The sequence below is a fragment of the Vibrio sp. SCSIO 43097 genome (genome assembly GCF_023650755.1).
GTDB classification, from domain to species: Bacteria; Pseudomonadota; Gammaproteobacteria; order Enterobacterales; family Vibrionaceae; genus Vibrio; species Vibrio alginolyticus.
The window spans coordinates 692,057-749,727 of sequence record NZ_CP071840.1 but is presented as its reverse complement, the minus strand read 5'-3'; the positions used below and the strand labels follow the sequence as shown (position 1 = coordinate 749,727).

The window sequence follows — 57,671 nt, the reverse complement described above, 5'->3', positions numbered from 1 at the left end:
AAAGGCGACGTTGGAAGAACAGTGTGTCAGGGTCTTCTTTACGACCAGCAATCAGTACTAGGTCGTTTAGATTACCACTAAAACTCACATCTTCCTGAACTGGTTTTTCAGCTACCACCAATTTTTCGTCTTGATAGCTGATGTACCATGCTAAGTTCAAGTCTTTAATCGCAACTTTTAACCACTTGTCTTCAAGGAACTCAAAGTCACCATCTTCCAAGGCTTCTTTAAACACCATTTTTAGCCCTTCCAGCAACGCTTTTTGCTGAATTGGCTGTGGTAATAACTGGACTGGAGAACGCAAAATATTAGCTGCGTTCTTTACTAGTTGACTGCGAATCTTGTTTAACACGTTCATTATCCGTTACTTTGTCATTAGGTTGCTTATATTAAGCAATCGTGGCGATGAGATTACTGTTATGTATCAATAAAGTGCTTATTTTAGATTGGTGGTTTATTGCTCACTAACGCTTCTTTTTTTGAACTTACGTGTATTATTGATGCGAACAGGTGGATAAACACTTTTACAACCGTATTTTCAAAGTTATAGTTATCTGAGCGTATCCATGTGATTGTCGACTGCACAGCTAAAACCGCGAGCCCTTTAATGGCAAGTAACACTTTAGCTTGGTGGTAGACCGCCGCAGGCTTATCAGGGTGTCGCTTTTTATACACGGACGAATAATCTGGCTCATTGGAGATCGGTAATACCCTAATGCCTTCCCAGCAATTAAAACATTGGTTTGCCACGCTAACCTCAAATAGCCCTTTCTTCTTTGCCATTCTTGATAAAAAACACAATTATCGAATGGTAAGTGACCGTTACTGCGATATCGCAGGTTTAAGTCATGAGGAAATCGTCGGCTTAAACGATTGCCAAGTGCTGGGTGAGCAGTTTTATAAGAAGCTTGCACCATACTATCAGCGCGCGTTCAAAGGGGCACATGTCGAAGCCGAAATCACGCTCGATGAAACCGACCTTGAAACCAGTCTTCACTTTAGTCTTTCGCCAGTTTTTGAAGGTAACGACATTCGCTTTGTTGTTTTTCACGCTGTCGATACTTCAGAAAAGCAGATACTCGTTCGCTCCTTAGAAGAGTCCGAAAGTAAGTTTGCGAAGTTAACACAACTGCTACCAGACGGCTTACTGCTTATCGAAGATGATATTGTCATCTCTGCGAACCCCGCATCAGCGCGCCTTCTCGGACTTAACTCTCCTCATGAATTGTTGGGCGAAGAGCTAAGTCGTTTATTCATCGATGAAAACAGTAAAAAGGTATTTAGTCATCGATTGAGTACATTAATTTCTGACAAACCTTTTGTCTGCTTAACCAGCGCAAGATGCGGCTTTGAACGGAAAGTTCAGCTACACGCGGATTCCACGGCGATATTAGGTAGCGAATCTCAAATTATCCTAATCCAAGATGCTGATGATGCGCCCAAAAACCTGTCTTCTGCATCGAATGAAGACATACACATTGACTCGCTCACCAAACTCTACAACCGCTTTGGCTTCACCAAACGTTTGGAACAGCTGATCAAAAAGCAAACACCGCTTCTGGTGTTCTATTTGGATATCGATAACTTCAAAAACATTAATGACTCACTTGGTCACCATATTGGCGATAAAGTGATTCAAGAGGTGTCGGCCCGTCTTAAACGGTTACTACCAAACCAAGCGATTATTGGTCATTTGGGTGGCGATGAGTTTGGCGTCATTCTGCCGGAGCCAGAAAATACCCGCATGGCTGAAATTTTGTCCGATCGCATTATCTCGTTGATCAACCAACCTTTCGACTTGCACCACTTCAGCAAACGCCTTGCCTGTTCAATTGGTAGCGTTCGATACCCTGAAGACGGACAAGATGCGCGAATCCTACTACAAAATGCCGATACTGCGATGTATGAAGCCAAAGATCGTGGTAGAAATCGTCTGATCAAATTTAACGATCAAATGAACAAAGAAGCGCGTATGCGTTTGTGGCTTGAAATCGAACTGCAAAAAGCATTGCAGCAGAACGGTTTGGAAGTGTGGTATCAACCTAAGGTTAACGCGCGAGACTTCAGTATCAACGGCGCAGAAGCGCTCGTTCGTTGGAAGCATCCAGTTGAAGGGTACATTAGTCCTGGCTCATTCATTCCTGTCGCCGAGCGCGCTGGGTTAATCGAACACCTTGGACGTGTCGTGATGCGTGATGTTTTCAATACGGTAAAACGTTGGAAACAACAGGGCATACTGCCAGGCCGTGTCGCCATTAACCTCTCTCCCGAGCAATTTGGCAACCCACAGCTGATCGACTTTATGGAAAAGTTGCTTCGCACTACCGAGCTTGATCCAAGCTGCATTACCTTCGAGCTAACCGAAAGTGCCGTGATGAGTGATAGCGAACATACACTGCAAATGTTGAATGCGATTAAAAAGCTTGGCTTCGCTCTCTCTATCGATGACTTTGGTACCGGCTACTCTTCTCTTTCCTACTTAGCGCGTTTCCCTATTGACGAGCTAAAAATCGACCGCGCTTTTATTAATGATATCGACACACTACCGAAACAAGTCACTGTGATTGAAAACATCATTAATCTGGGTAAGTCGCTCGACTTAACTGTCGTTGCCGAGGGGGTGGAAACCCACCAGCAAGCTACTTTGCTCTCTAACCTTCAATGTAATGCGATTCAAGGATTCCATTTTTATCGCCCGCAGCCAAAACATGAAATTGAAGAGCTGTTTGTACAGAATCGTCGTCACAAGAACTAACCCCGACCCGATACCCTTACTCGCAAGGGGTAAATATCGACTTTATTGAGCTAAACCTAACTTAGGTCAATTTCGCTATTCATAATTCTTCATAAAATGCGGACACCTTTTTATTCTCAATGATTGTGAGCATATGGAACTCTTGTGTCCCGCGGGTAACCTGCCTGCGTTAAAAACTGCGATTGATTGCGGTGCCGATGCCGTCTACATTGGTTTCAAAGATGATACCAACGCCCGTCACTTTGCTGGCCTCAACTTTAACGGCAAAAAGTTAGAAAAAGCGGTGCAATACGTTCATGACCGCAATAAAAAAATTCATGTCGCGTTGAATACCTTCGCTCATCCCAATGGCTTCGAGCGCTGGACGAACGCAGTAGACAATGCAGCGGCACTGGGTGTAGACGCGCTGATTGTTGCAGACATTGCAGTGCTGGAGTACGCGGCTCGCAAATATCCCGATCTAGAACTACACCTTTCAGTGCAAGCATCAGCGACCAACGTCGCAGCCATTGATTTTTACAAACAAAACTTCAACGTAAAACGGGTAGTGCTACCCCGCGTTTTATCGATTCATCAGGTCAAACAGCTCTCACGCAACATCACTAGCGATGTCGAGTTAGAAGTCTTTGCTTTTGGTAGCCTTTGCATCATGTCTGAAGGTCGCTGCTACCTATCGTCATACATGACAGGCGAGTCTCCAAACACTGTGGGAGCATGCTCTCCAGCTAAGTACGTTCGCTGGCAAGAAACAGAAAATGGTCTGGAATCCCGCCTTAACGACATTTTGATCGATCGCTACAGCACCGGTGAAAATGCGGGCTACCCTACCTTGTGTAAAGGCCGTTTCGAAGCAGAAATCGAAGGCGAGAAAAAACGCTACCACGCACTGGAAGAACCAACCAGTTTGAACACCCTCTCTATGCTGCCAGAACTATTTGCTGCAAATGTGGCGTCTGTAAAAATTGAAGGTCGCCAACGTAGCCCAGCTTACGTAGAACAAGTCACTCGAACATGGCGAGCCGCGATTGACCGTTACCAAGCAAACCCAGAAGCTTATCAAGTCGAAGCGGCTTGGGATGCCGCATTGGCAAACGTGTCTGAAGGTACGCAGACCACACTTGGTGCTTATCACCGCAAATGGCAGTAGAGGTTAAGATGGATAATTCAATGAAATACGCGCTTGGCCCGCTGTTGTACTTCTGGCCAAAACAAGACATCGAAGCGTTTTATGAACAAGCGAAATCAAGCTCCGCGGACATCATCTATCTTGGGGAAACCGTATGCTCAAAACGTCGAGAAATGAAGCCTTCGCATTGGCTTGAAATAGCAAAAGAGCTGTCTGCAGCTGGCAAGCAAGTGGTGCTATCAACAATGGCACTACTAGAAGCTCCGAGTGAAGTAAACATAATGAAGAAGTACATCGACAACGGTGACTTCGCGATTGAAGCAAATGACGTATCTGCTGTTCAATTGGCATCAGAGCATAAAGTGCCTTTCGTCGTTGGTCCTGCAATCAATACTTATAACGCACACACGCTCAACTTATTTTTGAAGCAAGGTATGATGCGTTGGTGCATGCCTGTCGAGCTCTCTCGCGAATGGTTAAACGATACTTTAGTTCAGTGTGACGAGCTTGGTATTCGTAACAAGTTTGAAGTTGAGGTATTTAGCCACGGTTATTTGCCTTTAGCGTATTCCGCTCGCTGTTTCACAGCCCGAGCTGAAAACCGAGCGAAAGACGATTGCGAAACCTGCTGTATCAAATACCCTACGGGTATCCAGGTCAGCAGCCAAGAAGGGCAAGAAGTCTTTAACCTTAACGGCATTCAAACACAGTCAGGGTATTGCTACAACCTCATCAATGACTTACCAAGTATGAAAGGGCTGGTTGATGTGGTCCGGTTAAGCCCTCTTGGTATGGACATTTTTTCAGAGTTAGAGCGTTTTCGCTCAAACGAATACGGCGATAATCCTGAAAAGCTCGAAAGCCGCCAATGCAATGGCTATTGGCATCAACTAGCGGGCTTAGAAGTAAAAACCATTTAATCCTTAAAGATAAAAGCGAGGCCTAGCCTCGCTTTTATCTGTTAGCTTTTGTTAGCAGGCTTGCACCCTTGGTTCGACAGAACTCTCATTAAGCAGCTTTTTCACATCTCGCCACAACATACTGATCACGACCAAACTCAATGCAATGTTAGACAATGGGAAAGCTAACCAAATACCTGTCACGCCGAAAAGTTTCGGCATAATGAATAAGAATGGCAACTGGACCAGCATGTTGCCTAGTGTTACAAACATAGCTTTGCTGCCTTTGTTTACTGATTGATAGTACGCGGCCGCCACAACTAAAAAACCATCTAAGAACAACGCAAACATGTGTAAACGAATCCCGATCACGGTGCTATCAATCAACTGTTGGTCAGCATTATTAAACACCGCAACCAGTTCGTACGGGAAAAGGTTCATCAAAACAACGAACGCCACCCCACCAAGCACAGATGTCCCCATCGCGACCTTTAATAACTTTCTGATGTTCTCCTGATTACGTGCACCGTGGTTGAAGCTCACTAAAGGCTGCATACCATTCGCAATTCCTTCGGCTATCAGATAGTAAACCGTCACGATGTACCCCAAAATGGCGTACGCTCCGATCAACATTGCACTTCCGTATTGAGCAAATAACGCGTTGTGCAGTGCCACCATCACAGAGCCGTAGGCGTACATAAAGAAACTTGATGTACCTATCATGATAATCTTTGGTGCAGCATCAACCTGAACTTTGAAGTCGCGGATACGAAGGCGTAATGTTGCTTTTGAAGTAAAGAAGTAACCAATACCGAGCACAGTGACCACTAATTGTGCAAGTGCAGTGGCAATAGCGGCTCCGGTTAACTCCCACTCCAACCAAGCAATAAATACGTAGTCTAATACAATGTTAATAACGGCACCGATGACCATCAAAATCGTTGCTAAGTTCGGGCTGTCGTCATTGCGTAATAAAAACGGAACTGCGATAGAACCCAACGTGAATACGCACGCGACTATCAGAATATGCAAATATTGCAGCGCAAGTTCAAACACTCGCCCTTCCGCACCTTGCCAGCGAATAAATTCATCCGAAAACAAGAACAATATTGTAGCAACGACCGGCATCAATGCCGCTAACAACGTCAATCCGGTCGTTAGTATTCGCTTAGCGCCTTCATGATCGTTCTCTCCTTGCTTGATCGAAGTCAGCGCGCCAGTCCCCACCCCAATCATCATTCCTATACCGAGGATCGAACCGATAATAGGCCACGCAACATTGATCCCAGCTAATCCGTCAGCGCCAACATAACGGCCAATAAAAATGCCATCAACTATTTGATACAAACCGTTTACGAGCATTGCTGCGACGGTTGGAATCGTATATTTCCAAAACTGTCTATAAATTGAGTTTTGCATGACTGTCACCAGTAGTTAGCAAAGCTAACCATTTAATTAGCAAGACTAACTAAATGGTTAAATTAAATAAAAGAAAGATGAAACAACAAAAACTAAACCATACAGCTGAGGCCTTTGCTTTAGTTTAAAATGACTTATTACTCAATGCTTTATTCAATAAAGCTTGTAACTGTTCAGCTTCTTGCTGATTTAATTGTTGCATCATTTGTTCAGAGATATCTTTGTAAACCACCTGTTCCAAAGACATTTTTTCTGCGACTTCTTCTGTAAGCAACACACGCTTAGCACGAGCATCCTCATTACATGCGATGCGTTTCACCAAACCCTTTTTTTCCAGACGCACAACCATTGTCGACGCGGAAGGCTTAGTCACTTGCAGCTCTTCTGCAAGATCGGTTATTCGCACACCCTCAGGGTAAACCTGAATCACACGTAAATAATCGAACTCATTAAAGCTTAGATGTGATAATGGATCTTCTTTGGCATAGACACGCCAAGCTTTGGCGCAAAAACGCTCTAAATCAATCAAGCTTTCTTCTAATGCCATAAAGCCACCACCACTTAGTTAGCAAGACTAACTAATTTAAATGAGTCACTCATCAAGTTCAATCATAAAAAAAGCCGCTCTCATCGAGCGGCTCTAAATCATTCAATTTCCAGCTTCTTGGCAGCCTTTAACTTGGCCAATCTATCTTGCTGTAATTGATCGTAAATTTGCGCCAGCTCCAAGAAAGAATAGCGATGCTCAACATAATCGTAAACGTTGAACGAAATCGCGAGCTTATAAAGTGAGATGGCACTTGCGATATCACCTTCAAGCTGATTACGCTTTCCAAGGTAGAAATACGTTTCCGTCAATCGTTCAGCTAGGCGATAGTTCTCTCTCGTTCCATCCATAATTGCTTTAAGCGCGTCTTCGTCCGAGACGTCTCGTAGCATGATGGCAACAAGAACCCATCCCCACTCTTCACTACGATCTCGTAAATAACGCTGTTGAAGATTGGCTTTTGCTTGCTCTGGATTTTGCTCAGCTTCGATGATGTACAGCCATAATGAACGAAAAGGATCCGTTGGCATTTCTTGATAATGCTTGGTCATATCTTCTAAAGCGAGATCGATTCGGCCACCATAATACAGTGCAATCGCACGGTTGCGCTCAGCATAGGTATTATCAGGAGCCAACTCTATGGTCGAGTCAAACGCTTCATATGCCGCATCAAACTCTCCTACTTGGGTAAAGTATACTCCCAAAAGATTGAAGATGTCCGGCTGAGCAGGATTCAACTGCAAAGACTGGTTAAAGTCCAAACGGGCAAGATCACGCAAACCAACGCTGTCGTAGTAGCTACCGCGCTCATAATGCATTTTAGCGCGCACTTCATCACTAAGGTCGGGACGTTGTAGCAACTGCGAGAGACGCGCGATTTGTACTTCTTGTTGAACACTAGGCTGAAGTGGCACCGCCATCGGTGGATATAACCACTTTTGTGCTGATTGTTGAGAAGTATTTGCACAACCGGTCAGCGCGATAGCAACACATAAAATTGCGGTTTGAAACCATTTCACTAATTGATACTCCTGTTTGGACCGCTCAAGATTTGTTTCTCTTAATGCAATATAGGCGATAACCTCGTTTGAGGTTAATACATCGAAACAAACCAAAAAAGGGGAGCGAAAATGCTCCCCTTTTATAACATGCTTTCAGGCCCTTAATCTAATAAAAGGCTGAAAGTCTCATTTTGTCTTACTCGTCTTTAGCAGCCGGTGCTTCAGCAGCAGCTTCTTCAGCTGGCTTTTCTACCGCTTCTTTCATGCTTAGACGTACACGGCCTTGGCGGTCGATTTCAAGAACTTTAACTTGAACTTCTTGACCTTCAGCTAGGTAGTCAGACACTTTCTCTACGCGTTTTTCTGCGATTTGAGAAATGTGTACAAGACCATCTTTGCCTGGAAGAACCGTTACGAATGCACCGAAGTCCGCTAGACGTGCAACTTTACCTGTGTAGATACGGCCCACTTCAACTTCAGCAGTGATCTCTTCGATACGGCGGATAGCTTCTTTCGCAGCAGTGCCTTCAGTTGCCGCAATCTTGATAGTACCGTCGTCTTCGATTTCGATAGTTGTACCAGTCTCTTCAGTTAGAGCACGGATAACTGCACCACCTTTACCGATAACGTCTTTGATCTTCTCAGCGCTGATCTTCATCGTGTGAATACGCGGAGCAAATTCAGAGATGTCTTCACGAGCACCAGAGATAGCTTCATCCATTACAGATAGGATGTGCTTACGTGCGCCTTGAGCTTGGTTAAGCGCAATTTGCATGATTTCTTTAGTGATGCCTTCGATCTTGATGTCCATTTGAAGTGCAGTGATACCAGTGTTAGTACCTGCTACTTTAAAGTCCATGTCACCTAGATGGTCTTCATCGCCAAGGATGTCAGAAAGTACAACGAAATCGTCACCTTCTTTAACAAGACCCATTGCGATACCAGCAACAGATGCTTTGATTGGTACACCTGCGTCCATAAGCGCAAGAGAAGTACCACATACTGAAGCCATTGAAGATGAACCGTTAGATTCAGTGATTTCCGATACAACACGTACTGTGTATGGGAACTCATCAACAGAAGGCATTACTGCAGCAATACCACGCTTTGCCAGTTTACCGTGGCCGATTTCACGACGCTTAGGAGAACCTACAAAACCAGTTTCACCTACACAGTATGGAGGGAAGTTGTAGTGCAGTAGGAAGTGATCTTTACGCTCACCAGTTAGCTCATCGATGATTTGAGCATCACGCTGAGTACCTAGCGTTGCAGTAACGATCGCCTGAGTTTCACCTCGAGTGAATAGCGCGCTACCGTGAGTACGAGGAAGAACACCAGTACGTACATCTAGTGCACGAACCATGTCTTTTTCACGGCCATCGATACGAGGGTTACCTGCAATAATACGGCTACGTACTACTGTCTTCTCTAGATCATGGAAGATAGTGTGGATTTCTTTTGTATCTGCTTCAGGATCTTCAGCAAGAAGAACTTCATTTACTTCCGCAGCGATCTCATGGATGCGGTCGTAACGAGCCATTTTCTCAGTAATTTGGTAAGCTTCAACAAGTTTAGCTTCTGCTAGATCAGCAATCTTATTTTTAAGCGCTGTGTTCTCTTCAGGAGCAACCCAATCCCAAGCAGGAGTTGCAACTTCTGCTTTGAATTCGTTGATAGCTTGAATAGCAACTTGTTGTTGGTCATGACCATAAACAACCGCCGCTAGCATTTCTTCTTCAGTTAGGTTGTCCGCTTCTGACTCAACCATCAGTACTGCTGACTCTGTACCTGCAACAACAAGGTCAAGCTTAGAAGTTTCTAGTTCAGTTTGGCTAGGGTTAAGTACAAGCTGACCATCGATATGACCAACACGCGCCGCACCGATAGGGCCGTTGAATGGAATGCCAGAGATAGCAAGAGCAGCAGAAGTACCGATCATTGTAACGATATCTGGCTGAACATCTGGGTTTACAGACATTACTGTCGCGATAACCTGAACTTCGTTTTTAAACGCGTCTGGGAATAGCGGACGGATTGGACGGTCGATTAGACGAGCTGTTAGCGTTTCGCCTTCAGAAGGACGACCTTCACGTTTGAAGAAGCCGCCTGGGATTTTACCCGCAGCGTAAGTACGCTCTTGGTAGTTAACCGTTAGTGGGAAGAAGTCTTGACCTGCAACGGCTTCTTTTTTACCTACAACAGATACGAATACAGACGTATCATCCATTGTGACCATAACTGCTGCTGTAGCTTGACGTGCAATAACGCCAGTTTCTAAAGTAACTGTGTGGTTACCGTACTGGAACGTTTTAACAACTGGTTTTTCGAACATTGTTATTCCTTGTTTCTAATCTTCCTTTAGTGCTTAAAGAAATCTTAGATGTGTTAATTGACACTCAAGGCATTACGAATCGCGACTAGTAAAAAGAAACTCGGAAATTCCTTTTGAATAGTCGCGACCTTTTGGTCGACGTGGTTGACTGTAATGCTATGAGCTTTTGAGAAAACCTCTTACAAGGTTTAGCCGCCAGTATTATAACGGCATAAGTCTAATTTGGCTAAATTTAGGCAACAAAAAAGGGGCATAAAGCCCCTTTTTAGACAAACTGCTATGCAGTCGCTGATTAGCGACGTAGGCCTAGACGTTTGATTAGGTCTTGGTAGCGAGCTAGGTTTTTACCTTTTAGGTAATCTAGAAGCTTACGACGACGAGAAACCATGCGTAGAAGACCACGACGGCTGTGGTGATCGCCTTTGTGCGCTTTGAAGTGACCTTGTAGGTGGTTGATAGAAGCTGTAAGTAGAGCTACTTGAACTTCTGGTGAACCAGTGTCGCCTTCGCCTTGTGCGTATTCTGCAACGATTGCTGCTTTAGTTTCTGCATTCAGAGACATAATTCTCTCCTAATAAGAGTAGGTTTAAAGTTGTAGCAGCCAATCTCTGATTCAGCCGCTACGCGAAGCGCGGATTATAGGGAAATTTCCTATCTCGTGCAATATAAAAATACCGACACTCAGGTCGGTATTTTCAATCATTTACTTGGATGTAACGTCATCTCGGAACACGACCAATCGCTTAGGAGCGATTTTGCCATCTTCGTTCATTTCGCCAACGCCAATAAACAAGCGTTCTTCACCCATAGTAAGGCGAAGTGAGCCCTCAGTCGGAGCACCAAATACTTGAACGGGCTGCCCATGTTGGACCATATTCGCCAGTTCAGGCACCAAGTTGACTTCTGGTAAGTCTTCTACCGCTGTATCCATTGGCAAAAGCAGTGGGTCCAGTAGTTCTCGAGGCGCTCGTTCCTCGCGGTGAGCTTGCTCTAGCAACTCATTTAGTTGCTCGAGTGTTACCATATTCTCGTAAGGGTATTTAGCAACACCAGTACGACGAAGCATAGTTACGTGCGCACCACAACCTAACATTTCGCCCAGATCATCAACGATAGTACGAATATAGGTACCTTTAGAGCAGTGCACTTCCATCTCTACTTCATCGCCTTCAAAACGGTGAAGAACAATCTCATATACCGTGATCTTACGAGATTCACGCGGAACTTCGATGCCTTTACGAGCGTATTCATACAAGGGTTTACCTTGATACTTCAACGCAGAGAACATGGAAGGCACTTGATCAGATTCACCACGGAACTGATCGATGCACGCCTCTAGCTTGTCTAACGTAACATCGACTGGACGAGTCTCTACAACTTCACCATCCGAGTCAGACGTATTGGTACGTTCACCCAGCTTTGCGATCACACGGTAGCGTTTATCAGAATCAAGAAGAAACTGAGAAAATTTTGTCGCTTCACCCAAGCAAATTGGCAGCATGCCTGTCGCTAATGGGTCCAAGGCTCCAGTGTGGCCTGCTTTCTCAGCAAAGTAGATTCGCTTTACTTTTTGCAGTGCATCATTGGAAGAGATACCTGTTGGTTTGTCCAACAGTATAACGCCATTAATTGGACGACCTTTACGACGACGAGCCATTATTCTTCGTCCTCACGACCAGAATCTTTTTGCTTTTGTTTGTCTGAACTAACGACTTCAGACACTAGGTTAGACATACGCATACCTTCAACAAGCGTATTGTCATAGTGGAAGCGGATTTCTGGCGTTAAACGTAGACGAATACGCTTACCTAACATCATGCGAATGTGCACTTCGTGCTCACGTAGCGCTGCTAGACATGATTCTGGTGTTTGCTCACCCACACACAGGAAGGTCACAAATACTTTTGCGTAAGCTAGGTCACGAGAGACTTCTACGTCTGAGATCGTCACCATGCCAAGGCGAGAGTCACGAACTTCACGTTGAAGGATCATCGCTAGTTCTTTTTGCAGCTGCTGTGCAACGCGCTGCGTGCGGCTAAATTCTTTTGACATATCTTTACTCTTATATAGAAAGAATGGGGGGTTGGTCAAAGCCAGCCCCCCATGGTGTATTCAACAACCAATTACTACTTATCTTTCAAAGACAATATTAGTAATTTTAGTCAATTAGTCTAGAGTACGTTTAATTTCAACGATTTCGAAGACTTCGATTTGGTCACCAACGCGAACATCATTGTAGTTCTTAACGCCGATACCACATTCGTAGCCATTCTTAACTTCTTGAACGTCATCTTTGAAACGACGTAGTGACTCTAGTTCACCTTCGTAAATAACAACGTTATCACGTAGTACACGGATTGGGTTGTTACGCTTGATCACACCTTCTGTAACCATACAACCAGCGATAGCGCCCAGTTTCGGTGACTTAAACACGTCACGAACTTCAGCAAGACCAATGATCTCTTGCTTGAATTCTGGAGCAAGCATACCGCCCATTGCTTGTTTCACTTCGTCAATCAATTGGTAAATGATTGAGTAGTAACGTAAGTCAACAGCTGCGGCTTCAACAGCACGACGAGCAGAAGCATCTGCTCGAACGTTAAAGCCAAGGATGATTGCGTTTGAAGCTTCCGCTAGTACTACGTCAGTTTCAGTAATACCACCAACACCAGAACCAACGATGTTCACTTTAACTTCGTCTGTAGATAGCTTAACTAGTGAGTCTGCGATTGCTTCTACAGAACCTTGAACGTCTGCTTTAAGTACAACGTTAAGTTCAGCAACTTCACCAGCAGTCATGTTAGAGAACATGTTCTCTAGTTTAGATTTCTGCTGACGAGCAAGTTTCACTTCACGGAACTTACCAGCACGGTAGTTAGCTACTTCACGCGCTTTACGCTCGTCACGAACTACTGTTGCTTCATCACCTGAAGATGGTACACCTGAAAGACCTAGGATCTCTACAGGGATAGATGGGCCAGCCGAAGTAATTTCTTTACCTAGCTCATCACGCATTGCACGAACACGGCCGTATTCTTGACCACAAAGAACGATGTCGCCTTTGTTTAGTGTACCTGATTGAACAAGTACTGTTGCAACTGGACCACGACCTTTATCTAGACGAGATTCAACAACAACACCAGATGCCATGCCTTCAGCTACAGCTGTAAGTTCAAGAACTTCAGACTGAAGAAGGATTGCTTCTAGAAGACCATCGATGTTTGTACCCTGTTTAGCAGAGATGTGAACGAACATGTTCTCACCGCCCCACTCTTCAGGAATAACGTCGTATTGAGCAAGCTCGTTCTTAACGTTATCTGGGTTCGCGTCTTCTTTATCGATCTTGTTCACAGCAACAATTAGAGGAACGCCTGCCGCTTTCGCGTGCTGAATCGCTTCTACTGTTTGTGGCATTACGCCATCGTCTGCTGCAACTACAAGAACAACGATATCTGTTGCTTGAGCACCACGAGCACGCATTGCAGTAAACGCTGCGTGTCCAGGAGTATCAAGGAACGTGATCATGCCGTTGTCTGTTTCAACGTGGTACGCACCAATGTGCTGAGTAATACCACCCGCTTCGCCAGAAGCAACGTGTGTGCGACGGATGTAGTCAAGTGTTGACGTTTTACCGTGGTCAACGTGACCCATGATAGTAACAACTGGAGCACGTGGAACTGCTTCCGCGTTAGTGTCACGGTCAGATAGTACCGCTTCTTCCAGTTCGTTCTCTTTACGAAGAACTACTTTATGGCCCATTTCTTCAGCAACAAGTTGTGCTGTTTCTTGGTCGATCACTTGGTTGATAGTCGCCATAGCGCCCATCTTCATCATTACTTTGATAACTTCTGTCGCTTTAACCGACATCTTGTTAGCGAGTTCTGATAGAACGATCGTTTCGCCAATTACAACGTCTTGCTTAGCAACCGTTGCTGACTTATCAAACCCGTGCTGCATTGAAGTCGGCTTAGCAAGTTTGCCCTTACGACCTCTACCGCCACGTTGGTTGTTACGGCCACCGCGAGCTTGGTCGTCTTTACCCGAAGCTGCTTTTTTCTTCTTACGACGACCGCCTTCTACTTTGCGATCTGCTTCATCTTCGGCTTCACGTGCGTATTGTGAAGTCGTTACATGGTAATCTGTATCTTCCATATCACCCTTTTTCTCTTCTGCAGCAGACCAACGCTCTTTATTCTTTTCAGCCAATTCGCGAGCTTCTTCAAGCTTGCGCTGACTTTCCTCTTCAGCCTTACGCTTAGCTTCTTCTTCCTGACGACGTTTAAGCTCGTCGGCCTCTTTTCGCGCTGCTTCTTGCTTAATTTTCTCTTCAGCATCACGCTTTGCTTTTTCTTCAGCATTACGTTGTGCATTCGTATCTACGTCTCGCTTCGCTTTTTCTTCAGCTTCACGTTTCGCTTTTTCTTCCGCTTCACGTTTTGCAGCTTCTTCAGCTTCACGTTTTGCAGCTTCTTCAGCTTCACGTTTTGCAGCTTCTTCTGCTGCACGTTTTGCTGCTTCTTCTGCTTCACGTTGTGCTGCTTCTTCAGCTTCACGTTTCGCTTCATCTTCAATTGTGCTGCGCTTCACGTATGTACGTTTTTTGCGCACCTCAACCTGAACATTCTTACTCTTACCACCACCCGCGTTCACACTAAGTGTACTACGAGTTTTACGCTGAAGCGTAAGGCGAGTCGGCTCTGAATCACCTGATTTATCACCGTGTTCTTTCTTTAAATGAGAGAGAAGCTTCTGCTTCTCTTCATCAGTAACATTGTCAGAGCTCGCCTTTTTAATGCCAGCGTCAGCAAGTTGTTCAATCAAGCGGTCGACTGGCGTACCAATCTCATCACTCAGTGCTTTAACTGTTAATTGTGTCATGCCGCTTCCTCCTTGCCGAAAATTATGCTTCTTCGCCGAACCAACAGATGTTACGTGCGGCCATAATTAGCTCACCTGCACGTTCTTCGGTCAGGCCTTCGATACCTTCTAAATCGTCAATACCTTGGTCAGCAAGATCTTCCAGTGTCGCTACACCTTTCGCTGCCAATTTAAATGCCATCTCACGCTCAAGACCTTCAAGTGCAAGTAGGTCCTCAGCTGGTTCTAGACCTTCAAAAGACTCTTCTTGTGCTAGTGCGATCGTCGTTAGTGCATCTTTTGCACGTCCACGAAGCTCTTCGATTAGTTCTTCATTCAAACCATCGATTTCTAGTAGCTCGTTAACTGGCACGTATGCGATTTCTTCTAGCGTTGAGAAACCTTCTTCAACAAGAAGTTGAGCGAAGTCTTCTTCAATATCTAGGTACTTCATGAAGTTTTCAATAGATGCTTGTGATTCTTCAGCGTGTTTCTTCTGAAGATCAGCAACTGTCATAACATTCAGTTCCCAACCGGTTAGTTGAGATGCTAGACGCACGTTTTGACCGTTACGACCAATAGCTTGCGCTAGGTTGTCAGCTTCAACTGCGATGTCCATTGAGTGTGCATCCTCATCAACGATGATAGAAGCAACATCAGCTGGCGCCATTGCGTTGATAACGAATTGAGCTGGGTTATCATCCCAAAGCACAATATCGATACGCTCACCACCAAGTTCGCCAGAAACAGCTTGTACACGTGCACCACGCATACCAACACACGCACCTACAGGGTCGATACGTTTGTCATTTGTTTTGACAGCGATCTTAGCGCGAGAACCAGGATCACGTGCTGCGCCTTTCAACTCGATAATATCTTCTGCGATTTCAGGCACTTCAACACGGAACAGTTCTGCCAACATTTCTGGCTTAGAACGAGTGATGAACAATTGGAAACCACGTGCTTCAGGCGCGACTTTGTAAAGAAGGCCACGTACGCGGTCGCCTGGACGGAAGTTTTCACGAGGAAGTTGGTCATCACGCAGGATTACCGCTTCAGCGTTATTACCAAGATCAAGCACGATTGTGTCACGGTTTACTTTTTTCACGACACCAGTGATTAGATCACCTTCATTATCGATGAACTGTTCAACGATTTGTGCGCGCTCAGCTTCACGAACTTTTTGAACGATAACTTGCTTAGCAGTTTGAGTCGTAATACGGTCAAACGTTACTGATTCGATTTCGTCTTCTACGTAGTCGCCAAGCTCGATTGAGTCATCTTCGTATTGCGCTGCTTCTAGTGAGATCTCTTTTGTAGGGTTCTCAACGTCATCAACAACTAACCAACGGCGGTAAGTTACAAACTCACCGGTTTTACGGTCAATGGCAACACGTACGTCGATTTCGATTTCGTATTTTTTCTTTGTAGAAGTTGCTAGAGCAATCTCAAGAGCCTCAAAGATACGCTCACGAGGTACCGCTTTTTCGTTCGATACCGCTTCTGCTACCGCTAAAATTTCTTTACTCATTGTATTTAGCCTCTAAGCTTAAACTTTTTTAGGGAACTAAAATTTAGGGATCAGGTTAGCTTTGGAAATGTTACTTAGAGCAAACTCTTCTTGCTGACCGTCTACAGTAATTGTCACTGTTTCGCCATCAACACCGTGGATAATACCTTTCCACTTACGACGGTTTGCTACAGCCATTTTCAATACGATGCTGACCTCGTGACCAATAAATTGCTCGTAATGTGCTGCTTTAAAAAGTGGTCTTTCTAAACCTGGAGAAGACACTTCTAGGCTGTAAGCAACAGAAATTGGATCTTCAACGTCTAAAACTGCACTAACTTGGTGGCTAACTTCTGCACAGTCGTCTACGTTAATACCATTTTCATGGTCAATGTAGATACGTAACGTTGAGTGCGCGCCTGCACGAATGAATTCTAATCCAACTAACTCATAACCTGATGCCGCTACTGGCGCGTCAAGCATTTCAGTAAGTTGTCTTTCTAAACCAGTCATTTAACCACTCCAGAAACAAAAAAAGGGCTCAGAGCCCAATCAAAAAACCAAGCAGTATCTGAGCTATTTCAAAAAGCTCAGATAACAAAAAAACCCCGATAGTCGGGGTTTTATGCTGCTGGACCCTGATACGTTAAGAATAGCCAACAATTGCTTTTCTTAACTCGTAGTGTGGTTAGCACTACGCAAACTTGCCAATCTACGATTTCCTTTTAAAGAAAGAGATTGGTTGCGGGGGCCGGATTTGAACCGACGACCTTCGGGTTATGAGCCCGACGAGCTACCAAGCTGCTCCACCCCGCGTCCGACTTGCTGAGCATTATACTCGCAAACAAGTGATTTACAAGTTTGTAAATACATGGTGCCGAGAGAGGGACTCGAACCCTCACACCTAAGGCACTAGCACCTCATGCTAGCGTGTCTACCAATTTCACCATCTCGGCATCAAAACCTTACAGCTTATTGAGGAATTTCATCACCCGCAGGGGCAGGAACTTCACTCGCTGCATCCTTAACTTGTTCGACAACTGGTTGACCTAACGTTGGGTCTACCCATTGTGATTCAGTCTGGTGCGTAGACATACGACCAAGTAACAAGCTAACGATAAAGAATACGGTTGCTAAAATAGCAGTTGTTCGGGTTAAGAAATTACCTGAGCCGCCAGCACCAAACACTGTGTTTGAAGCACCAGCACCGAACGAGGCTCCCATATCTGCGCCTTTACCTTGTTGAATCAACACAAGGCCAATCACACCAAGCGCTGCCAACAGGTAAATCACAAGTAGAACTGAAAACATTTTTTCCACCTATGTTCCAAATTGTTGAGCCAGCGCCGTTCAAAAGAACAAATCATAATGAACAAGGCTAGCGACCTCCTAACGGGAGGCGGAGCAATACTAGCGAAAGCCAGTAACGCTGACAAGGGAAAATTAGTAAAAAATCAATGCCAATGCGTTAAGCGCTCAAAAAAAGGGCAAAAGATGCCCTTTTCATTCAAGACATGCTTTAACGCAATGATTAACAACTTGCTTTAACAGCCTCAGCGATTTTCAATGCTGAGTGTTGAACTAGTTCACCATCTTCGCCTTCCACCATAACGCGGATCAAAGGCTCAGTGCCAGACTTACGCAGCAGTACACGCCCTTTATCACCAAGTGTCGCCTCTACTTCAGCGACAGCGTTTAATACAGCTGTAGCTTCAAGAGGGTTACTTTCTCCTGAGAAACGGACATTTTCTAAAACCTGAGGATATAATGTCATTCCTTGCGATAGTTCATATAAAGACATATCGCTGCCAATTACAGAAGCAAGTACTTGAAGTGCAGCAACAATCGCATCGCCGGTTGTGACTTTATCTAATAAGATCACATGGCCTGAGTTTTCAGCACCAATTTTCCAACCTTTTTCTAGCAGTTGCTCCATGACATAACGGTCACCAACAGCAGCACGTACAAACGGAATGCCTAGCTGCTTTAAACCATTTTCCATACCCAAGTTAGTCATTAGTGTACCAACAACACCACCCTTTAGCTCACCACGACGAAGTGCATCACGAGCGATGATATAAGCAATTTGGTCACCATCAACTTTGTTACCTAGGTGGTCGACCATAATGATGCGGTCACCATCACCATCAAATGCGAGACCAAGATGCGCTTGCTCTTCAACAACACGCTGTTGAAGAGCTCGTACGTCTGTTGCGCCCACTTTTTCATTAATGTTGATGCCGTTAGGCTCTACGCCCATAGCGATAACTTCTGCCCCAAGTTCTTTGAAAACATTTGGAGCGATGTGGTACGTTGCACCGTGCGCACAGTCTACTACGATCTTAAAGTTCGCAAGGCTCAACTCAGATGGGAAAGTACTCTTACAGAATTCGATGTAACGACCAGCTGCATCATTTAGGCGGGTTGCTTTACCAAGCTCAGCAGACTCCACACATTCAATTTCTTTATCTAACTCAGCTTCGATCGCCAATTCGATATCGTCAGGTAGCTTAGTACCCTCAGAAGAAAAGAATTTAATGCCGTTGTCGTAATATGGGTTATGTGATGCAGAAATCACAATACCAGCCTCGGCACGGAAAGTCTGAGTTAAATATGCCACAGCTGGAGTTGGCATGGGACCAGTAAATGTTGCTTTAAGTCCCGCAGCTGCAAGGCCAGCCTCTAGTGCAGATTCAAGCATATAACCTGAAATACGTGTATCTTTACCTATGATAACTTTCTTTGTGCCTTGTTTCGCTAGTACACGACCAGCAGCCCAGCCAAGCTTAAGTACGAAGTCTGGAGTGATTGGGTATTGTCCTACTTTACCGCGCACACCGTCAGTACCAAAGTAACGTCTTTCATTCGACATAAACTTTCCTTTATTATTTTTAAATATTGTTTTTCGTCATCTCAACAACTTTCATTGCTTCGATTGTCTCTTCAAAGTCATGCACGCGAATGATCTGCGCGCCTTTCATCGCGGCAATCGTAGCACAAACAACACTTGCGTTCGTACACTCTGCTGCTGGCTTGTCTAACAGTTTGAAGATCATGGATTTACGAGACATGCCAGCCAAAATAGGCAGGCCGAATTCATGAAACTTTTCAAGATGAGCAAGCATATGATAATTGTGTTCGATTGTTTTGCCAAAGCCAAACCCAGGATCGAGAATCAGTTGAGATTTATCAATCCCTGCAGCTTCACACGCCGCGATACGTTCTTCTAGAAAAGCCGACACGTCCCCCATTAAATCATCATAATGAGGGTCAACTTGCATGGTCCTAGGTTGACCTTTCATATGCATCAGACAAATTGGAAGGTTTGCTTCTGCTGCGACTTCCAGAGCGCCTGGCTCTTGCAGCGAACGGATGTCATTGATCAAATCAGCCCCAGCATCAATTGCTTGACGCATCACTTCTGCTTTACTGGTGTCAACGGAAATCCACACATCATACTTTTCACGAATGGCTTTGATTACTGGGACAACACGCCTAAGCTCTTCTTCCAAAGACACATCCGGTGCACCAGGCCTTGTCGATTCACCACCAACATCAACAATACTTACACCAGCCTTTATCATTTTATCAACTTGAGCAAGAGCAAGTTCAATTGAGTTGTATTTACCGCCATCCGAAAAGGAATCCGGTGTCACATTTAGAATGGCCATGACATTTGGACGCGAAAGGTCCAAAGATTTGTTATTTGCTGTAATCATCATCATAAACACAAAAACCCCGAGATAACTCGGGGTTTAATATTATCGATACTCTTTATTCAGAGTCTTTCTTTTCAGGCGCTTCGTTAGAAGTTGTTTCAGAAGAGCTAGGCTGTTCTACATCTTTCGCAGTCTCCGTTGCTTCTTCTTTAACTTCTTGCTTTGCTTGAGGCTTGTCGCTGTCTTCTGGTTTGCTTGCTGAGTTATCACTCCAGCCCGCAGGCTCACGAATTTCAGCTTTGCGCTCCATTAAGTCATCAATCTGGCGAGCATCAATGGTTTCATACTTCATCAGCGCATCTTTCATCGCATGCATGATATCCATGTTCTCTTGAAGAATCTTCTTCGCACGATCGTAGTTGCGGTCAATGATCTGACGAACTTCGTCATCAATCAACTTCGCTGTATCGTCAGACACATGTTTAGTCTGAGTTACACTACGCCCTAAGAACACTTCGCCTTCATCTTCTGCATACAGCAGAGGGCCAAGCTTTTCAGAGAAACCCCATTGAGTAACCATCTTACGAGCAATATCTGTTGCGCGCTCGATATCATTAGAAGCACCGGTTGATACTTTGTCAGCACCGTAGATAAGTTCTTCTGCTAAACGACCACCGTACAAGCTAGAAATCATTGACTCTAGGTGTTGGCGAGACATACTCACGCGGTCCTGCTCTGGAAGGTACATTGTTACACCCAACGCACGACCACGTGGAATGATAGACACTTTGTACACTGGATCGTGTTCAGGAACCAAGCGACCAACAATCGCGTGACCCGCTTCGTGGTATGCTGTTGACTCTTTCACTTCCTCAGACATCACCATTGAACGGCGCTCAGCACCCATCATGATTTTGTCTTTCGCCAGTTCAAACTCAACCATAGAAACGTTGCGCTTGTTACCGCGCGCAGCAAACAGTGCAGCTTCGTTAACTAAGTTTGCTAGGTCAGCACCAGAGAAGCCTGGAGTACCACGTGCGATGAGAGAAGGCTCTACATCACCCGCTAGAGGGACCTTACGCATGTGAACTTTTAGGATCTGTTCACGGCCACGTACATCTGGAAGACCAACTACCACTTGACGGTCAAAACGACCAGGACGCAGTAGCGCAGGGTCTAGCACGTCCGGACGGTTAGTCGCAGCGATAACGATAATACCTTCGTTACCTTCGAAACCATCCATCTCAACGAGCATTTGGTTTAGTGTTTGTTCACGTTCATCATGACCACCACCAACACCTGCGCCACGTTGACGACCTACCGCATCGATCTCATCGATAAAGATGATACAAGGTGCAGCTTTCTTTGCTTGTTCAAACATGTCACGCACACGAGATGCACCAACACCAACGAACATTTCTACGAAATCAGAACCAGAGATAGTAAAGAATGGTACTTTCGCCTCACCGGCAATGGCTTTCGCTAGAAGCGTTTTACCCGTACCAGGAGGACCAACCATTAGAACACCCGTTGGAATCTTACCGCCCAGTTTTTGGAAGCGGCTTGGATCGCGTAGGTAGTCCACCAGTTCTTTCACGTCTTCTTTTGCTTCGTCACAACCAGCAACGTCAGCAAAAGTTGTCTTGATTTGTTCTTCGCTCATCATTCGAGCTTTACTCTTACCAAAAGACATGGCGCCTTTACCACCGCCGCCTTGCATTTGACGCATGAAGAAAATCCATACACCAATTAGTAAGATCATTGGGAACCAAGAGATGAAGATAGTACCAAGCAAGCTTTGCTCTTCTGGAGGCGTGCCTTGTACTTTCACGTTTTGGTTAATTAGGTCATCTAGAAGCTTTTGGTCATACACTGGCATGTAAGTGACCATTTTGGCACCGCCGCCACGACGAACAAAGCTAATTTCACCGTCTTTAAAAGTTGCTTCTTGAATCTGGCCTTGGCCAACTTCCTGTACAAACGTGGTGTAATCCACGGTTCTGCCATTGCTTTCTCCAGGGCCAAAGCTCTGGAATACCGACATCAATACGACGGCGATAACAAGCCACAGAATTAAATTTTTTGCCATGTCACTCAAGGTGTAAGCCTCTCGATAACTAATTGTAATTAAAGGTAGGGTACTACAGTTCATTAACTGTAGCTATAGTGTTAACACGCTCTCAAGAGAGCAAAATGGTTAACCTTTGTAACCAGTGGCTACGACGAAGACCTCTCGAGAGCGAGCTCGCGATGAGTCTGGTTTTCTAATTTTTACGGCTTTAAACATGTCTCGGACTTCTTTCACATACTGATCGAAGCCTTCCCCTTGGAAAACCTTTACGACAAAGCTACCATTAGGCGCTAGAACTTGTCGACACATATCTAAAGCTAATTCAACTAAATACATAGCGCGAGGTTGATCAACAGAATTGTTTCCCGCGATGTTAGGCGCCATATCAGACATTACTACGTCTACCATGGAAGGTTGGATCCTTTCTAGCAAAGCTTCCAATACCGCATCATCACGAAAGTCGCCTTGTAAAAAGCTAACGCCAGCAATCGGGTCCATAGGAAGCAAGTCACACGCGATGATCTGACCACTGTCCCCTACTATCTTAGCAGCATATTGAGACCATCCGCCCGGCGCAGCCCCCAAGTCGACGACTGTCATTCCAGGCTTTAACAATTTATCTTTCGTTTGAATCTCATCGATCTTGAAATAAGCACGTGAGCGGTAGCCTTTTTTTCGGGCTTCATTCGCGTATTTATCATCAAAGTGTTCTTTCAACCAACGACCAGAACTAGCCGAATGTTTTTGTTTACTCATTTTAATCCCAACAAGGCACAAATTGGAGCTATTGTTTTAATAGGCGCTACCTATTACTCAATAAATTATAGTCTTCAGCAATAGATGGCGTTAAAATAGCTTTTTTCAACCCTTATTTTAAAGAAAATTGGCCGCGTAATGAACCTAAGCACCAAACAAAAGCAGCACCTTAAAGGCCTAGCTCACAGTTTAAAACCTGTTGTGCTAATGGGCGCAAATGGACTTACAGAAGCCGTGCTAGCAGAAATTGAAATCGCTCTTAACCATCACGAACTTATCAAAGTAAAAGTTGCTTCGGAAGATCGTGAAACAAAACAGCTAATCATCGACGCTATCGTACGTGAGACGGGCGCTGAAAAAGTTCAGACTATTGGTAAAGTGCTTGTGCTATATCGCCAGTCTGAAGAGCGTAAAATCGAAATCCCTCGTAAGTAACTCTACTTACGTTGCTGAAGAAAAAAGGTCGCCTGAGGCGACCTTTTTGCGTTTTATCAGAGTAGTAATGCTACTCCAAACGACTTAGATATATTCTACTCGGTCAATTTCGAAGTCTTTCGCGCCACCTGGAGTTTGAATAGCAACTTCATCGCCTTCCATCTTACCAATCAGGCCACGAGCAATAGGTGAGCTCACTGAAATGCGACCTGCTTTGATATCGGCTTCGTCATCACCAACGATTTGGTACGTTTTTTCTTCTTCGGTGTCGATATCAATCAAGGTTACGGTTGAACCAAAAATAACTTTACCCGTGTTCTCCATCTTCGTTACATCAATAACTTGAGCAACTGACAGTTTGTATTCAATGTCACGGATTTGTGCTTCACAAATGCCCTGCTCTTCACGAGCGGCGTGATATTCAGCATTCTCTTTTAAATCACCTAGCTCACGAGCTTCAGCAATTGCCTCTGAGATCTGAGGACGTAGTTTAAGTAGACGATCGAGTTCTGCACGTAGCTTTTGCTCGCCACGTAGTGTCATTGGAACTTTTTCCATTTTATAACCTCAAGCCCAAATGGGTCTTTGGACAAAAAAAGCCCACCCTGTCATAGGACTGGGTAGTGCGCTTAAAGATGTATTTCGTTTAGTGTAAACAAACTCCCGGACGAAATCATCTTAATTCGAAAGACAGCAAGACTATGCCTTTTCGGCATAATGATATAACTCACTTTTAGAGCGGTTCTAGGGCGAATCACCTTCTCAATTTATTGAAAAACAACACTGTTCATTACACCAAAAACCTCAAAAAAGATAAAAACTAATCAATGTCAGGCCAATGTCATTGCCAATAATTTCAATCAAAAACAGTAATTTAAATAAAAACAACGCACAATTGAACAGTGTTCATCAGTGGGATTTATATCATTTTACTAACTCATACGGAAACTTTAGCAGTAAAACATGTCCAGCGAGTTGTTAGATCAATGGCTTACAAGTGCGAACTATATCGCTCAATTAGCCAATTTTGGACCAACAACTTGTGAGAGATCACCTCTCCCCCATACAACAATGATTATGGACAGCTAACTAGGACAAATAAGATGAAAAAGACTCTAATTGCTCTTTCTGTATCTGCAGCAGCTATGGCAACTGGCGTAAACGCAGCTGAACTTTACAACCAAGACGGTACTTCTCTAGAAATGGGCGGCCGTGCTGAAGCACGTCTATCTATGAAAGATGGCGACGCTCAAGACAAATCTCGCATCCGTCTAAACTTCCTTGGTAAACAAGAAATCAATGACAACCTATACGGTGTTGGTTTCTGGGAAGGTGAATTTGAGACTGCTCAAAACGGTACTGTAGACGGCGACGACAAGAGCGATCTAGAAACTCGTCTTGCTTACGCTGGTCTTGGCGGTGCTTACGGTGAGTTCGCATACGGTAAAACTGAAGGTGCACTAGGCGTTATCACTGACTTCACAGATATCATGGCTTACCACGGTAACTCTGCAGCAGACAAACTAGCTGTATCAGACCGTACAGACAACATGATGGCTTACAAAGGCCAGTTTGAAAACCTAAGCGTAAAAGCAAGCTACCGCTTCGCTGATCGTATGGAAAACAAAAACACTGGTGAGTACTACGACAACAAACAAGACGGTTACTCTCTATCTGCAATCTACGCTCTAGCTGACACTGGTCTTGAGCTAGGTGCTGGTTACGCAGATCAAGACAAAGCTAACGAGTACATGCTAGCTGCATCTTACACAATGTCTGATCTTTACTTCGCTGGTGTATTCACTGACGGCGAGAAAATGGAAGATTCAAACAACAGTAACACAGTTGATTACACTGGTTACGAGCTAGCGGGTGCTTACACTCTAGGCCAAACAGTATTTACAACATCATACAACAATGCAGAAACTAACAACGAAACTTCTGCAAACAACTTCGCTGTTGATGCTTCTTACTACTTCAAGCCTAACTTCCGTGGTTACATTTCTTACAACTTCAACCTGATTGATGCAGGTGACAAGTTTGGTTCAACTGACACGAGCAAAACAGTTGCAACTAAGATCGATGCTGAAGACGAGCTAGCTCTAGGTCTACGTTACGACTTCTAATTCCGGTCTTTGACTAGAATATCGAATGCCCGCTTTAAGCGGGCATTTTTTATACTTAATTTTAAGCAGCGCGCCTTTCTCTCGTGTCTCATTCATGAAGACATTTGAAGCATTTCTTTAGTTACCTAGCATATTGAAAGGACTTGCGTATACTCAATCACATAACTCACCTTAGAAAGTATCATTATGCGTTTACGTTGGCCCTTGCTCATATTCTCTTCATTACTTTCTGCTTTTTCACAAGCGTACCCTCATCAAGAAGTGCTGCCTGAAGGCGCCCGCATCAGTTTAGTTGCGGAAAAACTCAGTGAAAATGCTGAGCTTGACGGTGTTCATCCTACCGAACAACTGTTCCCACCAGCGAGTACATTAAAAATCGTCACCGCATTAGCCGCAAAGCTAGAACTGGGTGATAATTTCCGGTTTCGAACCAAGCTGGAAACGTCGAACTCAGATGCAGTGATTTACTTTGTCGGCGACCCAACACTCCAAACCAACGACTTAAAATCACTTCTCACTCTAGCTAAGAAAAATGGCTTAAAACGGATTAACGGTGACCTATGGCTCGATAACAGCGCATTCACTGGTTATAACCGTGCGGTGGGCTGGCCGTGGGATATCTTGGGAGTTTGCTACAGCGCTCCGGCATCGACCATCACACTCAATAACAACTGTGTACAAGCCTCTATCTATACACAAAAAGATGGTGGAACGCGGGTCTACGTACCAGAGCATCAACCTATTCGTGTCACAAGTACCGTAGAAACAGTTTCTAAAACCATTAAGAAAAGTCGTCATTGTGACTTAGGTTTAGTTGCAAATCCCGATAACAACTACAAGCTAACAGGGTGCTTGGTTGAAAGAGACAAACCATTGCCACTGAAATTTGCGGTTCAAGACCCTGAGCGTTACACCAGTCAAAGGTTGGCGACTTTGCTCAAGGAGCTCAACATTGGGGTATCAGGAAAGATTAGGGTCGGTACGGCGCCAGAAAAGCAGCGAAAGCTCATCGCAATGCATCAATCAAAGGCCTTACCAGACATTCTTGAAGATATGCTCAAAAACTCTGACAACTTGATTGCCGACACATTAACCAAAACACTTGGTGCTAAATTTTTCGTTCAGCCAGGCAGTTTTACTAACGGTACAGAAGCGATCAAGCAGATCATTTTCGCCAACACTGGTATTGATATTCGTAATGCGCGCCTAGAAGACGGCTCAGGACTTTCGCGAAATAACCGGATCTCCGCGACCAAGATGGCTGAAATGCTGCGCTATATTTGGAAGCATGAAAACGAACTCAAATTGATTGCCATCATGCCGAAATCAGGTGAATCCGGCACATTAAAGTACCGACAAAGTATGCGAAAACTTCCAATTAAAGGACAGCTGATAGCGAAAAGTGGCTCTATCTACGGGACTTACAATATGGCTGGATATGGCTTGGATAAAAATGGTCAACCTAACACCATTTTTGTTCAGTTTGTTTCAGACTACTTCCCAGAAAAACGGGACGACAACACACCTGTCATCGCCCCGATTACACATTTTGAGCAGCTTTTTTACAATGACATTGTGAACTTTAGTCAGGCAATACCTAAGAAATAGTTCACCACGTTAAAGTAAATCCACATTCCTGAAATATCGACGATAGACGCAAGAACTGGACTCACCAATACGGCTGGGTCCAACTTGCAAGCTCGTGCAATAATTGGCAACAGCCCGCCCAATGTTGTAGAAATGGTGACTTGAATGAACAGCGCAACTGCTATTGCCAGTGCGATATCGGTCAGTTCAAAGCCTCCTGTTGATTGTCCTGCACTAAATAACATAATGCGTCCAATCATCACGATAGCGATCGCTAGCGCAATAAATAGAGCGACTCGGCTCTCTTTCCACAAAACTTCTAACCATTGGCGTTTTTTTAACTCTCCAGTAGCAAGAGCACGAATCACTAAAGTTGCTGCTTGTGTTCCTGTGTTACCACCAGCAGCTGCAATCACTGGCATGTACACTGCAAGTAAAACAAGCTGACTAAGGGTGTCCTCATACTGAGCAATGATCAAGCCTGACACTATCCCTAAAAGAGCCAGTGCAATGATCCACCCAATACGCTGCTTCACGTGCCCCAAAACACTAGTCGATAAATAACCATCAGGTGTATCAACTTCAGACATATGCAGACCTAATTGGTGAGCATAATGACGTGCGCGTTTGTCATGGCCTGCTTGCTCAAGTTGAGCAATAAGACTATTCACATAGCCGACAGAGCAATGCTGTAAAATACCTACAGCCTCATCAATCGGCATAACCGTAAGCAAATGGACTTGTTGCTCTTGCTCGTACTGCAAGAATGCATTGCGAGCTGCACCAATTTCTACTTCAGAAAAGTTTGGTGTTGTTTCAATAAAAGTGTTGTTCATTACCGTCATGGCGAATCTCCCGATTGGCATTGGTAACGACCATCGACAAAGCATGAAAAGCCACTCTTGCACGCTAAAAGTCAGACAACAAATAAGATGCACAGAGAAAACCAATGCGAATGCACTGTCTATTCAGAATGTATGAAGGAAATAACGAGAAAAAAATTAGAAAAGATGCCTCACCACTTAGGTAAGGCGGAGATCGCCAATACCGAAGCGGGTTATTTCGCTCCCTTAATCTTACTCACCCAACGACTGGGAGGATGGTCGGTATTGTTCATGTAAATCTCCGATAGCGCTGCCATTATTGGCAGCGCAAGTATAGTAGCAAAGTTCATCAGGTATGGAAGTTTTACTTTGCCGTTTTTGCTAAATTTTCATACAAAAAAAGCGCCCTTCGGACGCTTTCATTTGCAGTCATTATGGATTACTGAATAGTAATACGAGCAAATTTACGTTTGCCTACTTGGAACACGTAAGTACCCGCTTCTGGAGCAAATTTGCTGTCCGCAATTTTTTCACCATCAATCTTCACAGCGCCCTGCTTAACCATGCGCATCGCATCTGACGATGATGGACATAAACCTGCTTCTTTCAACAGATTACTCACTGGGCGACCTGCGTCAAAGTCAAACTCTGGCATTTCATCAGGAATTTGGTTCTTCGCAAAACGGTTTACGAATTCTTGCTCTGCTGCATCGGCATCGGCTTCACTGTGGAAACGAGCAATAATTTCTTTTGCTAGCAATACTTTGATGTCACGAGGGTTTTTGCCCGCTTCTACATCAGCTTTGAATTGAGCAATCTCTTCCAGAGGACGGAAAGAGAGCAGCTCGTAGTAGCTCCACATTAAGTCATCAGAAATAGACATGATTTTACCAAACATTTCGCTTGGCGCTTCGCTGATACCGATGTAGTTGTTTGCTGACTTAGACATCTTCTTCTCGCCATCAAGGCCCACTAGAAGCGGCATCATCAGTACAACCTGAGGTTTTTGACCGTGAGACTTTTGCAGTTCACGACCCATTAGAAGGTTGAACTTCTGGTCTGTACCACCTAATTCAACATCCGTTTCCATTGCTACTGAGTCCCAACCTTGTAGAAGTGGGTACATGAACTCATGAATAGCAATTGGCTGACCACCCGCGTAACGCTTTTTAAAGTCGTCACGCTCTAGCATACGAGCAACGGTTTGGTTTGCCGCAAGGCGAATCATACCTTCTGCGCCCAATTCAGACAGCCACTCAGAGTTAAACTGAATTTTAGTCTTTGCAGGATCGAGAATTTTGAACACTTGCTCTTTGTACGTTTCAGCGTTACGCAATACGTCTTCGCGACTTAGCGGTGGACGAGTTGTGTTTTTACCTGTCGGGTCACCAACCATTGCAGTGAAGTCACCGATTAGGAACGTCACTTCATGACCTAGTTCTTGGAACAAGCGAAGCTTATTGAAAATAACCGTATGACCTAGGTGAATGTCAGGTGCTGTTGGATCAGCGCCCAATTTAATACGTAGAGGACGGTCTTCTTTTAGTTTTGCGATTAGCTCTTCTTCTGGAATCAGCTCTTCAACACCGCGCTTAATCTCGGCTAGTGCAGCTTCAATGCTCGCCATTCTTGTTCACTCCCACAGATTTGGCAAAAATATAATAGCTGAACATATTACTTGAATAGCGATGCATTTTGAAACACGTTAGACTAGGTAGTTGTCACTTTTTCCGTTTAATTTAGCAATCAAGTACCTCATGCATTCGATTTTTGTCCGACTTCCACTCTTGCACAAAGTATTGATCGGTTTTTTTAGTGCGCTGATTATCTTCGCGCTCTTCTTTTTACCTGATCCGCAAGACCTAGACCCGCAGCAGAGCCGATTAAAAGTTGGTCAACATTATCCTGTGCCAGTTTCCCTCGAACTCAGTGCACTAAATAGTTCATCGCCTGCGGTTCCCGCCGTGCTGCGCTGGGAGACATACAAGGTAAAAAATGGCGAGAGTGCTGCCATCTTATTTAGTCGCGTAGGGCTTTCTGCTCGTCTATTACATGAACTGGTGTCATCAGACAAAGAAGTGGAAAAACAGTTAACTCGGCTTCGACCTGGTGACCGATTGCAATTTGGTTTTGACGAAAATAACGACTTGGTGCAGCTAAGAAGAACACTAAGCGCGTTCGAGACTTTTCGTATCACATTAAAAGACGGCAAGTACGTTTCTGAAGTTGATAAAAAAGAAGTCGACTTCCAGTACAACTACGCTGAAGCCACCATCAAATCAAACTTTTGGAATGCAGGAATATCTTCTGGATTAAATGGTAACCAAATCATGGAACTGGCTGGCATATTTGGTTGGGACATCGACTTTGCTTTAGATATTCGTAAAAACGACAGCTTCCGAGTACTTTACCAAGAGGAAGTGGTAGAAGGTGAAGTAATCGGCCGTGGAAAAATCATTGCTGCGATCTTTAAAAACCAAGGCGATACCTTTACCGCAATATTGGATCAGAAAAGTGGCAAGTATTACGACGAAAATGGGCGTGCAATGAAAAAAGCATTCTTACGCGCGCCGTTGGACTTCCGTCGAGTTTCGTCTAATTTCAACCCACGCCGCTTACATCCAGTGACGGGACGCGTTCGTCCTCATAGAGGCACGGACTATGCGGCACCAGTGGGCACCCCGATTTGGGCGGCTGGTGATGGCGTTGTTCAAAAATCGTCTTACAACAAATTTAATGGTAACTACGTTTTCATTAAACATAGCAATACTTACATTACCAAGTACCTGCACTTAACCAAACGTACTGTACGAGCTGGTCAACGCGTTAAGCAAGGCCAAACCATTGGTACGCTTGGCGGAACTGGCCGTGTAACTGGCCCTCACCTGCACTATGAGTTCCTTGTGAATGGTGTCCATAAAAACCCGCGCACGGTGAATTTGCCACAATCTAAATCCCTGACAGGCAAAGCGAGACAAACTTTCATGGCAAACGCGAAAATTAGCATGGACAAGCTTGAACGCTACAGCAAACTGCTAGCAATGAAGTAAGCCAGGTATTGAAAAGGGCAGCGAAGCTGCCCTTTTTGTTTTGTCGATATCATCACGATAAAGCTTACTGTTCGGAGTGATGCTCTCTCCCGAGCATAAGCAAACACGGTGTCAGAACTAACGTTAGCAAAGTCGCAAACGCCAAACCACCCGCGACAGCGGTCGCAAGCTGAGACCACCATTGAGTGCTTGGTGCGCCAAACTCCACTTTCTGATTAACTAAGTCGATGTTCATTTCTAACACCATTGGCAATAAGCCTAATATGGTGGTCACCGTCGTAAGTAAAACGGGTCTTAAACGCTGCACACCCGTACGCAAAATAGCCTCAGATTTTTCTAAGCCACGTTTACGCATCTGATTATAAGTATCGATTAAAACAATATTGTTGTTTACCACGATACCAGCCAACGCAATCACTCCAATTCCCGACATAATGATGCCAAATGGCTTTTGGAAAATAAGTAACCCGGCGAAGACACCAACGGTAGAAAACAGCACTGCACTAAGGATTAAGAAAGCTTGATAAAAGCTATTAAACTGCGTAATTAAAATCAAAGCCATCACACCAAGCGCGACAATAAAAGCATTTTGCAAGAATGCTGATGAGTTTTCCTGCTCTTCATTTTGACCCCGAATCTTATATTCAATGCCTTCCGGTAAGTCGAGCTGTTCCATTCCAGCGGCAATCTTAGGTAACTCAAGCGCCAAATTGTAACCTTCCACCATATCCGCTTTAATATTGATAACTCGATGACTGTCGACCCGACGAATAGTGTCTTGCTTATGATCTGGTTTGATTTGAGCAAAATTCGTAATCGGTACCAGACCAGCTGCCGTTTTCACTCTCAGTTGATCAAATCGACCTATGTCGCGCTTATCTTGCGGATAGCGCACCAAAATATCGACTTCTTCATCCGCATCATCGGGCAAATAATCGCCTATTTTCAAGCCGTTCGTAACAAACTGGACGGTATTCCCGACTAAAGTAGCATCCGCTGCAAAGCGAGAGGCGTCATCTCGCTGGATATCAATTTGCCAATCAATCCCTTCCTTATTAGTGGTATCACTCAAGTTGGTCAGTGCAGGATTACCATCAGCCCAATGTCGTACTTTTTTGGCTGCTTCATCTAACGCACTAACACTCAAATTTCGTGATGACACTTCAATCACGAGATCATGCTCGACAGGCGGTCCTGCGTCCGGGAATTTATACTCAAGTTCAACACCATAAAAGCGGTCTGTCGTCTCTTTTAGTTCCTCAATAATGGTTTTCACTTTGCGTCGATACTGCCAATCCACAGGCGTTATTTGAATCTGGCCAATCTCGTCCCCATTATCGCTCGATCCTGTGCGCGTGTAGACACTTTCAAACTCGTCATGACCGAGCATCACCTTCTCGATTTCGCGCATAACAACATCTTTTTCGTGAATAGACAGGTCACCATAAGAACGAACTTTAACGGTAAAAAAGGCAGGGTCCACCTCAGGGAAAAACTCTGCACCCAAGCCAGCTTTGTTGTAAGTGAAGCCGACACCTGCCGCTAGCAGTATCGCGCTGAGTAAGACCTTCCATGGATGACGAATCGCTACCGACAGAGTCTGGTAATAAAGCTTGGTAATGCCTGTCGCTTTTTCAAAGTTGCCGTTATGCAGCTCAACCATTTCTCGCTGAGCTTTCTGATTGACTACTTGAGGCTTGCCAATGATCCCACCGATGACAGGAACGAACAATAAAGCCATCATCAGAGAAGCGGCCAAAGTAGCAATTAAAGTAAGTGGTAAGTACTTCATGAACTCACCAGTGATGTCTGGCCAGAAAAGTAACGGAGCAAACGCAGCCAATGTGGTTGCTGTGGATGCGGTAATAGGCCAGGCCATTCGCTTTGCGGCATCTCGATAGGCTTCTTTACGTGGCGTTCCTTCTTGCATGCGCCGATCTGCAAACTCTGTCACCACAATGGCACCATCCACCAACATGCCTACTGCCATAATTAAAGCAAACAGTACGACGATATTGACCGTCAGCCCAAATACCGATAACACCAACAACCCAGTCAAGAACGATCCTGGAATAGAAATCCCCACGAGAAGCGCGGTCCTAACCCCCAATATGGCAATAATGACGATAACTACGAGGATAATTGCGGATAAGATATTGTTTTGTAGATCACTGAGCATCAATTTGACATCGTCGGATTGATCCCAAGTGTATTTAACTTGCAAATTGTCGGGCCACTCGGCGCGCTTCTGTCCCTGAGCCAGTACTTCTTTTACCAGCTCAACCGTTTCAATGATGTTTTCCCCTGCCCGTTTTTTTACGTCCAAAACGATGGCAGATTCGCCATCTAAACGAGCAAAACTTTCAGGATCGCGAAATGCACGCCGTACTGTCGCCACATCGCCAAAAGTGATCACCTCTTTTCCATTCACCTTGATAGGTAGTTCAAGCACATCTTTCAGTGAATCAAAAACCGATGGGACTTTTACCGAAAAGCGTCCATACCCAGTATCGACAAACCCCGCAGCCACAACTCGGTTATTCAAGGCAATTAAATTATAGATATCCGCTTGATCGAGACCGTAGCTTTCCATCAATAGCGGATCGACAACTATCTCCACGATGTCTTCGCGATCTCCTGCGATTTCAACCTCAAGAATCTGACGGAAACTTTCCAAACGATCACGTAACGTTCTGGCAATCTGAACAATGGTTCGCTCTGGTACGGTGCCATAGAGCACAACGGTCAAAACAGGCTCTTCAGATGCAAACGTGACTTCGTTTACCGTTGGCTCATCACTGTCCTCTGGTAACTTTGGCTTCGCAAGATCAACCGCATCACGCACATCTGCCATCGCTTTATCAAGATCCACTCCGACACTAAATTCCAGCGTCACCGAAGCATGACCTTCTGATGCCACAGAGGTCATCTCTTTTACGCCTTCAATAGAGCGCAACTCTTGCTCTATTGGCCGAACTAATAAACGCTCGGCATCGACAGGAGAAATGCCTTGATGCCCAACAGAAACGTAGATAATAGGAATGGTAATATCAGGGCTCGATTCCTTGGGGATTGTGACGTAAGTAATGACACCTGCAATTAATATCATCACCAACAATGTCAGCATAGTGCGAGCGCGAGATAACGCAGCATCAATCAGAGTGTACATAGGTGCTCCTTACTGCTCATTAGCCGCTTCAATAACTACGTCATCAACTTTATTGGCCAGTACTTGATCACCATCTCGCACAAAACCTTGTCCCAGCACGATAATGTCTACACGCTCTCCTAACCCAGAGAGCCACACACCATCATCCTCGGCCTTAACGAGTTGAATTGGAACAAACTCAACATGCTCATTACGCAGTGTCTTGACACCTAAGTTACCTTCTTCATCTAGTGCTAACATGGCAGCCGTAATCTTTACTGCCAACACTTCACTCAAAGGCAGCTGTACTTCTGCGCTCATACCAGCAGGAATTCTTGCGTCTTGATTATCAATTTCGATTTCAATTGGAAACGTATTAGTAGAAGCAGAAGAAACACGTCCAATGTAGCGCACACGACCTTGATGATGCTGTTGGTTAATGGTTCTTACGTCGGCTTCTAGGCCTTCCTTAAGATATTGTATATGCCGTTCACTGACATCGGCTTCAATCACTAAAGTATCCAAATCAATGACCGTCGCAATAGGATCGCCAATCCCGACAAAATCACCTAACTCAACAAAGTGATGATCTACGATGCCATCAAATGGCGCTTTAACCTCAGTATTTCTTAAAGCCGTTTGCACGTTACTCAAATTCGCACGTGCATCTACCAACGCTGCTTGCGCTGTCGCAAATGCAACCTCACCTTGCAGTCCGCGACTTTTTAGCGATTTAGCTGCATTAAACTCTTTCTCTTTAACCAACAGCATCGCCTGGGCCCGTTTAAGTTGAATGCCAAGGTCGCGCTTATCGATGTTTGCGATCACTTGTCCCTGTTTGACCGCTTGGCCTTTCTTTATGTTAAGACTGACTATTTTACCGGCAACTTCGGCGCCAAGACGCGCTTGACGATTGGGCGCTGTTCGTCCATACAATTCAATGGTTTTACTGGTAGGTTCGGCAAGAAAAGTATCAAACATCACCTTTGCAAGTGGTGTTGTGTTCGTGGATGTTGAAGAGTTAGGATGATCATCTTGTGCTTTGAGTTGGCCGATGGTTAGCCATGCAACAAGAAGTAAGACGAGGATAAGAGATACTAGCCAAGGGCGCTCGACAATTCGGCGCCCAAAAGAAAGTCCAGACATATAAAGTCCTTTTTATTATTTCTCTGCATATCTGCGAGCGTGCGCTTTACGTGACATCCTTCTACATAAAGCACAGGCAGCCATTAGCTGCCTGTTAGGTGTTAATTACACACTGAACGATGCACCACAACCACATGTTGTCGTTGCATTTGGATTATTTACGAAGAAGCGCGCTCCTTCCAACCCTTCTGTGTAGTCAACAATACCGCCAACGAGATATTGCAGACTCATAGGGTCTACAACCAGTGTTACACCACTGTTTACGATTGTCGTATCGCCTTCGTTTACATTTTCATCAAAAGTAAAGCCGTATTGGAAGCCGCTGCAGCCGCCGCCAGTAATGTATACGCGCAGTTTCAATGCTGGGTTTTCTTCTTCAGCAATCAATGCTTTAACGCGAGATGCTGCTGCGTCAGAAAAAGATAATGGTACGTTTACTTCGCTCACGAAGACCTCTCTCACTCGTGTAATGCGTCAAGCCTGAAGCAAGACGTCAAATTTGTGCTAATTGAGACGATTATCCAATACCTGACAAACTCGTTCAAGTATTCGCCGCCGATTCTTTATAACAGATGCGGATATATAAGATTACACTGCGAAACAACACATAAATTAAGCAAAACGTTTCTAACTTGATTATAGCTAGGTACAATGCGCTCCACTTGGTCCGAGCAATCAAAAGAGGATAACCCCATGACCAAATCATCAGAGCTGTATCAAAAAGCTCAGCAAACCATCCCTGGCGGTGTCAATTCACCAGTTCGTGCATTCAACGGCGTTGGCGGCTCTCCGCTATTTATCGAACGAGCAGACGGTCCACTGATTTTTGATGCCGATGGTAAAGCGTATATTGATTACGTTGGCTCTTGGGGTCCAATGATTCTTGGTCACAACCACGCGGTTATCCGCGAAGCAGTAATTGATGCAGCGCAACGCGGTCTTAGCTTCGGTGCGCCAACAGAACTTGAAATCGCGATGGCAGAATTAGTTTCTGAGCTTGTTCCATCAATGGAGCAAATCCGCATGGTAAGTTCTGGTACTGAAGCTACGATGAGCGCGATTCGCCTTGCACGTGGCTTCACCGGTCGCGACAAGATCATGAAATTTGAAGGTTGTTACCACGGCCACGCTGACAGCTTGCTAGTAAAAGCAGGTTCTGGTGCACTAACTCTAGGTCAGCCAAGCTCTCCTGGCGTTCCTGCAGATTTTGCTAAGCACACGCTAACAGCAACATTCAACGACCTAGATTCTGTACGCGAGCTATTTGCTGCTAACAAAGGCGAAATTGCTTGTATCATCGTTGAGCCAGTAGCAGGCAACATGAACTGTATTCCACCAGTGGAAGGCTTCCACGAAGGGCTACGTGAAATCTGTGATCAAGAAGGCGCGCTACTAATTTTTGATGAAGTAATGACAGGCTTCCGTGTTGCTCTAGGCGGCGCGCAAGCACACTACAACATCAAACCCGACCTAACGACACTGGGTAAAGTGATTGGTGGCGGTATGCCAGTAGGTGCTTTCGGTGGCCGTAAAGAAGTGATGCAATACGTTGCACCTACAGGCCCAGTTTACCAAGCTGGTACCCTTTCCGGTAACCCTGTCGCAATGGCAGCAGGCTACGCATGTTTGAACCTTCTAAAAGAAGAAGGCAACGAAAAGCGCCTAGCTTCTAAAACGAAACAACTTGCTGAAGGTTTTAAGTCTCTAGCAGAAAAACACGGTATTCCGCTAGTTGTTAACCAAGTGGGCGGTATGTTCGGCTTCTTCTTCACTGACCAAGAAAAAGTAACTTGCTACGAAGACGTAACGAAGTGCGATATAGAACGCTTCAAGCGTTTCTTCCACTTAATGCTAAAACACGGTGTCTACCTTGCGCCATCTGCGTTTGAAGCGAGCTTTACTTCACTCGCTCATGGTTCAAAAGAGATTGATGCCACACTAGAAGCTGCTGACCGCTGTTTTGCTGTTCTTGCAGAAGAAGCGAAATAATCGCTAAAAACGGCGATAACGCATTTAGAAAAGGACCGTAACGGTCCTTTTTTATTGCCAATTCAAAATAACCAATATCGCTAATACCCCAACGACAATGCCAAACCACGGTATTCGCTTAGCTTTTTTCTCGGTTTGACACTTTTTATCACCGTTGCAACAACCCATAGCTCATCTCTTGATTGATAACCGACTGATTTGTAGTCATTATAGCAAGGTACATCGCCCTGCTCTAATTCGGCATTGTCATAAGCTTGAAAGAGTTAAGAGTGCAAAGTAATAAAGGTTACACGCCATCATTGAAGGCATAAACCGTAAACGTCACCTGTAAGTTGGACTAATACCATGCCAAATAATGTAAAAATAACGTCGAGTCACCGAGTACTAATGGTTGCTTTACTCGCCGCTGCTTTTGCTTGCTACTTATTGGTTGAGCCATATATCAATTCCATTGTGATGGCTTTTATCATTTCTTTGCTCATGTTTCCGATACACGAATGGTTTGAGCAGAAAATTCCCAAGCACCCAAATATGGCAGCACTGCTGTCATGTGTCGTCTTGACGTTTATTATTGTTATCCCGCTTTTATTTGTGTTTGCAGCCATTGTTCAGCAAGGCTCTGTTTTCTCACAAAATACATATAATTGGGTTACCAATGGTGGCATCCAAGATATATTCCAACATCCTTTCGTTATCAAAGGCTTAGCGATTGTTAATGAGTACTTACCTTTTGATAAAATCGAGCCCAAAGCCATTGCTGAGAAAATTGGTCAATTTGCTACATCGTTTGGCTCTAACTTAGTTGCTATCAGCGCAAAGATTTTAGGAGACGCAACCAACTTCCTAATGAACTTCTTCCTGATGCTGTTTGTGCTGTTTTTTCTGCTTCGTGACCACGACAAAATTATCTCTGCGATTCGTCATATCCTGCCACTCTCACGTAGCCAAGAAGACCGCATATTGACAGAGATAGAGCAAGTTTCTAAATCAGCCGTGATGGGCTCATTCATGACAGCGATTGCTCAAGGTTTGGCTGGCGGCATCGGTATGTGGCTAGCTGGCTTCCCTGGGCTATTTTGGGGAACGATGATGGGCTTTGCATCATTCATTCCAGTGGTAGGAACCGCGCTAATCTGGATTCCTGCAGCAGCGTACTTGTTCTTAACAGGCGATATGACTTGGGCTATCTTCTTGACGGTGTGGAGTGTAGTCGTCGTTGGCTCTATAGATAACCTATTGCGTCCGTTGCTAATGCAAGGCAGCGCCGGCATGAATACCCTTATGATTTTCTTCTCATTACTGGGTGGTCTGCATCTGTTTGGTTTGATTGGTCTTATCTACGGCCCACTTATTTTTGCCGTGACCATGGTACTGTTTAATATCTACGAGGAAGAATTCAAAGACTTCCTTAACCAACAAGACAACAGCTAGTCACCGCTTAATCACTTCAAGCTTGGGGCAGATTGTGCGAAAATCTGCCCCAAATTATTTCTGATGAACCAAATTTATGTCTGCTTATATCGCTCCTAGCCAAATAGCTCAGCGCCAACTTGAATACTTCAATGGAAAACACGTTTTAGTCGCTGGTGAAGTTGAAGACCTATTTCCTCTTGAGTTAGTGGCTCATTGTGAGTCTGTTGAAGTGTTTACTTCCAACTATAGCTACTACCGCCAAATTCAAACCTCTGACAAAGTGAAAAGTCATTTTGGCTCTGTGTTTGATGTTGAAACAAAAGCAGACATGGTCCTTTTATACTGGCCAAAAGCAAAAGCCGAAGCAGAATACTTGCTGGCGATGTTGATGGCGAAACTGGGCATTAACACCGAAATCGTCATCGTTGGTGAAAACCGCTCCGGCATCAAGAGCATCGAGAAGATGTTCCAAGAATACGGCCCTGTGAACAAGTACGACTCTGCTCGTCGCTGCTCATTTTACTGGGGTAATTGCCTCAATGAACCAAAACCTTTCAACCAAGCAGATTGGTTTAAGTCTTACACTGTTACACTCGGTGAGCAGTCGCTAGCGGTTAAGAGCCTACCTGGCGTATTCAGCCATGGCGAGTTCGACTTAGGTAGCCGATTGCTGCTTGAAACCTTACCTAAGCTGTCGGGCAAAGTGCTCGACTTTGGTTGTGGTGCAGGTGTGCTCGGTGCGTTTATGGCGAAAGCGAATCCAGAGATCGCGATTGAGATGTGTGACATTAATGCTTATGCGATCACTTCTAGCCAAGCCACATTAGAAGCGAATGGTTTATCCGGACGCGTATTTGCATCAGATATATACTCGGATACCGCAAAAGACTACCGCTTTATTATCAGCAACCCGCCATTCCACAGTGGTTTAGACACAAATTACAACGCAGCGGAAACCTTGTTGGGTCAGGCACCACAATATCTAACCAAAGACGGCGAAATGGTGATTGTCGCGAATAGCTTCTTAAAATACCCACCAATTATCGAGCGGGCGTTTAATAATTGCGAGACGCTAAATAAGACCAATAAATTTTCTATCTACTACGCGAAAAAATCATAACTTCCCCCCGCGCAGGCACAAACCTGCGCGATTTTTTCTCATAAATTCAACACTCATAAGAAAAACTGCGTCACCCTGCACGCTTTACAACTAACTTTCTTGTCAAAGAAAAAAAACTCGTTAATTTTGTTAATTCTATCTAGTTGAACATCTTATCCGTTTTTAACGAGAACCTCGGCAGCGAAGTATGTTTTAGAACTGCCCATTATGAGTTGTAATCTTATCCATGTTTAAATTCTACAAAAAACAGAAATTTAAGCGCCTTCAGAGTACACTGATGACCGCATTTCTGGTGCTCAGTATCACACCTCTTACCATTACTGCGATCTTTTTCTTGCAGTCCCACAGTAAAGATCTGCAAGAACAAAGCACCTCACACTTACTGTCTGTTCGAGATACAAAACAGCAGCAAATCATCGACTACTTTGAGGCACGAGAAACCGAAGTCATGGGCTTTGTGCGCTCAGAGTTGGCTTACGCCAGTGGTGGCCGATTCTACGGTCTCGTCAATGCTTTTAGTCGTTTAGGCAATGATATTGAAGAGTCTCGTAAAAACGCCCAACAGCGCTACATCGAGGGCAGCGGAGACCAAATCAAAACCTCAACGTTACCCGAGTCATCCAACTATGTAGGAAGTGAACGTTACCGGCTTTTACATAAACGCTATCATTGGGCCTACTTAGAGCTCCTCAAGCGCTCTGATTTTAATGACATTTTGCTGGTAGACATCAATGGTAACGTCACCTACTCGATCAACAAAGACGATAACTACGGGACGAACTTGTTATCAGGCCCCTACAAAGACTCGGCACTTGGCAAAACTTTCAAGCGTCTCGCCGATGATGTGACTGAACGTCGAAAAGTAAACGAAGACTACACTCCTGTGATTGTGTCTGACTTCGAGCTGGAAGGGGGGAAATCAGTCGCTTGGCTAGGTGCACCAATTGTTCAGCAAGGTTATCTACACAGCTATGCCATGTTCCGCTTGCCAAATAATGGCATCACTAAGTTAGCCGCAGACGCCAACCGAGAGTCATCAATTAACACCTTGCTGGTTGGAAATGATCACCAACCTCGCACAATTAACACGAAACAAGACGACATTAAGAACAGTTTAGAAGTGATCGATAAAGCACTCTCTGGTGCATTTGGTGTCGGCACTTACACAAACGGTTTAGGTGAAGAGATCATCGCGGCTTATGCACCGATTGAAACTCGTGGTGTGATTTGGGCGCTCGTCGTACAGTTACCAGAAAACGAAGCTTTCGCTCGTATACATCAACTCGAAAAACTATTCGTTATCGCTATGTTGATCGCCATTATCCTTGTGGTGATCGCTTCTCACTATTTATCAAACTTTATCACTTCTCCGTTGCTGAAATTGACTTGGGTTGCCGAAAAGGTCTCTGCAGGGGATCTTGATGACACGTCTTTTAATACGGTTCGTAAAGATGAAATTGGTCGGCTTGCGTTAAGCTTTGAACGAATGCAACGCTCTATTCGAGAGAAGATTCAAACCATTAAGAAGCAAAATGAAGAACTAGAAAGCAACATACAGATCATTCAGAAACAGAATGAAGAACTGCAATTGGCCGATAAATTAAAAGATGAGTTCTTAGCCACGACTTCTCATGAACTTCGTACACCGTTACACGGCATGGTCGGGATTGCTGAAACCTTAGCGTCCGGCGCCAATGGCGCGATCCCCGCTAGCCAGAAATATCAGCTTGATATCATCATTAAAAGTGGTCAGCGTCTCGCTAATCTAGTCGATGACTTGTTGGATTATCATAAAATGCGTTATGGAAGCATGGATATCCAGAAATCAGCAGTGAGTTTGGGCAGTGCAACACGATTGGTTTTAGAGCTTTCTAGCCATTTACTTGGAAGTAAAACCATCCGCATCATCAACCAAGTCCCAGCGGATTTAAAAGCAGTGTCAGCTGACCCGCAACGCCTTGAACAAGTGCTATATAACCTGATTGGCAATGCGATTAAATACACCTCAGAAGGTAAAATTGTTATCTCCGCTAATGTGGTAGATGATCATGTACGCGTACAAGTCGTGGATACTGGACAAGGAATTCCCGCAGAACAACTTGAACATATTTTTGAACCACTTATCCAAGCAGGGCAAGACGCGAGCCGTTATCGTCAAGGTGCAGGACTTGGGCTCTCCATTAGCCGTCAATTGATCGAATTAATGGGAGGCTCGTTATACGTCAGTAGCCAACCAATGGTCGGAACTACCTTCAGTTTCACTTTACCGCTCGCCAGTGAAGAAGAAATCCAAGCAACCCAGACTCTAGCTGCGCACGGGCACTTCCAAATTCCTGAAGTTAATGTAGAGAACAGTGAAGACTTATCACTTCCAGAGAACCCAGACGGCCCGTTACTGTATGTTGCTGACGATGAACCAGTAAACTTACGCGTGCTTGAAAGCTTTTTACGTTTAGAGGGCTATCGTGTGCGTACTGTCTCCGATGGGCCAGAAACGTTAGCGCTCGTCGAGCAAGAGAAGCCGGAACTTCTGTTATTGGATATCATGATGCCAGGCATGAGCGGCTACCAAGTTTGTAGTGAACTACGTGAAACCTATGATCATGCCGAGTTGCCAATCATTATGCTCACCGCACTCAGTCAAACAGAAGATCGTGTAAGAGGTTTTGAGGCAGGAGCCAACGACTATTTATCGAAACCATTTAATAAACAAGAGTTGGCGGCACGTATCCAAGCGCATTTAACGGCAAGTAAAGCAGAAATGCGCCATATGGAAAACAAAGTGCTAGAGTCTGAACTTAGACAGCGTGCAGTCGTTGAAGCAAGCTTACTTGAGACTCAAGGTCGTTTGTTGGAACAGCTAGAATCGGCTCCTGAAGCTATCATCTGTCTACGTGAAGACAAGCGTATTCGCTTTGCTAACGAAGCTGCTTGTAAGCTATTCAAGCGCAGCTTAGAACAGCTAAAGCGTTCATCTGCTGATGAGCTGATTGCCCCTAAATATCTGACCGTCAAACAACCTCATTACTGTGGCAAGATTGATATCTATATTGAAGATATTCGTCAGAACATCGAAGCAGACATTCTTAAGCTCCCTGAAGGTTCAGGGTTAGATATCATGTACATCTTTAATGTCGGCGGTGGAGCCAGTGCCGCTCGCATACATAATCTAGAAACCGCCGTAGAAGTGCTTTCAAGTTATGCATTTGATGGTGACAAAGACCAATTGCAAAAGCTAAAAGAGCTTGGCGGAGAATTTACGCGCCTTGCAGACAAAGCGCTCGGTAATAAAAAAGACAAGCAAGAACTTATGCGAGAAGTTCTAGTAGACGCAATGACACATGCTTTAGAGTATTGGGAATCTGTAACGGGTGAAAGTAAGTTCGCATTTGCAGAGCAAAGTGGCTTGTGGCGCGTTTATCTAGACCGTAGTACTTTGCAAACACGCACTTTAGATAAATACATGCGTATAGAAACATTACCCAAAACACCACGTTGGAGAACGGTGCTAAGCTCGATAGAGTTCATTCTCGAACACTGCAAAGAACAGAGCCCCGAGAGAGCATACATAGAAGTACAACGAGATAAACTACAGCGACTATTGACCAGCTAATATTTATCAAAAAAACTAGCCTAGCGTGCATGCTGGGCTTTTTTGTTATTCGAGTATTCCCTTCCTAGAGATAAAAGAGACCGCCTCTTCCTACCCCATTAACATATTTCCAATAACGAACATTCGGTTAGACATCGCTATCTATTGTTGGTCTTCAAAACGTACGATCTTATCCATTTAACTGGCCTTAATTAGGTAAGTTCGAGCAACCAAAAAACTTCATTCATACAATAAAAAAAGGACGACAAACGGAAGAAAACTGTCGATAAAAAAGGCCATTTTTCAGATAACAAGCGGATTTTGACGAACTATTGATAGAGATTGCGAACTTAATCACAACAGAACGGCAGATTAATTTTTAGCTGATTAATTAACACCATTTCTGCATGTGAGCGAGATCTCCGAACCTAGAAACCAAGCAAGAAACGTATATTTTAAATGGATCACCAGGTTAGTAATCACCAACACTCATTATTAACAAGGATATAAACTGCGACGCATATCAACGTTTATTTTTTGTCCCTCTACTGGTTAAAATTAGCCAAAATAACGTTTATAACGGAGAGCTCAGAGATTTTAACGTTTTTAACGGGAATCAAGTTTGATTATTTTATGGATAAGGTGTTTTCTTACTCCTGCCTAAGGCCTACAGGCCACTCTTGGCGAAACTCAATGTTGTAATGAGTAAGGCATGTACAAGAGGTAGGTCTTAGAGAGTGTTTATCAATTGATGACATTCAATTCCATTTAGTGAAATGAAAGCAAATAGTAAGGAACAGCTATGCTTGCCAATATTAAAAAAACAGCACTAGCAACAGCAATTATTGCAACGGCTACTACAGGTTTTGCATCGGTAGCTACTGCGGCTGAACGCAGTGAACTGACTATCCACCCTAAAGAGTTTACAACTTTCGTTCGTAACTTTAACCCTTTCTTGGGTGCAACTAACCTGCACACAACAACCGACTTTATTTACGAGCCGCTCGTTGTTTTTAACGAAATGCACGGTAACACGCCTGTATTTCGTCTAGCAGAAAACTTTACCATGGCTGATGACCTGATGAGCGTAACCTTCGATATCCGTAAGGGCGTAAAATGGTCTGATGGCAAAGCGTTTACCGCTGATGATGTTGTTTACTCTTTCAACCTAGTTAAAGAGAAGCCAGAGCTAGACCAATCTGGTATCAACTCTTGGGTGACTGGCGTAGAAAAAGTTAACGACTACCAAGTTAAATTCCGTCTAAGCGAAGCAAACTCAAACGTTCCTTACGAAATTGCGAAAGTACCAGTCGTACCTAAGCACGTATGGAGCAAAGTAAAAGATCCAGCAACATTCACAAACGAAAATCCAGTAGGCAGTGGTCCATTTACTGAAATCGACACTTTCACACCGCAGCTATATATCCAGTGTGAGAACCCGAATTATTGGGATGCTGACAACCTAGATGTAGATTGTCTGCGTGTGCCACAAATCGCGAACAACGACCAATTCTTGGGCAAAATCGTTAACGGCGAAATGGACTGGACGTCTTCATTCGTACCAGACATCGACCGTACGTACGCTGCAGCAAGTCCGAATCACCACTACTGGTACCCACCAGCGGGTACTCAAGCATTTGTAGTGAACTTCAAAAACCCAGACGCTGCGAAAAACGAAGCACTAACTAACGTTGACTTCCGTCGTGCGTTCTCTATGGCGCTAGACCGTCAAACTATCATTGATATCGCTTTCTACGGCGGCGGTACAGTGAACGACTTCGCATCTGGCCTTGGCTACGCATTCGAAGCTTGGTCTGATGAAGAGACGCACAACAAGTACAAAGGCTACAACACATACAACGCGGAAGGTGCGAAAAAGCTTCTAGCTAAAGCTGGCTTCAAAGATGTAAACAAAGATGGCTTTGTGGATACACCATCTGGCAAGTCTTTCGAGCTTCTAATTCAATCACCAAACGGTTGGACTGACTTCAACAACACAGTACAACTAGCCGTTGAGCAACTAGCAGAAGTGGGCATTAAAGCTCGTGCTCGTACACCGGACTTCTCGGTATACAACCAAGCAATGCTAGAAGGTACTTACGACGTTGCTTACACCAACTACTTCCACGGTGCAGATCCACACTTGTACTGGGATAGTGGCTACAACTCGAAGCTACAAGCTGGTGATGGCATGCCTCGCTTTGCCATGCACTTCTACAAGAACGATAAGCTAGACGGTCTTCTTAACAGCTTCTACAAGACAGCAGATAAGCAAGAACAGCTAGAGATCGCTCATGGCATTCAGAAGATCATTGCTCAGGACCAAGTAACTATTCCTGTGCTATCTGGCGCGTACATGTACCAATACAACACAACTCGCTTCACTGGTTGGTGGAACGAAGAAAACCCTAAGGGCCGTCCAAACATTTGGGCAGGTATCCCAGAGCGTCTACTTCACGTACTGGACCTAAAACCAGTTAAATAAGTAGAAGTTCATTTCAAGCGGCATGCATCCCGTGTGCCGCCTATAAAAATCCCTTGTTAACGAAACCAATATGTGGCGCTCGTCGTCAGGGGATTTTTCGCTCTAAATTTCGCTAGGAGCGACCTGAAACCAGAAACAGGGAAAAAATCTGGGTGAGTAAGGTGTGAGTTATGGGTTATTTTTTAAGACGTTTGTCGTTCTATCTTGTCGCGCTCTTAGTTGCAGCGACGTTAAACTTTATTATTCCGCGAGCAATGCCTGGTGACCCAGTTACCATGATGTTTGCTAATGCTTCAGTACAGGTGACTCCAGAACGAATCGCAGCAATGAAAGAACTGCTCGGTTTCGTTGATGGGCCAATTTACATTCAGTACTTCTCGTACATTAAAAACATTCTAAGTTGGGAATTGGGCACCTCAATCCAGTTCTACCCACTTTCAGTTAATTCTTTACTAGGTAGTGCATTTGGCTGGTCACTATTTCTAGCTGGTACTGCGGTTGTACTTTCTTTCTCCATCGCTTCTGTCCTAGGTATTTTTGCCGCCTGGAAGCGCGGTAGTAAGTACGATGCATTCGTAACGCCTGGCACATTGATCATTCAAGCTATTCCACAAATGGTTATCGCAATGTTAGCGCTGTTTACCTTTGCGATTGGCCTGAAATGGTTCCCATCTGGCTATGCTTACACGCCAGGTACTATTCCTGATTGGACAAGCTGGGAGTTCATCAAGAACGTGGGTTACCACGCTGTACTACCTCTATTCTGTGCAACCATCGTTCAAATTGGTGGCTTCCTAGTTAACATGCGTAACAACATGATCAACCTTCTCGCCGAAGACTATATCACGATGGCTAAAGGTAAAGGGCTGAGTGAAAACCGCGTCGTCTTTAATTACGCCGCACGTAACGCACTACTTCCAAGTGTTACCGCACTGTCTATGTCTTTAGGTATGGCCATTGGAGGTCAATTAATCATCGAGATGATTTTCAACTACCCAGGCCTAGGTACTGTTCTATTGAACGCAATTCACGCTCGTGACTACCAAGTACTTCAAGGTCAGTTAATTATCATGACGATGTTCATGCTGTGCTTCAACTTAATGGCTGACATGCTGTACATGATTCTAGACCCTCGCCTACGTACGGGAGGCAAATAATCATGAAAGAACTATTCAAACTTATTTTAGGTAACGCATTTGCTCGCATTGGTCTTGGCATTGTTACGCTGTTCGTGTTCGTTGCGATTGCCGCTCCTTTACTTACAAAGCATGCGCCAGACAAGCGAACCGGTAACCCACACGAATACCCAAGCTTTGTTGTAAAACAGGCACAAAACAATCCTGATGGTTGGGTCGCTAAAAACCTAGCAGACGATCGTCGTACGCTGATTATGTCTAAAAAGGCCGACCACGTATTAGGTACTAGCCGAATGGGTCGCGATATCTGGTCGCAGGTGGCTTACGGTGCACGAGTATCACTGGGTGTAGGCTTTGGTGCTGGCATCATCGTGTGTTTCTTAGCAACAGTCATTGGTATATCGGCAGGTTACTTCGGCGGTAAAGTGGATGACATATTGAGTGCCGCAATGAACATCATGTTAGTAATTCCGCAGTATCCATTGCTATTCGTGCTGGCGGCCTTTATCGGTGAAGCAGGCCCACTCACCATTGCCTTGATTATCGCTGGTACTTCTTGGGCATGGGGTGCACGTGTTGTCCGCTCTCAAACTATGGCACTACGCGAGAAAGAGTTCGTTAAAGCTGCCGAAGTATTGGGAGAGTCTTCATTCCGCATCATCTTCGTTGAGATTTTACCAAACCTTATCCCGATTGTCGGTGCGAGCTTCATTGGCTCAGTAATGCTGGCGATCAACACTGAAGCGGTCATTTCGTTCCTAGGTTTGGGTGATGCCAACACGATCAGTTGGGGCATCATGCTTTACAACGTGCAAACCTCATCAGCCATGCTGATTGGCGCATGGTGGGAAGTCCTAGCACCGTGTATTGCCCTAACACTACTGGTTACTGGTCTTGCTCTGTTGAACTTTGCCGTTGACGAAATTGCGAACCCTCAACTTCGTTCTCACAAAGGCATGAAACGCTGGAAAAAACTAGCAGCAAAAGACAAGAAAGAGCGTGAGCCTGAACTGGCACCACAAAATGCACTATGGAGCGGAGATAAATAATCATGACTGCACCACTAATTTCCATCCGTAACCTATGCGTAGACTACATCACAGACGCGGGCGATGTCCGCGCCTGTAACAACGTGAGCTTCGACATTGCACCAGGTGAAGTATTCGGTCTGGCTGGTGAATCTGGCTGTGGTAAGTCCACTGTTGCCTTCTCACTAATGCGCCTTCATAAGCCACCAGCGTTTATCACAGGTGGTGAGGTTATCTTCAACGGTGAAGATATCCTTCAGTACAGCGATGATCGCATGCAAGCGTTCCGCTGGAGTGAAATGTCGATGGTATTCCAGAGTGCGATGAACGCTTTGAACCCTGTTCTAACCATGGAAGAGCAGTTCTGTGACGTCATCATGCGTCATACTAATATGACTCGCGCTCAAGCAAAAACACGCGCTGAAGGTCTGCTGGAAATCGTTGATATCCACCCTAGCCGATTGAGTGATTACCCGCACCAGTTCTCTGGTGGTATGCGTCAACGTCTAGTAATCGCAATCGCTTTGGCTCTGAACCCAAAAATGATCATCATGGACGAACCGACTACCGCATTGGATGTAGTGGTTCAACGTGAAATTCTACAAAAAATTTACGCGCTTAAAGAAGAGTTTGGTTTCTCAATTCTGTTCATCACACATGACTTGTCATTGATGGTCGAGTTCTCGGATCGTATCGGCATCATGTACTCAGGTGAGTTGATTGAAGTCGCGCCTTCTAAGCAAATTCTGGAAAGTCCTTACCACCCTTACACCAAAGGTTTGGGTAGCTCTTTCCCTCCACTAACTGGACCAAAGACCAAATTGACTGGTATTCCAGGTAACCCGTTGAACTTGCTAGAAGTACCACGGGGCTGCCGCTTCCAAGCTCGTTGCGATCGCGTACATGAAGCATGTACACGTGTACCAACCCAATTACGTCAAATTGAACCAGGTCGCCTCTCAAATTGCCATTTGTACGGCGACACCATTGCTCAAGCTAAGGTTTAACAACAAAAAAACGTTAGCTAAGAACAAAAATTACACTGGAGAGAATTATGAGCAAACAATTCGGCGAACTGCTGATTGAGGGTAAAAATGTCGTTAAGGACTTCCCTTTAAACAGTAACTCAATCAAACAATCTAAGATGCGCGCAATCAACGACGTCTCTTTCAAAATGTACAAGAGCCGCGGCTTGTCAGTGGTAGGTGAATCTGGTTCAGGTAAGTCTACTACTGCAAAAATGATTGCAAAAATGTACGCACCAACCGATGGCATCATTGAATACAAAGGTCGTGATATCCAAGACATCACCTCTCGTCACGATTTAATGACCTACCGTGAAGGTGTACAAATGGTGTGGCAAGACCCGTTTGGCTCGCTAAACCCAACGCACAATATCTTCCACCATATTGCGCGCCCGCTGCTGATTCATAAGAAAGTAGCACCGGGCAACAAGAAAGAACAGGAAGAGCGTGTGTACGACCTACTTGAACAAGTTGGTCTTATTCCACCAAAAGAAACGGCGCAAAAGTTCCCGCACCAGCTATCTGGCGGTCAGCGTCAACGTGTAAACCTAGCTCGTAACATCGCAGTTGGTGCTGAAGTGGTATTGGCGGATGAGCCAACATCGATGCTCGATGTATCAATCCGTGCCGGTGTTCTGAACTTGATGGAAGAGATGAAGTTCGAGAAACAAATGTCTCTGCTTTACATCACTCACGACATCGCAACAGCGCGTTACATTGCTGAAGATCTCGCGGTCATGTACGTAGGTCACATGGTTGAATGGGGCGATACTGAAGAAATCATTCACGATCCTCAACACCCATATACGCAACTGTTGGTATCTGCGGTTCCAGATCCATCGAAGTCTATTCACGAGAAACTGAAAGGCAACAAAGGGGAAATCCCACTTTGGACACCAGAATCTGTCGGCTGTCCATTTGCTGGACGTTGTGTACACGCTACCGACAAATGTCGCGAACGACTACCGGGCGTCACTCAACTGTCCGACAACCACTTTGTCCGCTGTTACTTATTTGAAGATTAATCATAACGAGGGTCAGGTTCAGCCTGACCCATTCCTGTTTTTATCGTTTCCCGGAGACATTGAATGCTGCTACTGACTAACCACATTGGTTATGAACGTCTGGGCCCAAAGAAAGCCATTATCCAGACCGAACAACCACACTTGTCTTCTTACACTGCTCAATTGATTTGTGCCACTAGCGAGCAAACCGTGGCAACTTTTGCGGTTGAAGAACAAGGTAAAGTGGCGAACTGGCATCAGGGCTATTTCTACCTCATCGACTTTTCCTCTTTCACAACGTCAGGTGACTATTTCTTGCAAGTAGAAGATACGCGCTCTTCCTCTTTCATCGTTGGCGAACACATTCTGTTGGATCAAACTTTGTCAGATGTGATCCACTACTTCAAATCGCAACGTTGCGGCGGGATCTTCGATAAACAAGATCGACAACTTCCAGTACTAAACTCCAATAAAAAGGTTGATGTACACGGCGGCTGGTACGACGCATCAGGAGACGTTAGCAAGTATTTAAGTCACCTTTCATACGCGAATTATTTGAATCCTCAACAAACCCCAATGGTGGTTTGGAACATCCTAAAAGGGGTTTCATTGCTTGAAGGAAGCGAAGACATTGCAGCTTTCACACGTACACGTCTGATTGAAGAAGCCCTGTTCGGTGCAGACTTTCTTGTGCGTATGCAAAACGAAAAAGGCTTTTTCTACATGACGGTCTTTGACAAGTGGAGCAAAGATACTGCGCAACGCGAGATTTGCGCGTACGAAACTCAACTTGGTCACAAATTTGACGACTATCAAGCAGGCTTTCGACAAGGTGGCGGTGTCGCCATTGCAGCGCTAGCGGCAGCGTCGCGTTTAAGTGTTCACGGTGAATACGATCAACAAAAATACCGCAACGCTGCCGAAAATGGTTACTGGCACTTAAAAGAGCACAATACGCAGTACCTCAATGATGGGGAAGAAAACATTATCGACGAATACTGTGCGCTACTGGCTTGTGTAGAACTGTTTAAAGCAACCAAAGAAACTCGCTACTTGGAAGAGAGCCGTTTGTGGGCGCAACGTTTAGTTGCACGCCAAATGAGCGACGAGCAGATTCAACACTTTTGGTCAGCAAACCAAGACGGCAGCCGTCCATATTTTCACGCAGCCGAAGCTGGTCTACCAGTTATTGCCCTATGCGAATATCTACCAATTGAAGACGACTCAGCACGAGCGGAATCGGTAAAACGTATCGTCAACCTAGCGTGTGAGTTTGAGATCACAATATCGAATAAAGTGATCAACCCATTCGGTTACCCTCGCCAATATGTTAAAGGCGTAAATGAGTCAAAACGCGAGGCATTTTTTGTCGCACACAACAATGAATCCGGCTATTGGTGGCAAGGCGAGAATGCTCGACTGGGCTCACTCGCGACCATGGCGTACCTTGCTCAACCGCATATAGCGTCGCAAGAAGTACAGCAACAACTTTCTGTGTTTGCTCAAGATGCATTGAACTGGGTTGTAGGCTTAAACCCATACGACATGTGCATGCTAGATGGCCATGGTCGTAACAACCCTGATTACCTCCCTCAATATGGTTTCTTCAACGCAAAAGGTGGCGTGTGTAACGGAATCACTGGCGGCTTTGAAGACGAGGAAGACATTGCATTTAACCCACCAGCACAAAAAGAAGACGTGTTACAAAACTGGCGCTGGGGCGAACAATGGATCCCGCATGGCGCTTGGTACTTACTCGCGATAATGAGTCAAGCTCAGCATGTTTCTCAGTTGGCGACCTCTAAAAATATGAAGGAAGAATAATCATGGGAATGTATTTTGTCGGTATCGATGGTGGCGGCACGTCATGTCGAGCCAGGATTAAAGATTCACAAGGTAATTTTCTTGGCGAGGCCAAAAGCGGCAGTGCCAACATCATGCTAGGTGCTGAAATAGCAATGGCTTCGATTCTTGAATCCATCACTTCGGCTACCGAGCAAGGCGGTCTAACACAACAAGATTTCGCGTCGATGCACGTCGGCTTAGCCCTTGCTGGCGCAGAGCACAAAGCATCTTGGCAAGCCTTCATGTCTCTTCCTCATCCATTTGCCAGTATAACTCTGAATACCGATGCTTACGGTGCGTGCGTTGGTGCGCACAATGGCGAAGATGGCGCAATCATGATTGCGGGAACCGGTTCTTGTGGCATCTACCTTAACGGATTGGAGCAACATGTTGTCGGTGGTCGTGAGTTCCCTATTTCGGATCAAGGTGGCGGCGCAGCGATGGGGCTACGCCTAGTTCAGCAAGTTTTGTTAGCTGAAGATGGCATCAGAGAAAAAACGCCCCTAGCACAACACGTTATGACGCATTTCGAAAATGAGGTCGACAACGTGGTGGCGTGGTCAAAACAGGCGCTTCCTCGTGATTATGGGCAGTTTTCTCCGGCTATTTTCCAACATGCGGAACAAGGCGATGCACTGGCCATTGAAATGCTGAAGCAAACCGCAGCGGATATAGAAATGTTTCTCGTGGCATTAAACAAGCGCGGCGCAACACGTATTTGTTTAATGGGCAGCATAGCTGAACGCATTGTACGTTGGCTTTCACCACCAGTTCAGCAATGGATTGTTGAGCCACAGTTTGACGCGATTGAAGGCGCAATTATGTTTGCTGGCAAACCAGAACATAACCTTTACTCGCTCAGTGCGGCGTAGGAGTAGATATGGAATATCGTGTTGATCTCGTAGTCCTTTCTGAGCAGAAACAAAACTGCCGCTTTGGCCTCACCTTTCATAACTTGAGCGACCAAGACCTAAACATCTGGAGCTTAACTTTCGCTTTCGATCGTTACATTCTTCCAGACAGCGTTTCAAATGGTCAACTGACTCAAATTGGTAGTTTTTGCACACTTAAGCCAGAAGGGGTGGTACTGGCTGCCAACCATCACTATTACTGTGAATTCAGTATTGGTTCGAACCCATTCCGTTATTACTCGGATGGCTTTAACGAAGCGATGATCAACTTTGTCGTTGATGGAAACCCACAGCGCGCACAAGTGGATGTCACGCCTATCGTATTAGCTTCACCATACCGTGAACGCAGTGAGATTCCTGCAAGTTTAACCCATGCACAGCCCTTGCTGCCAAAACCAAACCATATTGAGGTCAGCGATCACTATTTTAGCTTTGATCATCATGCTGGCGTCGCGGTTTATTCAAGCCTGGCCAATTCAGCTAAAGAATGGCTACTTGATGAGCTTAAGCGCATTCACCAATTTGAGTTCGCATCAGACAATGGCAGTCAGATCATCTTCAAAGGCAACCCAACCTTGGATGAAGGCGCTTACAAACTGAAAGTAGCCGAAGAGTCAATCAAAATTGAAGCAGGATCTTCGTCTGGTTTTACCCATGCTTGTGCAACGTTATTACAACTAATCAAAGTTGGCGATCAACCTAACTCAATGGAAGTAGTTTGCTGTTCAATCAAGGACAGGCCACGTTTTCGTTACCGCGGTATGATGCTGGATTGTGCTCGTCATTTTCACTCCGTTGAGCAAGTCAAACGCTTGATCAACCAACTGGCTCATTACAAGTTCAATACGTTCCATTGGCATCTTACCGACGATGAGGGTTGGCGAATTGAAATCAAATCACTGCCTCAACTGACCGATATTGGTGCTTGGCGCGGATTGGATGAGATCAATGAACCACAGTACACGCACTTTGATGAACGTTACGGCGGCTTCTACACACAAGAAGACATCAAAGACGTTATCGAATTTGCATCGCAACGCGGCATCACCATCATTCCTGAAATTGATGTACCTGGTCATTGCCGAGCCGCCATCAAGTCGTTACCACACCTATTGGTAGAAGCGGAAGATACCACCGAATACCGCAGTATTCAGCATTACAACGACAACGTCATTAACCCTGCTCTGCCGGGGAGTTATGAATTTATCGACAAAGTGCTAGAAGAGGTCTCTGCGCTTTTTCCTGCGCCTTACGTTCATATTGGTGCCGACGAAGTACCTAACGGCGTATGGTCAAAAAGCCCAGCATGCCAAGCACTAATGGAACAACTGGGTTACAGCGACTACAAAGATTTGCAAGGACACTTCTTGCGTTATGCCGAAGACAAACTTCGTAAATTGGGCAAACGCATGCTGGGCTGGGAAGAAGCTCAACACGGCGACAAAGTCAGTAAAGATACGGTGATCTACTCATGGCTAAGCGAAGAAGCGGCATTGAACTGTGCTCGCCAAGGCTTTGATGTGGTGCTGCAACCAGCACAAACCACTTACCTAGATATGACCCAAGACTACGCACCTGAAGAACCGGGCGTGGACTGGGCAAACCCACTGCCACTAGAAAAAGCTTACAACTACGAGCCGCTCGCTGAAGTGCCTGCTGACGACCCAATACGTAAGCGCATTTGGGGCATTCAAACAGCATTATGGTGCGAAATTATCAATAACCAACCTCGCATGGACTACATGATCTTCCCTCGTTTAACTGCAATGGCAGAAGCATGTTGGACAGACAAACAACACCGAGATTGGACCGACTATTTATCACGCTTGAAAGGCCATCTACCTCTGCTTGATTTGCAGGGAGTGAATTACCGTAAACCGTGGAAGTAATACAAAACTGATGTCGAAACATCACGCTTGAAGAGTTTTTAAATTTTGGCTGCTGATGCAGCTTCGTAAAAAGGAAAGACACAAATGAAATACGGCTATTTCGATAACGAGAATCGCGAATACGTCATCACTCGCCCTGACGTACCAGCACCATGGACCAACTACCTAGGTACTGAGAAGTTCTGTACGGTTATCTCGCACAACGCGGGTGGCTACTCGTTCTACAACTCTCCAGAATACAACCGTGTTACTAAATTCCGTCCAAATGCGACATTCGATCGCCCAGGACACTACGTTTACTTGCGTGATGATGAGACAGGTGATTACTGGTCAATCTCTTGGCAACCAGTTGCGAAGAGCCTAGACGAAGCAAACTACGAAGTTCGTCACGGCTTGTCTTACTCTAAGTTCAAATGTGAATACAGCGGTATTACCGCAACAAAAACTCTGTTCGTGCCAAAAGGCGAAGACGCTGAAATCTGGGATGTAGTGATTAAAAACACCTCTGACAAACCACGTACGATCAGTGCATTCTCATTTGTTGAGTTCTCATTCAGCCACATTCAATCTGATAATCAAAACCATCAGATGTCTCTGTACTCGGCAGGTACGGCTTACAACGAAGGCGTGATCGAGTACGACCTGTACTACAACACCAACGATTTCGAAGGCTTCTACTACCTAGCTTCAACATTTGACCCAGATTCATACGACGGTCAACGTGACAGCTTCCTTGGCCTATACCGTGACGAAGCAAACCCGCTAGCGGTAGAACAAGGCAAGTGTTTCAACACAGCACAAACGTGTTACAACCACTGTGGCTCTCTGCACAAGCAATTCACTATCCAGCCGGGTGAAGAAGTTCGCTTTGCTTACATTCTAGGTATCGGTAAAGGCAATGGTGACCGTCTACGTGCTAAGTACCAAGACCTTGCAGAAGTCGACAATGCATTTGCGGGTATCAAAGCACACTGGGATGAACGCTGTGGCAAGTTCCAAGTGAAATCACCAAACGAAGGTCTAGATACCATGATCAACGCTTGGACACTGTACCAAGCAGAAACTTGTGTGGTGTGGTCTCGCTTTGCTTCATTCATCGAAGTGGGTGGTCGTACTGGTCTTGGTTACCGCGATACAGCGCAAGATGCGATCTCAGTCCCTCACGCTAACCCTGCAATGACGCGCAAACGTATCGTTGACCTACTGCGCGGCCAAGTAAAAGCGGGCTACGGTCTACACCTATTTGATCCAGATTGGTTCGATCCAGAAAAAGCTGACGTTAAACCATCGAAATCCCCAACCGTGGTTCCAACACCGTCTGATGAAGACAAGATTCACGGCATCGAAGACACCTGCTCTGATGACCACCTATGGCTAGTTCCAACCATCTGTAAGTACGTGATGGAAACCGGTGAGCACAGCTTCTTTGACGAAGTGATCCCTTACGCCGACGGTGGCGATGCAACGGTTTATGACCACATGAAAGCCGCGCTAGACTTCTCGGCTGAATACGTAGGTCAAACCGGTATCTGTAAAGGTCTGCGTGCAGACTGGAACGACTGTCTGAACCTAGGTGGTGGCGAATCTTCAATGGTGTCGTTCCTACATTTCTGGGCACTGCAGGAGTTCATCGACCTAGCGAAATACCTAGGTAAGGAAGCCGACGTTGAAAAATACACGGTGATGGCAGCAAACGTTCGTGAAGCGTGTGAAACCCACCTTTGGGATGACGAAGGCGGTTGGTACATCCGTGGTCTGACGAAGAATGGCGACAAGATCGGTACTGCGCAACAAGCGGAAGGCCGAGTACACCTAGAGTCAAACACACTTGCGGTACTTTCTGGTGCGGTATCTCAAGAGCGTGGCGAAAAAGCGATGGACGCTGTCGATGAGAACCTGTTCTCTGAATACGGCCTTCACCTAAACTCACCATCTTTTGCAACACCGAATGATGATATCGGCTTCGTAACTCGTGTTTACCAAGGCGTAAAAGAGAACGGTGCGATCTTCTCACATCCAAACCCATGGGCTTGGGTAGCTGAAGCGAAACTGGGTCGTGGTGATCGTGCAATGAAGTTCTACGATGCGCTAAACCCATACAACCAGAACGACATCATCGAAAAACGTATTGCAGAACCATACTCATACGTTCAGTTCATCATGGGTCGAGACCACCAAGACCACGGTCGTGCAAACCACCCATGGTTAACAGGTACGTCAGGCTGGGCTTACTTCGCTGTTACCAACTTTATCCTTGGTGTGCGTACAGGCTTCGATGGCCTAACTATCGATCCATGTATCCCAACGAACTGGCCTGGTTTCGAAGTGACTCGTCAATGGCTAGGTGCAACGTACAACATCAAAGTAGTTAACCCAGACTCAGTAAGCAAAGGCGTTAAGTCGATTACTGTGAACGGTGAAGCAGTGAATGGTGCCTCTGTCCCAGTTCAAGCGGAAGGTTCAGTAAACGAAGTTATCGTTACTCTAGGTTAATCATCTTTTGGAGGAGTCCTTCTCCCCTTTTGATTTATCCGGTGCATTTATGTTTTACAAGTGCATCGGTTCGCTAGCAAAGATTTAAGAGGCGGTGGGATGCCGCTCTTATCGAGGATCGAATCATGATCAAATTTGGTACAGGCGGTTGGCGTGCATTTATCGGTGAGGAGTTCACTAAAGATAACGTACGCTTGGTTGCCCAAGCAGTTGCAAACATCACGAATAACGAATCGGTTGCTGATCGCGGTTTTGTGATTGGCTATGACCGTCGTTTTCTTTCCGATAAAGCAGGTCGTTGGTTCGCTGAAGTTCTAGCAGCAAACGGCATTGTGGTCAGCTTTATCGACAAATTTGTCCCAACACCTATCGTAATGTTTAAAGCGAAAGAAATGGGCTGCGCATACTCGGCATGTATTACCGCATCACACAACCCTGCCGATTACAACGGCATTAAAGTCTTCATTGAAGGCGGTCGTGACGCAGATGAAAT

The 57,671-nt window shown here is 45.1% G+C and carries 43 protein-coding genes and 2 tRNA genes (2 of these 45 running past the window's edge); 21 read left to right on the top strand and 24 right to left on the bottom strand.

Annotated features, from left to right (window positions below):
• Nucleotides 1-352, bottom strand: partial view of a ubiquinone anaerobic biosynthesis accessory factor UbiT gene (gene ubiT / locus J4N40_RS03575; RefSeq protein ID WP_005394645.1) — the 5' portion only. 176 nt of this gene lie to the left of the window's left edge; the window shows 352 of its 528 coding nt (coding positions 1-352); its start codon is at nucleotides 350-352; its stop codon lies beyond the left edge, outside the window.
• 363 nt (nucleotides 353-715) lie between these two features.
• Here ubiT and J4N40_RS03570 point away from each other — a divergent pair, with 363 nt between their 5' ends.
• The 3 genes from J4N40_RS03570 to J4N40_RS03560 all read left to right on the top strand — a co-directional run bounded on the left by J4N40_RS03570 (nucleotide 716) and on the right by J4N40_RS03560 (nucleotide 4,801).
• Nucleotides 716-2,755 carry a sensor domain-containing protein gene (locus J4N40_RS03570; protein WP_005380112.1) on the top strand — a complete coding sequence of 680 codons (2,040 nt, stop codon included), beginning with the start codon at nucleotides 716-718 and terminating at the stop codon, nucleotides 2,753-2,755.
• A gap of 133 nt (nucleotides 2,756-2,888) precedes the next feature.
• Nucleotides 2,889-3,902 (top strand): ubiquinone anaerobic biosynthesis protein UbiU, encoded by a 1,014-nt coding sequence (ubiU, locus tag J4N40_RS03565; RefSeq protein WP_005380110.1) that lies wholly within the window; start codon nucleotides 2,889-2,891, stop codon nucleotides 3,900-3,902.
• Between the two features lie 20 nt (nucleotides 3,903-3,922).
• Nucleotides 3,923-4,801 (top strand): U32 family peptidase, encoded by an 879-nt coding sequence (locus J4N40_RS03560; RefSeq protein ID WP_167415711.1) that lies wholly within the window; start codon nucleotides 3,923-3,925, stop codon nucleotides 4,799-4,801.
• Between the two features lie 51 nt (nucleotides 4,802-4,852).
• Here the strand turns inward: J4N40_RS03560 and J4N40_RS03555 are convergent, their stop codons facing one another.
• From J4N40_RS03555 to rlmE, 17 genes are all read right to left on the bottom strand, one after another.
• The gene (locus J4N40_RS03555; RefSeq protein ID WP_115386272.1) at nucleotides 4,853-6,199 is read right to left on the bottom strand and encodes an MATE family efflux transporter; all 1,347 of its coding nucleotides are present in this window, start codon (nucleotides 6,197-6,199) and stop codon (nucleotides 4,853-4,855) included.
• Between the two features lie 124 nt (nucleotides 6,200-6,323).
• Nucleotides 6,324-6,746, bottom strand: coding sequence for a MarR family winged helix-turn-helix transcriptional regulator (locus J4N40_RS03550; RefSeq protein ID WP_005394653.1), 423 nt, complete (start codon nucleotides 6,744-6,746; stop codon nucleotides 6,324-6,326).
• 98 nt (nucleotides 6,747-6,844) lie between these two features.
• Entirely contained in the window at nucleotides 6,845-7,765 is a 921-nt protein-coding gene (nlpI, locus tag J4N40_RS03545) for a lipoprotein NlpI (RefSeq protein WP_005380101.1), read from the bottom strand.
• Nucleotides 7,766-7,943: 178 nt separating this feature from the next.
• Nucleotides 7,944-10,079: a polyribonucleotide nucleotidyltransferase gene (gene pnp, locus J4N40_RS03540; protein ID WP_005380098.1), complete on the bottom strand. Its 2,136-nt coding sequence runs from the start codon at nucleotides 10,077-10,079 to the stop codon at nucleotides 7,944-7,946.
• Between the two features lie 292 nt (nucleotides 10,080-10,371).
• Nucleotides 10,372-10,641 (bottom strand): 30S ribosomal protein S15, encoded by a 270-nt coding sequence (gene rpsO, locus J4N40_RS03535; protein WP_005380094.1) that lies wholly within the window; start codon nucleotides 10,639-10,641, stop codon nucleotides 10,372-10,374.
• 141 nt (nucleotides 10,642-10,782) lie between these two features.
• Nucleotides 10,783-11,736: a tRNA pseudouridine(55) synthase TruB gene (truB, locus tag J4N40_RS03530; RefSeq protein WP_115386273.1), complete on the bottom strand. Its 954-nt coding sequence runs from the start codon at nucleotides 11,734-11,736 to the stop codon at nucleotides 10,783-10,785.
• Entirely contained in the window at nucleotides 11,736-12,131 is a 396-nt protein-coding gene (gene rbfA, locus J4N40_RS03525; protein ID WP_005380087.1) for a 30S ribosome-binding factor RbfA, read from the bottom strand. Before rbfA ends, truB begins: the two co-directional genes overlap by 1 nt.
• 114 nt (nucleotides 12,132-12,245) lie before the next feature.
• Nucleotides 12,246-14,957: a translation initiation factor IF-2 gene (infB, locus tag J4N40_RS03520; protein ID WP_005380086.1), complete on the bottom strand. Its 2,712-nt coding sequence runs from the start codon at nucleotides 14,955-14,957 to the stop codon at nucleotides 12,246-12,248.
• Nucleotides 14,958-14,979: 22 nt separating this feature from the next.
• A complete protein-coding gene (gene nusA / locus J4N40_RS03515; RefSeq protein WP_005380084.1) occupies nucleotides 14,980-16,467 on the bottom strand; it encodes a transcription termination factor NusA in 1,488 nt (495 codons plus the stop codon).
• Between the two features lie 36 nt (nucleotides 16,468-16,503).
• Nucleotides 16,504-16,959 (bottom strand): ribosome maturation factor RimP, encoded by a 456-nt coding sequence (gene rimP / locus J4N40_RS03510; RefSeq protein ID WP_005386424.1) that lies wholly within the window; start codon nucleotides 16,957-16,959, stop codon nucleotides 16,504-16,506.
• Nucleotides 16,960-17,185: 226 nt separating this feature from the next.
• Nucleotides 17,186-17,262 (bottom strand) — tRNA-Met (locus J4N40_RS03505).
• Between the two features lie 56 nt (nucleotides 17,263-17,318).
• Nucleotides 17,319-17,402, bottom strand: a tRNA-Leu gene (locus J4N40_RS03500).
• 16 nt (nucleotides 17,403-17,418) lie between these two features.
• Nucleotides 17,419-17,757, bottom strand: a complete 339-nt coding sequence (secG, locus tag J4N40_RS03495) for a preprotein translocase subunit SecG (protein WP_005380080.1) — start codon at nucleotides 17,755-17,757, stop codon at nucleotides 17,419-17,421.
• A 220-nt stretch (nucleotides 17,758-17,977) separates the two neighbouring features.
• The gene (glmM, locus tag J4N40_RS03490) at nucleotides 17,978-19,318 is read right to left on the bottom strand and encodes a phosphoglucosamine mutase (RefSeq protein WP_005388992.1); all 1,341 of its coding nucleotides are present in this window, start codon (nucleotides 19,316-19,318) and stop codon (nucleotides 17,978-17,980) included.
• Between the two features lie 19 nt (nucleotides 19,319-19,337).
• Nucleotides 19,338-20,168, bottom strand: a complete 831-nt coding sequence (folP, locus tag J4N40_RS03485) for a dihydropteroate synthase (protein WP_250654468.1) — start codon at nucleotides 20,166-20,168, stop codon at nucleotides 19,338-19,340.
• A gap of 52 nt (nucleotides 20,169-20,220) precedes the next feature.
• Nucleotides 20,221-22,194 (bottom strand): ATP-dependent zinc metalloprotease FtsH, encoded by a 1,974-nt coding sequence (ftsH, locus tag J4N40_RS03480; RefSeq protein ID WP_031781272.1) that lies wholly within the window; start codon nucleotides 22,192-22,194, stop codon nucleotides 20,221-20,223.
• Nucleotides 22,195-22,302: 108 nt separating this feature from the next.
• Entirely contained in the window at nucleotides 22,303-22,932 is a 630-nt protein-coding gene (gene rlmE, locus J4N40_RS03475; RefSeq protein WP_005388985.1) for a 23S rRNA (uridine(2552)-2'-O)-methyltransferase RlmE, read from the bottom strand.
• A 138-nt stretch (nucleotides 22,933-23,070) separates the two neighbouring features.
• Here rlmE and yhbY point away from each other — a divergent pair, with 138 nt between their 5' ends.
• Nucleotides 23,071-23,367 carry a ribosome assembly RNA-binding protein YhbY gene (gene yhbY, locus J4N40_RS03470; RefSeq protein WP_005380066.1) on the top strand — a complete coding sequence of 99 codons (297 nt, stop codon included), beginning with the start codon at nucleotides 23,071-23,073 and terminating at the stop codon, nucleotides 23,365-23,367.
• Nucleotides 23,368-23,451: 84 nt separating this feature from the next.
• Here yhbY and greA read toward each other — a convergent pair whose 3' ends face one another.
• Complete coding sequence (greA, locus tag J4N40_RS03465) at nucleotides 23,452-23,925, bottom strand: transcription elongation factor GreA (protein ID WP_005380065.1); 474 nt, start codon at nucleotides 23,923-23,925, stop codon at nucleotides 23,452-23,454.
• Between the two features lie 545 nt (nucleotides 23,926-24,470).
• Between greA and J4N40_RS03460 the strand changes: the two genes are divergently transcribed.
• Both J4N40_RS03460 and dacB read left to right on the top strand, forming a co-directional pair.
• Entirely contained in the window at nucleotides 24,471-25,493 is a 1,023-nt protein-coding gene (locus J4N40_RS03460) for a porin (protein ID WP_005380064.1), read from the top strand.
• 186 nt (nucleotides 25,494-25,679) lie between these two features.
• Nucleotides 25,680-27,101 carry a serine-type D-Ala-D-Ala carboxypeptidase gene (gene dacB / locus J4N40_RS03455; protein WP_017820417.1) on the top strand — a complete coding sequence of 474 codons (1,422 nt, stop codon included), beginning with the start codon at nucleotides 25,680-25,682 and terminating at the stop codon, nucleotides 27,099-27,101.
• On the opposite strand, the gene J4N40_RS03450 is transcribed toward dacB, so the two are convergent.
• Together J4N40_RS03450 and tyrS are read right to left on the bottom strand one after the other, a co-directional pair.
• Nucleotides 27,080-27,925: a magnesium transporter gene (locus J4N40_RS03450; RefSeq protein WP_005380062.1), complete on the bottom strand. Its 846-nt coding sequence runs from the start codon at nucleotides 27,923-27,925 to the stop codon at nucleotides 27,080-27,082. The genes dacB and J4N40_RS03450 overlap by 22 nt on opposite strands.
• 418 nt (nucleotides 27,926-28,343) lie before the next feature.
• A complete protein-coding gene (tyrS, locus tag J4N40_RS03445; RefSeq protein ID WP_017820416.1) occupies nucleotides 28,344-29,531 on the bottom strand; it encodes a tyrosine--tRNA ligase in 1,188 nt (395 codons plus the stop codon).
• A 130-nt stretch (nucleotides 29,532-29,661) separates the two neighbouring features.
• Here tyrS and shyC point away from each other — a divergent pair, with 130 nt between their 5' ends.
• Nucleotides 29,662-30,954: a peptidoglycan DD-endopeptidase ShyC gene (gene shyC, locus J4N40_RS03440; RefSeq protein WP_005386530.1), complete on the top strand. Its 1,293-nt coding sequence runs from the start codon at nucleotides 29,662-29,664 to the stop codon at nucleotides 30,952-30,954.
• A 64-nt stretch (nucleotides 30,955-31,018) separates the two neighbouring features.
• Here the strand turns inward: shyC and vmeK are convergent, their stop codons facing one another.
• From vmeK to erpA, 3 genes are all read right to left on the bottom strand, one after another.
• The gene (vmeK, locus tag J4N40_RS03435; protein WP_054576316.1) at nucleotides 31,019-34,123 is read right to left on the bottom strand and encodes a multidrug efflux RND transporter permease subunit VmeK; all 3,105 of its coding nucleotides are present in this window, start codon (nucleotides 34,121-34,123) and stop codon (nucleotides 31,019-31,021) included.
• A 9-nt stretch (nucleotides 34,124-34,132) separates the two neighbouring features.
• The gene (locus tag J4N40_RS03430) at nucleotides 34,133-35,248 is read right to left on the bottom strand and encodes an efflux RND transporter periplasmic adaptor subunit (protein WP_005380030.1); all 1,116 of its coding nucleotides are present in this window, start codon (nucleotides 35,246-35,248) and stop codon (nucleotides 34,133-34,135) included.
• A 105-nt stretch (nucleotides 35,249-35,353) separates the two neighbouring features.
• Nucleotides 35,354-35,695, bottom strand: a complete 342-nt coding sequence (gene erpA / locus J4N40_RS03425; RefSeq protein ID WP_005380031.1) for an iron-sulfur cluster insertion protein ErpA — start codon at nucleotides 35,693-35,695, stop codon at nucleotides 35,354-35,356.
• Nucleotides 35,696-35,941: 246 nt separating this feature from the next.
• On the opposite strand from erpA, the gene hemL reads away from it, so the two are divergent.
• The 14 genes from hemL to J4N40_RS03355 all read left to right on the top strand — a co-directional run.
• Nucleotides 35,942-37,237 carry a glutamate-1-semialdehyde 2,1-aminomutase gene (gene hemL / locus J4N40_RS03420; RefSeq protein WP_054576317.1) on the top strand — a complete coding sequence of 432 codons (1,296 nt, stop codon included), beginning with the start codon at nucleotides 35,942-35,944 and terminating at the stop codon, nucleotides 37,235-37,237.
• Nucleotides 37,238-37,582: 345 nt separating this feature from the next.
• A complete protein-coding gene (locus J4N40_RS03415; protein ID WP_005386541.1) occupies nucleotides 37,583-38,668 on the top strand; it encodes an AI-2E family transporter in 1,086 nt (361 codons plus the stop codon).
• Nucleotides 38,669-38,744: 76 nt separating this feature from the next.
• Nucleotides 38,745-39,770: a 16S rRNA (guanine(1207)-N(2))-methyltransferase RsmC gene (gene rsmC / locus J4N40_RS03410; RefSeq protein WP_025768200.1), complete on the top strand. Its 1,026-nt coding sequence runs from the start codon at nucleotides 38,745-38,747 to the stop codon at nucleotides 39,768-39,770.
• Between the two features lie 226 nt (nucleotides 39,771-39,996).
• The gene (locus J4N40_RS03405) at nucleotides 39,997-43,383 is read left to right on the top strand and encodes a hybrid sensor histidine kinase/response regulator (protein WP_250654370.1); all 3,387 of its coding nucleotides are present in this window, start codon (nucleotides 39,997-39,999) and stop codon (nucleotides 43,381-43,383) included.
• 781 nt (nucleotides 43,384-44,164) lie between these two features.
• Nucleotides 44,165-45,847, top strand: coding sequence for an ABC transporter substrate-binding protein (locus J4N40_RS03400; protein ID WP_005380037.1), 1,683 nt, complete (start codon nucleotides 44,165-44,167; stop codon nucleotides 45,845-45,847).
• A gap of 170 nt (nucleotides 45,848-46,017) precedes the next feature.
• Nucleotides 46,018-47,004, top strand: a complete 987-nt coding sequence (locus tag J4N40_RS03395; protein ID WP_005380038.1) for an ABC transporter permease — start codon at nucleotides 46,018-46,020, stop codon at nucleotides 47,002-47,004.
• Nucleotides 47,005-47,006: 2 nt separating this feature from the next.
• Nucleotides 47,007-48,032 carry an ABC transporter permease gene (locus J4N40_RS03390; RefSeq protein ID WP_054579088.1) on the top strand — a complete coding sequence of 342 codons (1,026 nt, stop codon included), beginning with the start codon at nucleotides 47,007-47,009 and terminating at the stop codon, nucleotides 48,030-48,032.
• Between the two features lie 2 nt (nucleotides 48,033-48,034).
• Complete coding sequence (locus tag J4N40_RS03385; RefSeq protein ID WP_005380040.1) at nucleotides 48,035-49,018, top strand: ABC transporter ATP-binding protein; 984 nt, start codon at nucleotides 48,035-48,037, stop codon at nucleotides 49,016-49,018.
• A 47-nt stretch (nucleotides 49,019-49,065) separates the two neighbouring features.
• On the top strand, nucleotides 49,066-50,061 hold the full coding sequence (locus J4N40_RS03380) for an ABC transporter ATP-binding protein (RefSeq protein ID WP_250654369.1): 996 nt from the start codon (nucleotides 49,066-49,068) through the stop codon (nucleotides 50,059-50,061).
• Nucleotides 50,062-50,124: 63 nt separating this feature from the next.
• Entirely contained in the window at nucleotides 50,125-51,864 is a 1,740-nt protein-coding gene (locus J4N40_RS03375) for a glycoside hydrolase family 9 protein (RefSeq protein ID WP_250654368.1), read from the top strand.
• Between the two features lie 2 nt (nucleotides 51,865-51,866).
• On the top strand, nucleotides 51,867-52,757 hold the full coding sequence (locus tag J4N40_RS03370; protein WP_104979667.1) for a glucosamine kinase nucleotide-binding domain-containing protein: 891 nt from the start codon (nucleotides 51,867-51,869) through the stop codon (nucleotides 52,755-52,757).
• A gap of 8 nt (nucleotides 52,758-52,765) precedes the next feature.
• Nucleotides 52,766-54,685 carry a beta-N-acetylhexosaminidase gene (locus tag J4N40_RS03365; RefSeq protein ID WP_104979669.1) on the top strand — a complete coding sequence of 640 codons (1,920 nt, stop codon included), beginning with the start codon at nucleotides 52,766-52,768 and terminating at the stop codon, nucleotides 54,683-54,685.
• 84 nt (nucleotides 54,686-54,769) lie between these two features.
• Nucleotides 54,770-57,178, top strand: coding sequence for a glycoside hydrolase family 94 protein (locus J4N40_RS03360; protein ID WP_047102646.1), 2,409 nt, complete (start codon nucleotides 54,770-54,772; stop codon nucleotides 57,176-57,178).
• Between the two features lie 125 nt (nucleotides 57,179-57,303).
• Nucleotides 57,304-57,671, top strand: partial view of a phosphoglucomutase/phosphomannomutase family protein gene (locus tag J4N40_RS03355; RefSeq protein ID WP_033905585.1) — the beginning only. The gene runs 1,045 nt beyond the window's last position; the window shows 368 of its 1,413 coding nt (coding positions 1-368); it begins with the start codon at nucleotides 57,304-57,306; the stop codon falls past the right edge of the window.

What these genes read in the sequence shown, in the direction of transcription:
- J4N40_RS03570 (WP_005380112.1), top strand. Translation starts at nt 716, where the DNA reads ATGCCTTCCCAGCAATTAAAACATTGGTTTGCCACGCTAACCTCAAAT.
- ubiU (WP_005380110.1), top strand. Translation starts at nt 2,889, where the DNA reads ATGGAACTCTTGTGTCCCGCGGGTAACCTGCCTGCGTTAAAAACTGCG.
- J4N40_RS03560 (WP_167415711.1), top strand. Translation starts at nt 3,923, where the DNA reads ATGAAATACGCGCTTGGCCCGCTGTTGTACTTCTGGCCAAAACAAGAC.
- J4N40_RS03555 (WP_115386272.1), bottom strand. Translation starts at nt 6,199, where the DNA reads ATGCAAAACTCAATTTATAGACAGTTTTGGAAATATACGATTCCAACC.
- J4N40_RS03550 (WP_005394653.1), bottom strand. Translation starts at nt 6,746, where the DNA reads ATGGCATTAGAAGAAAGCTTGATTGATTTAGAGCGTTTTTGCGCCAAA.
- pnp (WP_005380098.1), bottom strand. Translation starts at nt 10,079, where the DNA reads ATGTTCGAAAAACCAGTTGTTAAAACGTTCCAGTACGGTAACCACACA.
- rpsO (WP_005380094.1), bottom strand. Translation starts at nt 10,641, where the DNA reads ATGTCTCTGAATGCAGAAACTAAAGCAGCAATCGTTGCAGAATACGCA.
- truB (WP_115386273.1), bottom strand. Translation starts at nt 11,736, where the DNA reads ATGGCTCGTCGTCGTAAAGGTCGTCCAATTAATGGCGTTATACTGTTG.
- rbfA (WP_005380087.1), bottom strand. Translation starts at nt 12,131, where the DNA reads ATGTCAAAAGAATTTAGCCGCACGCAGCGCGTTGCACAGCAGCTGCAA.
- infB (WP_005380086.1), bottom strand. Translation starts at nt 14,957, where the DNA reads ATGACACAATTAACAGTTAAAGCACTGAGTGATGAGATTGGTACGCCA.
- nusA (WP_005380084.1), bottom strand. Translation starts at nt 16,467, where the DNA reads ATGAGTAAAGAAATTTTAGCGGTAGCAGAAGCGGTATCGAACGAAAAA.
- rimP (WP_005386424.1), bottom strand. Translation starts at nt 16,959, where the DNA reads ATGACTGGTTTAGAAAGACAACTTACTGAAATGCTTGACGCGCCAGTA.
- secG (WP_005380080.1), bottom strand. Translation starts at nt 17,757, where the DNA reads ATGTTTTCAGTTCTACTTGTGATTTACCTGTTGGCAGCGCTTGGTGTG.
- glmM (WP_005388992.1), bottom strand. Translation starts at nt 19,318, where the DNA reads ATGTCGAATGAAAGACGTTACTTTGGTACTGACGGTGTGCGCGGTAAA.
- folP (WP_250654468.1), bottom strand. Translation starts at nt 20,168, where the DNA reads ATGATGATTACAGCAAATAACAAATCTTTGGACCTTTCGCGTCCAAAT.
- ftsH (WP_031781272.1), bottom strand. Translation starts at nt 22,194, where the DNA reads ATGGCAAAAAATTTAATTCTGTGGCTTGTTATCGCCGTCGTATTGATG.
- rlmE (WP_005388985.1), bottom strand. Translation starts at nt 22,932, where the DNA reads ATGAGTAAACAAAAACATTCGGCTAGTTCTGGTCGTTGGTTGAAAGAA.
- yhbY (WP_005380066.1), top strand. Translation starts at nt 23,071, where the DNA reads ATGAACCTAAGCACCAAACAAAAGCAGCACCTTAAAGGCCTAGCTCAC.
- greA (WP_005380065.1), bottom strand. Translation starts at nt 23,925, where the DNA reads ATGGAAAAAGTTCCAATGACACTACGTGGCGAGCAAAAGCTACGTGCA.
- J4N40_RS03460 (WP_005380064.1), top strand. Translation starts at nt 24,471, where the DNA reads ATGAAAAAGACTCTAATTGCTCTTTCTGTATCTGCAGCAGCTATGGCA.
- dacB (WP_017820417.1), top strand. Translation starts at nt 25,680, where the DNA reads ATGCGTTTACGTTGGCCCTTGCTCATATTCTCTTCATTACTTTCTGCT.
- J4N40_RS03450 (WP_005380062.1), bottom strand. Translation starts at nt 27,925, where the DNA reads ATGACGGTAATGAACAACACTTTTATTGAAACAACACCAAACTTTTCT.
- tyrS (WP_017820416.1), bottom strand. Translation starts at nt 29,531, where the DNA reads ATGGCGAGCATTGAAGCTGCACTAGCCGAGATTAAGCGCGGTGTTGAA.
- shyC (WP_005386530.1), top strand. Translation starts at nt 29,662, where the DNA reads ATGCATTCGATTTTTGTCCGACTTCCACTCTTGCACAAAGTATTGATC.
- vmeK (WP_054576316.1), bottom strand. Translation starts at nt 34,123, where the DNA reads ATGTACACTCTGATTGATGCTGCGTTATCTCGCGCTCGCACTATGCTG.
- J4N40_RS03430 (WP_005380030.1), bottom strand. Translation starts at nt 35,248, where the DNA reads ATGTCTGGACTTTCTTTTGGGCGCCGAATTGTCGAGCGCCCTTGGCTA.
- hemL (WP_054576317.1), top strand. Translation starts at nt 35,942, where the DNA reads ATGACCAAATCATCAGAGCTGTATCAAAAAGCTCAGCAAACCATCCCT.
- J4N40_RS03415 (WP_005386541.1), top strand. Translation starts at nt 37,583, where the DNA reads ATGCCAAATAATGTAAAAATAACGTCGAGTCACCGAGTACTAATGGTT.
- rsmC (WP_025768200.1), top strand. Translation starts at nt 38,745, where the DNA reads ATGTCTGCTTATATCGCTCCTAGCCAAATAGCTCAGCGCCAACTTGAA.
- J4N40_RS03405 (WP_250654370.1), top strand. Translation starts at nt 39,997, where the DNA reads ATGTTTAAATTCTACAAAAAACAGAAATTTAAGCGCCTTCAGAGTACA.
- J4N40_RS03400 (WP_005380037.1), top strand. Translation starts at nt 44,165, where the DNA reads ATGCTTGCCAATATTAAAAAAACAGCACTAGCAACAGCAATTATTGCA.
- J4N40_RS03395 (WP_005380038.1), top strand. Translation starts at nt 46,018, where the DNA reads ATGGGTTATTTTTTAAGACGTTTGTCGTTCTATCTTGTCGCGCTCTTA.
- J4N40_RS03390 (WP_054579088.1), top strand. Translation starts at nt 47,007, where the DNA reads ATGAAAGAACTATTCAAACTTATTTTAGGTAACGCATTTGCTCGCATT.
- J4N40_RS03385 (WP_005380040.1), top strand. Translation starts at nt 48,035, where the DNA reads ATGACTGCACCACTAATTTCCATCCGTAACCTATGCGTAGACTACATC.
- J4N40_RS03380 (WP_250654369.1), top strand. Translation starts at nt 49,066, where the DNA reads ATGAGCAAACAATTCGGCGAACTGCTGATTGAGGGTAAAAATGTCGTT.
- J4N40_RS03375 (WP_250654368.1), top strand. Translation starts at nt 50,125, where the DNA reads ATGCTGCTACTGACTAACCACATTGGTTATGAACGTCTGGGCCCAAAG.
- J4N40_RS03370 (WP_104979667.1), top strand. Translation starts at nt 51,867, where the DNA reads ATGGGAATGTATTTTGTCGGTATCGATGGTGGCGGCACGTCATGTCGA.
- J4N40_RS03365 (WP_104979669.1), top strand. Translation starts at nt 52,766, where the DNA reads ATGGAATATCGTGTTGATCTCGTAGTCCTTTCTGAGCAGAAACAAAAC.
- J4N40_RS03360 (WP_047102646.1), top strand. Translation starts at nt 54,770, where the DNA reads ATGAAATACGGCTATTTCGATAACGAGAATCGCGAATACGTCATCACT.